Raw genomic sequence first — 57,671 nt, forward strand, 5'->3', positions numbered from 1 at the left:
TATTGTCACACTGATTGTAGTGATAGGGATTATCTACTACATGCAAAAATATGGCAAAAATGATAAATTCTTAGCGATTGCACTAAGTTTCCTCCTGGGTGGCTCAATCGGAAACTTTATTGATCGTCTTTTCCATCAGGAAGTTGTAGATTTCTTTGATTTTATTATCTTTAACTATGATTTTCCTATCTTTAACATAGCAGACTCCGCTTTAACGATTGGTGTTATTCTAGTCATCATAGCAACAATAATTGATGAAACAAAAGAAAGGAAATCTAAAAAATGAGTGTATTTCACCATACAGTAACAGAAGAACAGGCAAAACAACGAATTGATAAATTACTGACTGCTATAAATCCGGAAACCTCCCGTTCTCAGGCCCAGTTATGGATAACAAAAGAGCATGTAACGGTTAACGGAAAGCAGGTAAAGGCAAATTATAAATGTCAGGTAGGAGACGACATAAATTGGTCTATTCCTGAAGTCGAACCCTTGGACATACTTCCGGAAAATATTCCATTAGCTATTGTGTACGAGGACCGTGATCTTTTGGTTGTCAATAAGCCAAGAGGGATGGTAGTGCATCCATCCGCCGGGCATCAGGACGGTACATTAGTGAATGCCCTATTGCATCATTGTGATGACTTATCAGGGATCAATGGTGTCGAAAGACCGGGTATTGTCCACCGAATTGATAAAGACACGAGTGGGTTGCTAGTAGTTGCAAAAAACGATCAGGCTCATGTTCATTTATCAGAACAATTGTCGAATAAGGACATCAAACGTATATATGAAGCAATTGTTCATGGAGAAATACCTCATGAAACGGGAATGATAGAAGCTCCAATTGGAAGAGATCCCAAAGATCGTCAGAAAATGGGAATAGTTGATAGTGGCAGAACTGCTGTTACACATTTTCGGGTGTTACAAAGCTACACCGACTATACACATGTGGAATGTCAATTGGAGACCGGAAGGACCCACCAGATACGTGTACATATGAAATATATTGGTTATCCTCTTGTTGGAGACCCTAAATATGGACCTCGCAAAACGTTGGGTATTGATGGGCAGGCTTTACATGCAAAAGGACTTGGCTTTACACATCCAAAAACAGATGAGTGGATGGAATTTGAAGTTGCTGCACCTGCCCCTTTTCAAGAAGTATTAGCATATATTGAGAAAAAGTATTGACAGGCGCAGTGAATTTTGAAATAATATACGAAGTAAATAAATGAACCTTTAATACAGTCCTGTGAGGCTGAAAAGGAATCGGAATGGTATACGTATGTAAATTGCGCTTACCCAAATCCCTTTTCTCCTCATGGAGAAAAGGGATTTTTTTATTAAATGAGGTGAATAAAATGAAAAAGAAGACTGAAATATTGGATCAGCCCTCAATCAATCGTGCATTAACTCGAATTGCTCATGAAATTGTTGAAAAGAATAAGGGTGGGGAAAACTTGCTTTTAGTTGGGATTAAAACAAGAGGAGTTCCACTTACCAGAAGGCTGCAGGAAAAAATAAAGCAAATTGAAGATATTACTGTTCCAACAGGTGAACTGGACATCACTTTATATCGGGATGATTTAGAAAAAGTTGCACAAAGTCAGGATCCAGAATTAAAAGCAATTAATATTGATTCTAATCTTAGAGAGAAAAAAGTAATATTAATTGATGACGTATTATATACAGGAAGAACAATAAGAGCAGCAATGGATGCGGTTATGGATAACGGCAGGCCTTCACAAATTCAACTGGGAGTTCTCGTAGACAGAGGGCACCGTGAATTACCAATCCGAGCAGATTATGTAGGAAAAAATATTCCTACATCCGAAAAAGAAATAATTGTCGTTCAATTAAAAGAAACGGATGAGTTAGATCAAGTATCTATATACGAAAAATAATAGAGTCAAACCTTTAATTAAATCCAGAGAGATTTATAAGGTTGTTAAATGGAAACGTGGATAATTGTTCACGTGTACCTCTTTGCAACCTTATGCAAAGAGGTTTTTTTATGCAGTAAAACTGGGGGAATAAAAATGGCAGAAAAAAATATAGCAATGGATGTAAATGAAATACCTAAATTAAATCGATGGTTTTTGCTAAGTATACAGCATTTGTTTGCTATGTTCGGCTCAACCATCCTGGTACCTTTTCTAACTGGTTTATCTCCAGGGGTGGCATTGGTATCAAGTGGTTTAGGGACGCTGGCTTATATAATCATAACCAAGGGACAGATTCCGGCTTATTTAGGCTCAAGCTTTGCATTCATTGCGCCGATTATCGCAGCAAGTGCAGCATCAGGACCTGCAGGAGCAATGGTTGGAAGCTTTCTGGCTGGGATTGTCTATGGTTCGGTAGCTGTATTGATTAAGTTTCTGGGAACCAATTGGCTTATGCGGATTTTGCCACCAATTGTGGTTGGTCCGGTGATTATCGTCATTGGTTTAGGATTAGCACCAACAGCGATTGACATGGCAATGTATGATAATGAGGTCTATAGTGGCAGTTACTTATTCGTAGCATTCGTAACATTAGTGGTTACAGTAATTGCCTCGATATTTTTTAAAGGATTTTTCAGCCTTATCCCAATTTTAATTGGTATCGTTACAGGTTATATTGTTGCACTTTTTCAAGGAATTGTGGATACTGCTCCAATTAAAGCAGAGTGGGCTGAAATTACAAATGCTGGATCGATTGGAGAATTTTTTGGAGCAATTTTTCAAATGTCGGACTTTATCTTGCCATTTGTTCATTATTCTCCCCAAGAGATTTTAAATTTACAAATTATCGCTGTGATGGTTCCAGTCGCGCTTGTAACCATTGCGGAACACATTGGGGATCAGATGGTATTATCAAAAATTTCAGGACGTAACTTTCTGAAGAAACCAGGTCTCCACCGTTCCATTATGGGGGATGGAGTTGCCACCATAATTGCATCATTAATTGGTGGACCACCGAATACAACTTATGGTGAAAATATCGGAGTTTTATCCATTACCCGCGTATTCAGTGTGTACGTTATCGGTGGAGCAGCAGTTTTAGCAGTAATATTTGGTTTCACCGGTATCATAACAGCAACAATCAGTTCAATTCCAACAGCTGTAATGGGCGGTGTGTCCATTCTGTTATTTGGTATCATTGCTTCCAATGGCTTACGAATGTTAATCGATAACCAAGTTGATTTAAGCATTAACCGGAATCTTGTTATTTCATCTGTCATTCTTGTAATTGGAGTCGGCGGGGCATTTATTGAGGTAACGGATGATGTTCAGATTGCCGGGATGGCATTATCCGCTATTGTCGGAGTGATTCTGAATCTGGTTTTGCCTGATAAAGAAACCGGCTATGGTAATGGAGCGATGTTTGGGGATCAGGATGATCTTAAAAAGCAATAATCTGGCTTAGGAGGGCTGCTATGCGACATTTTATATCTGTTAATCAATTAACTACAGAAGAAATCATTCAAATCTTGGAAACTGCTGAAAGGTATCGTGAAAATGGGTTTCAATTAGAAAAACAGCTTTTTGCGGCTAATTTATTTTTTGAACCAAGTACACGGACAAAAATGAGTTTTACAGTGGCACAGAAAAAAATGGGAATGGAAGTATTAGATTTGCATTCAGAAGCTTCAAGTACACAAAAAGGGGAGTCATTGTATGATACGGTAAAAACGTTTGAAGCAATTGGCGCAAATTTACTTGTTATTCGTCATGAATCAGATGCATGGATTGAAGAACTGGGAGAAAATCTTTCCATCCCGGTAGTAAACGCAGGGGCGGGCCAAGCTGAACATCCTACACAGTGCTTATTGGATCTGTTGACAATTTATCAGGAATATGGAAGTTTTAAAGATTTGAATGTAGTGATAGCCGGAGATATAAGACATAGTCGTGTAGCACGATCCAATGCGTATGCATTAAGGGCTTTGGGAGCAAAAGTATCCTTTAGCGCAGCAGTGGGATTTGAAGATATGACGATGGAATTCCCATATATATCCATGGATAAGGCTGTAGAAACCAGTGACGTCATTATGTTGCTGAGGATTCAGCATGAACGTCATGAAATTGATGCTTCAGATACTAGCAACTATCTTGAAAACTATGGTTTAACAAAAGAACGTGAAAAGAGAATGAAAAAACATGCAATAATCCTTCATCCTGCACCGGTGAACCGGGGAGTAGAAATAGATTCTGAGTTGGTGGAATGTGACCGTTCAAGAATTTTTAAGCAAATGGAAAATGGTGTTTATATAAGAATGGCTATAATCACGAAATTATTAAATAAATGGGGGATTATTAATGAGAATATTATTGAAAAATGCAAAGCAACTCGTAGCATCGGATAACATGGAAATGTGCGATGTATTGATCGAGGGGGATAAAATAAAAAAAATCCATAGATCAATAGCTCAAGAAGTGGATGAAACAATTGATTGTGAAGGAAAACTTGTTTTACCAGGATTTATTGATGTCCACATTCATTTACGTGAACCAGGCGGAGAACATAAAGAAACCATTGCATCTGGAACAAAGGCAGCTGCCCGTGGTGGATTTACGACTGTCTGCGCCATGCCGAATACCAATCCAGTACCGGATAATGCCGGGACGGTTCATACATTGCTGGATAAAATAAATCAGGATGCAGTTATACGAGTATTACCATATGCAGCTATCACAAAAAATCTTCAAGGAGAAGAACTGACGAATATCGGGGAGTTGTCAGAGACAGGCATATTCGCTTTCACAGATGACGGTGTCGGAATACAAACAGCTGATTTTATGCTGCGTGCAATGAAGGAAGCTGCCATATCGGGGAAGCCAATTGTAGCACATTGTGAAGATAACTCGATCGTATACGGTGGGGTCACACACGATGGCAGGGTAAGTGAGCGATTAGACCTGCCTGGTATTCCGTCACTTAGTGAGTCTGTACAAATCGCCCGTGACGTTTTACTCGCAGAAGCTAGCGGCTGTCATTATCATGTCTGTCATGTAAGTACAAAGGAATCAGTAAGAATCATCCGTGATGCGAAGAAAGCTGGTATTAATGTGACAGCAGAAGTGACACCACACCATTTATTATTGAATGAGAAAGATATTCTTACTGATGATGCAAATTTAAAAATGAATCCGCCACTTAGAGCAAGGGAAGATCAGGAAGCATTACTTGAAGGCTTACTTGATGGGACGATCGACATGATTGCAACAGATCACGCCCCACATGCAGCACATGAAAAAGCAGAGGGTTTTCTGAAAGCGCCGTTTGGCATCGTTGGACTTGAAACAGCATTTTCTTTACTTTATACAAACCTTGTAAAAACAAACAAAATCACGCTTAAGCAATTAGTAGATTGGTTAACGATAAAACCAGCAGAAGTTTTCAACTTGCCTTATGGGATATTGGAAGAAAATGCTGTGGCAGATATTACATTAGTAGATTTAGAAAAAACATCCAAAATTGACAAAGAAAACTTCGATTCTAAAGGAAAAAACACTCCTTTTCATAATTGGGAAGTTGCTGGATCACCGATTTTGACAATAGCTGAAGGAAAGATAGTTTACAAGGAGGATATCAATGACTAAACGGCAATTAGTTCTGGAAGATGGCACGGTGTTTATTGGGGAGAGTTTTGGAAGTGAGAGTAAGACCACAGGTGAAGTTGTCTTCCATACAGGAATGACTGGATATCAGGAAGTGATTTCAGATCCCTCCAGTTGCGGTCAAATCGTTGTGATGACATATCCGCAAGTTGGAAACTACGGGATAAACCGTGATGACTTTGAAACAGTGACACCATTTATTCATGGTTTTATTGTGAAGGAGGTATGTGATTATCCATCCAATTTCCGGAGTGAAGAGAGTCTTGACAGCTATTTGAAAGCAAATGATATACCTGGAATATCAGGGATTGATACAAGAAAATTGACAAAAATCATTCGAAAAGCCGGAACAATGAAGGCAATGATTACAACAGTGGAGGAGTCTTCAGAAAAAATCATGAAACTGCTGAAGGAGACGCAATCCGAGAGGAATCAGGTTGAACTGACTTCAACTATTAAACCATATGTTGTACCAGGACGAGGCATGCGGATGGTTGTAGTAGATTTTGGAATGAAACATGGCATTTTACGTGAACTGACCCAGCATAATTGTCATATTACAGTTGTTCCATATAACTATAGTGCGGAAAATATATTGCGATTGAAGCCGGATGGAATAATGCTGACGAATGGACCGGGAGACCCGAAAGATGTACCTGAGGCGACCGATATGATAAAGAATGTTCTTGGTGAAATACCTGTGTTTGGTGTTGGTCTTGGACATCAGCTGCTTGCATTGGCTTGTGGTGCAGATACGGAAAAGATGAAATTCGGACATAGAGGCGGCAATCATCCGGTTAAAGATTTAGAGGTATCAAAAACGTATATGACCTCACAGAGCCATGGCTATACTGTGGTAGAAGAATCTCTGTTCAATACGGATTTACAACTGACTCAAATCGCCTTGAATGATAATACAGTCGAAGGAATAAAGCACCGGGTTTATCCAGCATTTTCGGTGCAATATCAACCGGAGGCTTCACCAGGGCCTGAAGATACAAGTTTTCTATTCGATGATTTTATGCAAATGATTAAACAGGAGATTCAGAAGGAGGATGAAGTAAATGCCTAAAAATGCAGATACTCAAAAGATACTCGTCATCGGTTCAGGTCCGATTGTTATCGGACAGGCTGCAGAGTTTGATTATTCCGGTACACAGGCATGTCAGGCATTACAGGAAGAGGGGTACACTGTTATCCTTGCCAATTCCAATCCTGCAACAATTATGACAGATCATACGGTAGCAGATAAAGTATACATGGAACCACTGACGGTAGAGTTTCTGACGAAAATTATTCGAAAGGAACAACCAGATGCACTTTTGCCAACTCTAGGTGGTCAAACCGGTTTAAATCTGGCTGTCGCACTGGAAGAAAGGGGAATCCTCAAAGAGCATGGAGTTAACATGCTGGGAACATCTTTGGAAGCAATTCAAAAAGCGGAGGATCGTGAGCAGTTTAGAGATTTAATGATGGAGTTGAATGAACCGGTACCGGAAAGTTCCATCGTGAATTCTGTTGAACAGGCAAGTGTTTTTGCTGAAGAAATCGGTTTTCCTTTAATTGTTCGACCGGCATACACACTTGGAGGAACCGGGGGTGGAATGTGCTATAACAAAGAAGAATTAATCAAAATCACCCGGAATGGTTTAGCCTTGTCCCCTGTCAATCAGTGTCTGATTGAGAAAAATATTGCAGGCTTTAAGGAAATTGAGTATGAAGTGATGCGTGATAAAAATGATCAGGCGATTGTTGTATGTAATATGGAAAATGTGGATCCAGTAGGAATTCATACTGGCGATTCTATCGTAGTCGCACCTTCACAAACAATGAGTGATCGTGAATACCAGTTGCTACGTAATGCTTCCTTAAAAATTATTCGAGCACTGGAGATTGAGGGTGGCTGTAATGTTCAATTAGCACTTGATCCAAACAGTTTTAATTATTATATTATTGAAGTTAATCCGCGGGTAAGCAGATCATCCGCACTTGCATCCAAGGCTACTGGTTATCCAATAGCTAAAATGGCTGCAAAGATAGCGGTGGGCTTAACCCTTGATGAAATTATTAATCCAATCACCGGAACCACATCCGCTTTGTTTGAGCCTGCCTTAGATTATGTTGTGACAAAGTTCCCGCGTTTTCCGTTTGACAAATTTATCACGGGTGACCGCTATCTTGGAACACAAATGAAAGCAACCGGTGAAGTAATGGCGATTGGAAGAAATTTTGAAGAATCTCTATTAAAAGGAATCCGCTCACTCGATATCGGTACCGAAGAGCTACGGTTAAATGGTCTTGAATCTTTGTCAAATGAGAAAATAGTAAAGCGACTTAAAAAAGCAGGAGATGAACGGATATTTATACTGGCCGAAGCAATACGAAGAGGAATGACGGTTGATGAGATTTTTCAGTTAACAAAAATAGACCGCTTTTTCCTTGTGAAAATAGAAAAAATCATTAAATTGGAAATCGAACTGACGGAGAATAAATTTTCCAATGAAGTCTTGGAAAAAGCCAAAAAATCAGGCTTTTCCGATGCGTGTATCGCACGATTATGGAACATTTCCATCGATGAGGTTTACGAACTGCGAACGAAAGAAAATATGAGACCTGTTTATAAAATGGTGGATACATGTGCGGCAGAATTTGAATCACAAACCCCGTATTTCTACAGCACTTTTGAAGAAGAAAATGAATCCATTTCAACAAATCGTAATAAGATTCTTGTTCTGGGTTCTGGCCCAATTCGAATCGGACAGGGGATTGAATTTGATTACGCAACAGTGCATTCCGTATTGGCAATCAAAGAAATGGGCTATGAAGCAATCATTATGAATAATAATCCGGAAACTGTCTCAACGGATTTCAGCATTTCGGATAAATTATATTTTGAACCACTGACACTGGAAGATGTGATGCATGTTGTTGATTTAGAACAGCCGGAAGGAGTTATTGTTCAATTCGGAGGACAAACAGCGATTAATTTAGCAGCAGGACTCAAACGTCGGGGTGTGAAGATTCTAGGAACAGATCTGGAAGCTATTGATCGTGCAGAAGATCGTGATAAATTTGAAGAACTTTTGGAAGAATTGAACTTATTACGTCCAAAAGGTAAAGCTGTTAAAAAGCTGGATCAGGCAATGGAAGTAGCTAACTCTATCGGTTATCCCGTGTTAGTCCGTCCATCCTATGTTATTGGCGGAAGCAGGATGGAAATCGTGTATAGTGATAATGAGTTGGAGGCTTATTTAAAGAAATCAGATAATATTCAAAGCGAACATCCGATTTTAATCGACAAATATATAACTGGTATTGAAGTAGAAGTGGACGCGATTAGTGATGGAGAAACCGTCATTATTCCGGGAATCATGGAGCATATTGAACGATCCGGTGTTCATTCAGGAGATTCCATCGCAGTATATCCACCTCAGCGCATTACTGAGTCTGTGAAGGAGAAATGCATGGATGCTGCTACTCGTATAGCACAAGCTCTACATGTAAAAGGGTTAATCAATATCCAGTTTATTATCCAGAATGAAGATGTTTACGTACTGGAAGTAAATCCGCGTGCAAGTAGAACGATTCCTTTCTTAAGTAAAATAACCGGTGTAACAATGGCTAATATTGCGACACAATGTATTTTAGGAACAAAGTTAACTGATCTTGGCTACCAGAATGGAATACTGCCGGAAGGCGACGAGGTGTCCGTTAAAGTCCCTGTATTCTCTTTTGAAAAATTACGCAGTGTTGATACTATTCTGGGACCTGAAATGAAATCAACTGGTGAAGCAATCGGTCATGATAAAACATTGGAGAAGGCGTTATATAAAGGGTTGCTTGCCTCAGGTGTATCTGTTCCTCAAGAGGGTGCTGTACTATTGACGATAGCTGATAAAGATAAGCATGAATCGCTTGAAATAGCAAATCGTTTCCATCAATTGGGCTTTCAATTATACGCAACAGAGGGAACAGCTGCTTTCATAAACAAATCAGGAATACCAGTCACCGAAGTAGCGAAAATTGGTTCGGATGAGCCAAATGTGCTTTCCATTATAGAGAACGGAAAGGTTCAATATGTGATTAATACGCTCACATCCGGCCAGCAGCCACGCTCTGACGGATTTATGATTCGAAGAGGTGCGGTGGAACACGGGATTGCCTGCCTTACCAACCTGGACACAGCAAATGCTATCCTGAATGTAATTGACTCAACCACTTTCAGTGCAAAACCAATGTCTAAGAAAGAGGCTGTTGTAAGATGAGAAAAGAAGAAATGTTAATCCAGTCAACAAATAGGATTGCTTTGGATACAGTCGAAATGGTTCTGAAAAATGATTATATCAGTCAAACAGCTGTACCTGGCCAATTCGTACATGTAAGTGTGGATGGACATACATTGAGAAGACCAATATCTATCGCAAATATAAATAAAGATAATGCAACGATTACGATTTTGTTTAAAATCGTCGGAACCGGAACGGCAGATTTAGCTTCCTATCAGGCTGGTATGACATTTAATGTGTTGGGACCTAGTGGAAATGGATTTCCAAGCGAAAACAAGGAACTAGAGACAGTATTGTTAATAGGGGGTGGAATTGGTGTGCCACCATTATATTATCTTGGTAAAACATTATCTGAGCAGGGGAAGCAAATTGTCGCTGTGCTGGGTTTTCAAACCGCTGAAAATGTCTTTTACGAAAATGAATTCCGCGAACTTGGTGAAACGTATATTGTTACGGATGATGGATCTTATGGTTATAAGGGATTTGTAACAAATGTTATAGATAAAACAAAGGATTTTGACACGTACTATTCCTGTGGTCCTATACCAATGCTTCAGGCAGTACAAAAAAAACTTGCTGACAAACCAGGATATATTTCCCTGGAAGAACGGATGGGCTGCGGAGTAGGGGCATGCTTTGCGTGTGTTATACCGACAGACGATGTGGGTGGATATAAAAAGATTTGCAAAGATGGCCCGGTTTTCAGGGCCCAGGAGGTGACTTTATGAGTTCTTTAGCCGTTGAATTACCTGGACTGAACCTGAAAAATCCAATCATGCCCGCCTCAGGCTGTTTTGGATTTGGACGGGAATACAGTGATTTCTATGATTTAAGTAAACTCGGTGCGGTAATCATGAAAGCTGCCACAGGGACACAGAGGTATGGCAATCATACGCCACGTGTAGCTGAGACCCCGTCTGGTATGCTGAATGCAATTGGGCTGCAGAATCCAGGTGTTGCTAAAATTATCGAAACGGAAGTACCCTTTTTGGGAAATTATGGTGTTCCTATTATTGCAAATGTCGCGGGAAGCACATTGGAGGAATATGAACTGGTGGCTAAAACATTTAATCAGACGGATAAAGTCGATGCACTTGAGCTCAATATATCCTGCCCGAATGTAAAAGAGGGAGGAATTCAGTTTGGCACAGATCCTGAAATGGCAGCAAATGTCACCAGAATTGTTAAAAGAGCGAGCAATCTTCCTGTTTATGTGAAACTTTCTCCAAATGTTACAGATATCGTAACAATGGCAAAAGCAGTGGAAGCTGCAGGGGCAGATGGTTTAACAATGATTAATACCTTATCGGGTATGCAGCTCCATCTGCCAACAAGGCGTCCACTACTGGCTAATAAGACAGGTGGTCTCTCCGGACCGGCAATTAAACCTGTTGCCATCCGGATGATTTATGAAGTTAAACAGCATGTAAACATTCCAATTATCGGGATGGGTGGCATCAGTAACGCGGAAGATGTGCTGGAATTTTTGCTAGCAGGAGCTAATGCTGTTGCCGTTGGTACGGCAAATTTCCAAAACCCGTTTATTTGTCCTGAAATCATTGAAGCACTACCTGAAGTACTTCATAAATATGGATTTGAATCGGTTTCAGAAGCTGTTGGAAAAGGAGTTCATGCATCATGAATCAGTCAATCTATGTAGCCCTTGATTTTGAAAACTGGTCAGAAACAAAGCATTTCCTGGATATAAATGAATTACAAGGTATTCCTGTAAAAGTGGGAATGGAATTATTTTACCGGGAAGGCCCCCGGGTAATAGAGAAATTAAAGGAAAATAATCATGCTGTTTTCTTGGATTTAAAGTTACATGATATACCGACTACCGTAATGAAAGCAATGAAAAATCTTGCTGGACTCGATGTGGATATCGTTAATGTCCACGCGCTGGGAGGAAGCGAGATGATCAAACGTGCCAGGGAAGGATTACTCGCAGGCGATGGGCACAATACGAAATTAATTGCTGTAACCATTTTGACTTCGCTGGATAACGATACGTTGAATAAAGAACTCAGACTACCTGGAAAGTTAGAGGAAAATGCCGTTCACCTTGCTGATTTTGCAAAAGGAAACGGTGCCGACGGGGTTGTCTGTTCCGTCCATGAAGCAAAGCAAATAAAAGCTGTTTGTGGTTCATCCTTTTTAACAGTTACACCAGGGATTCGATTAAAAGAATCGAATGCGGATGACCAGAAGCGAATTGCAACGCCTGGATTTGCTGGCAGTAATGAAGCAGATATACTTGTAATCGGTAGAAGCATTACCCAAGCCGTGGAGCCATATAAGGCATATAAGCAAGCAGTAAAGGAGTGGCAGCATGGAATTAAATCATGAATTGGCAAGAAATCTGTTAGCGATTAAAGCAGTACAAATAAATACAGAAAAATATTTCACTTGGACCTCAGGCATAAAATCACCTATATATTGTGATAACCGGTTAACAATGTCCCATCCGGAAATCCGCAATAAAATATCCAAAATATTTGCCGAAATCATTGAAAATATGGAAGAAAAACCAGATGTAATTGCTGGATGTGCGACTGCAGGAATACCTCATGCAGCCTGGCTGGCAGACAGATTGGATTTACCAATGGTCTATGTCAGGTCCAAACCAAAAAGCCATGGAAAAGGAAACCAAATTGAGGGAGAATTTAAAGCCAGTCAAAACGTTCTCGTTATCGAAGACCTTATTTCTACAGGAGGCTCTTCCATTGAAGCGGCACAAGCATTAGATCATGAAGGTGCGAATGTGATTGGTGTTTTAGCGATCTTTACCTATGGTTTAGAAACATCCACCCGGCAATTTGCCGATGCAAATATAAGCTTCCAGACAATTACAGGATTTGATCAGTTAGTGGATGTGCTCGTTGAGGATGGGAAAATTGAAAAAGTGGAAAAAGATGAATTACTGACATGGCGGAATCAATTATAGGCAATTTTAGGAAACTTAAACTTAACGAAGAAATGACCTGTGCTGGTCATTTCTTTTGACATAAAATCATCCATTCATCAATGGTAAATGTTTGAATATCTCGCCCTTCTATCTTTATTTGAAAGTAATCTTGTATCTCTTTAGCAGCATCTAATATAAAATTCCTTACTTCCGTCTTCGCTTCTTCTTTAGTTAATGTTCGAGCTAGCCATTCCTCAAAAGGTAAAGTCTTTTTTCTTAATTGCATCTGAGTTACTGATAAATTGTTCCGATGAAGAATCTGTTTCCATTCGGATATTTTCAGAGAGCGAACATGACTATAATCACGCATTTTTTCCAACCTATTAATGAACTTATCCAGAATTGGTTCTTCGGAAGCTATGTTATCGATGAATAGAAATTTTCCGTTTTTATTTAAAACACGTTGGACTTCGGATATAAATGCTTCCGGGTTGGGAAAATGATGTGCAGCAATGCGGCATGTTACAATATCAAACGTATTATTCAAAAAGGGCAGATCTTCTGCATCTGCAACGACATACTCGATATTCGTACAGGCTCTTAAATGACGTGCAGTGTTCTCCAGCATTTCTTTTGTCAGATCAGTGGCAATTACGGTCTTTACGTAATGTGATACATATTTTGCTGTATGGCCCCCGCCTGTTGCAATATCAAGTACCTTCATATTCTCTTTAGGTTCCAACCATTTTATTAGTAATGGTAAATCGCTACCTTTTGCATGTGTACTGCTGGTGACATATGCTTCTTTACTCTTTGAAAACACTCTTCGGACATTATCTTTTTCCCACATTTAGAAAACTCCCTTTCAATCATTCTTTTCTTCTATGATATGTTATCTAATGAAATAAGTATAATATTAGTATATAATGTAAAGTGATAACAATTACTTATATGATAGGGGGTTTCAACCATGAAGATTGAAGATTATGCACTACTCCTGAAATTAAATGAAATAGGTACAATTCGAGGTACGGCAAAAGCTATTTTGATTTCACAGCCTGCTGTTACTCAACGTTTAAAATATATCGAAGAATATTTCGGCCACCCCATTTTTATACGAACACCAAAACGCCTAATGCTGACTCCAACAGGCGAGATGATTCTGGAGCATGCAGAAAAGGTAATCACACAGGAAGAGGAATTGAAAAATAAACTTGCTCTTTCTAGTAAAGAGGTACAAGGAACTTTATCCATTGCTTGTTCTTCATTGATCAGCCAAAGATTTTTACCTGCTATTCTGGGAGAATTCACGGCTACTTATCCAAAAGTAGCAATTGAGCTAGTTACAGGGATCAGTGAAGACATTAAACGGGACCATAAAAACTACCATGTTTGTATTATCAGGGGCGAGAAATTAAAAGAATGTACTTCGGTCAGTTTGTTTGAAGATCCTTTATACATTTTTGATACAGAGTCATTCCCAAAAAATAAAATAAAAGAACGTCCATTAATTTCTTTCAGCAGTGATGATAGTATGCATGAACTTGTGGATCATTGGCTATATCACCATCAGGAAGAAATCAAGCCATTAAAAATGATTACGGTAGACCAGATTGAAACCTGTAAGCAATTTATGAAACAGGGGATTGGCATGGCTGTACTTCCCGAGAGCGTCTCGGATTCCATGAAAGATGAATATCCTAATGTTCCATTAACATTAGACGGCAAGCCTGTGACAAGAGGAACCTGGGTTTGTTATCAAGACGGTATTCGAAAACTGCCCCAAGTGGATCATTTTATTCAAACATTAACAAATAAATCATTATTTAATGTTTAAATCTATTCAATTAAAGGAAGAATCCCAATATAACACATTATATGGGAGTGAATAAAATGAGCGAAGTTATTTTTACATCAAGTGCAACTGCAAAAAATGGTAGAGATGGACACGTAAAATCAGATGATGGATTAATTGATCTGAACTTGGTAAATCCTGCCAGCAATAAAACAGATAAAGGTTCAAATCCGGAGCAGCTTTTTGCTGCAGGTTATGCTGCCTGCTATGATGGAGCGTTAAGCCATGTAGCCGGTGAGCAAAATAAAAAAATAGATTCTGAAACAACAGCGGATGTAGATTTTATGAAAGATGAGGATAACGGCGGCTTTAAGATTGGTGTTACGTTAAATATTAAAATTGAGGGTGTTAGCGCTGAAGAAGCAGAAGAGTTAGCAGAAGCTGCCCATCAATTCTGTCCATACTCCAAAGCGACAAGGGGTAATATTGAAGTAAAATTAAATCCGAAAGCAGTTTAATTATAGAAACGGATGATTCCAGGCGGAATCATCCGTTTCTTCATTTCTTTTTCAATTTTTCAATTGTCTTTTGATTTGGAGTAACATACAATGTTTTTTGATTATCATAGGTTACATAGCCCGGTTTTGCTCCATTTGGCTTTTTTACATGTCTTATTTTTGTGTAATCAACCGGGACAGAGGAGGAGTCACTGGATTTGCTAAAATATGCTGCAATTTCTGCTGCTTCTTTTAGCGTAAGTTCATGCGGTTCTCCGGATCGGATAATCACGTGAGAACCCGGAATATCTTTTGTATGGAGCCAAATATCATCCCGATGAGCCAGTTTTGTTGTTACATATTCATTTTGTTTGTTGTTTTTACCAACGAGAATCACTGTTCCATCCGATGCTCTATATTCTTCAGGAACCGGGTTTTTCGGTTTGTTTTTATTTTTCTTATGCGTTTTCTGTTTCTTCAAATATCCTTCTTCCCGCAACTCTTCTCGTATCTCCTCGATATCTTCGACTGCTGCTACATCAATTTGCTGCAGTAATTGGTCAAAATAATTAATTTCCTCGTTTGTTTTGATAATCTCCTTTTCAATTACCTCTCTTGATTTTTTCAACTTTTGATAGGATTTGAAATAGCTTTGCGCATTCTCACTTGGAGTCTTATTCGGATTTAAATCGATGGTCATTTCGTTTTGTTCCGGATCATAATAATCGACAACCGAAACGGACGCATCACCTGTAGATACAAGGTGCATATGGGCTGTCAGTAGTTCACCAAGTTTTTGAAAACGGTCTGCTCCTTCTGCTTTTTTCATTGTTTGTTTATGCTTTTTTAACTTCCTTATATTTTTATCTTTTTCATTTTTAATAAAACGGTATAAATCCTTTGCCTGTTGTTTAACGCGATCACGTTCCGCTTTACCGGAATAAAATTCGTCCAGCAATGTATTGGTTGATGAAAAAGATTCTTTTTCACCATCAAAGGAAGTTATTTGGAGAACATGAAAGTCTTCTTTATTTTTTCGATAAATTGCCGGAGTGTATAAGTTATTTTGGATTTGTTCTTGGACCTCCAGGAATTTATTCATAAATACATTGGAGGAACCTAAACTGGCCCGGTGTACGATCTCTCTTGCTGCCAGGGGAGAGAAGCCGACTAATGTATGAACAATTTGTGTATCCAGTTTACCCGCATTGAAATCAAGTCTTCGAATAAATTGATCACCATCTATTTCAAGGGGATTTAATTTATTCTGCATTGGTGGAAGTACATAGTCCTGTCCAGGAAGAATGATTCGGTGGCGGTTCTGGGACATGGATACATGTTTCAAACTGTCGATAATATGACCTTTTTCTTTATCAATTAACATTACATTACTGTGTTTTCCCATGAGTTCAATCACGAGTGATTTATAAGCGATATCGCCAATTTCATTTCTCGTTTTAATAGAAAAGGTCACAATACGTTCCATTCCAAATTGTTCGATTTCCTCAATGATAGCTCCCGATAGGTGTTTTCTTAGAATCATACAAAACATCGGTGGTTCCTGCGGATTTTTATAAGCGTCATTCGTCAGATGAAAACGTGCGTATGTTGGATGAATGGAAAATAATAATGCATGATTTTTTCCCTTGCTTCTAACGGTGAAAATGAGTTCTGTTTGTGTTGGCTGATAAATTTTCGTGATTTTTCCTGGTAGGATTTCTTGTTTTAGTTCCTCTGTTATTGCTCTAGTTACAATACCATCAAATGGCATACAATCACCTCATTCTGTAATTATAGCATTTTTTAGGACAAGTCTGCATAGAAATCATAGTGAGAATATAAATGCGGCTAAAATCTCGAAGACATGCTGGCTGATTTGGAGGGATACAATGTGAAATGGTATCAATTAGATGTAGATCGTGTCGAGCAAAAACTACATGTAACATCAAGCAGAGGACTAACAGCTAAACAAGTGGAACAACGGCGCAAGCAATATGGAGAGAATATACTTCAGGGACAGAAGCAAACATCCAAATGGCTAATTTTTCTAAAGCAATTCCAGGACTTTATGGTTATCGTTTTACTCGCTGCAACATTAATAGCCGGGCTACTTGGAGAATTTATTGATGCAATAGCTATTATGGTAATTGTTTTAGTGAATGGAATAATTGGCTTCTTCCAGGAGCAGAAGGCGGAAAACTCCCTCGAGAAGCTGAAAGAATTATCAGCGCCAATGGCAAGTGTCTTACGTGAAGAAAAATGGGGAAAAATCAATTCAAGGGATGTTGTTGTTGGAGACATTGTTAAATTAAATAGTGGTGATCGAATCCCTGCAGATGTCCGGATTGTAAAATCAAACAGTATGGAAACAGAAGAATCTGCCTTGACCGGGGAATCCCTTCCAGTGATGAAACATGCAACTGCTATTGTAACAGACAGTTTGGATGCACAGGATCAGGTTAATATGGGGTTTATGGGGACACTGGTTACACGAGGTTCTGGTGTTGGTATTGTAGTCGGAACGGGTATGAACACAGTGATGGGACAGATCGCATCATTGATGGTAAGCACAAAGAAGACTGTCACACCATTGGAGAGAAAGCTTGCTGAACTAGGGAAAATATTAATTGTGGTTGCATTAGTTCTAACGTCTCTGGTCGTAGCACTGGGGGTTTTCCAGGGGCATACCGTTTATAATATGTTTTTAGCAGGGATTTCTCTTGCTGTAGCAGCAATTCCGGAAGGCTTACCGGCAATTGTGACTGTTGCACTATCATTAGGTGTCCAGCGCATGATTAGAAAAAAAGCGATTGTACGAAAATTATCGGCTGTTGAAACATTGGGATCGGCCTCTGTTATTTGTTCCGATAAAACAGGTACAATGACCGAGAATCAAATGACAGTTAAGGAAGTTTATATAAACGAAGAACATTTGTATGTAACAGGTGACGGTTATGATATTCGCGGAGACTATTTTCTGAACGATAAAAAGGCGAATGATCATTTCCCCAACTTGGAATCCATGCTTTTATATGGGATGCTTTGCAATAATGCTTCCTTGCGCGTGAAAAAAGGAAAATATTTTATCGATGGGGACCCAACGGATGGAGCGCTTTTAGTTGCAGCAAGAAAAATAGGGCTAACAGCAAGTAAAGGTGAGAATTATCGTATTATTAAAGAAATTCCATTTGATTCCGAGCGTAAACGGATGAGTGTTATTGTAGAAGATGAAAATGAAATGCGTTTTTTAATTACAAAAGGCGCCCCCGATGTTCTTATGCCCAGATTTGCGTTTTCAATCGATAGTAACGGAAGAAAGCTGCTGAAGGAAAGAGACAAGAATAAAATTGAACAAGCTGTAAATAACATGGCTGATAAAGCATTACGAACGATAGCAATCGGTATGAAGCCGATTTCAAAAAATGACTCCCTGGACACGGCTTTTATCGAAAAAGACCTGACATTTATAGGTATCTATGGAATGATTGATCCACCAAGAAAAGAAGTCAAACCGGCAATTGATGAGTGTAGACAAGCTGGCATAAAAACAGTAATGATTACCGGAGATCATGTTAAAACTGCCAGATCTATTGCAGCAAATCTGAATATCTTACCCGAGAATGGGCTTGTGCTGGAAGGACATCAATTAAACCAAATGTCTGTTACAGAACTGGAGGATGTTATTGATGACACCTATGTGTTTGCCAGAGTTACACCAGAACATAAATTAAAAATTGTCAAAGCCTTTCAGGAAAGAGGACATATTGTAGCAATGACAGGGGATGGAGTGAATGATGCACCAGCAATAAAAGCGAGTGATATTGGGATAAGTATGGGAATAAGCGGAACGGATGTAACAAAAGAGGCCTCTTCTTTAGTTTTAATGGATGATAACTTCGCGACAATTAAATCAGCCATTCAGGAAGGTCGAAATATCTATGAAAACATCCGAAAGTTCATCCGTTATTTATTGGCATCAAATGTCGGAGAAATTCTGGTCATGCTATTTGCAATGATGCTTGCACTGCCACTGCCTCTTGTACCTGTGCAAATATTATGGGTTAATCTAGTTACAGATGGTCTGCCGGCAATGGCGCTCGGCCTTGATAAAACGGAAGAAAATGTTATGAGACGGGGGCCACGTAATCCACGAGAAGGGATTTTTTCCAGGGGGCTTGGTTATAAGATTATCAGCCGGGGTATTATGATAGGAATTGTAACGTTAGTAGCCTTTATGCTCACATATCAAAATAATCCTGATAATCTGATTTATGGCCAGACTGTAGCTTTTACAACACTGGTAATAGCACAACTTATTCATGTTTTCGACTGCCGTAGTGAGAATTCAATCTTTTCAAGAAACCCATTTGAAAATATGTATCTAGTATTCGCTGTACTTTCATCTTTATTGTTATTGCTTGTTGTAATTTACTGGGAGCCATTACATCCGATTTTCCATACCACATTTTTAAGTTTGAGAGACTGGGTGTTTATTATCGCATTTGGTGCACTTCCTAGTTTACTATTTGGATTCACAAAAAAATAACGAATGATACCCGAATCTGTAATCTAATGTAATAGCAGATTCGGGTTTTCTTTTTAGAATATTTATCGTTATAATTGAGATACGGATGTGATAATAATGGTAATGAGTATGACGGGATACGGGAGAAATGTGTTATCCTTGGATAATACAACAATAACTGTAGAAATACGAAGTGTTAACCACAGGTATTTGGATGTGGCATCCAAGGTTCCCAGAACTTTTATATTTCTGGAAGATAAGATTAAAAAAATGATACATACTTACTTTCACCGGGGTCGGGTGGAAGTATATATCAGTGTTGAAGGAGAAGGCTTTATTCACAAAACATTGAAAACAGATTGGGATTTAATGGATCAGTATATGCAACAGGTGGGTAAAGCGAAGGAGCGATACAAACTGTCAGGAGATATACCGGCAACAATTATAACCACTATTCCTGATTTAATTACCATTCAGGAATTACAAAACCAGCCGGATGAATGGAAAGATTCTATTCTAAATAGCATGGAAAAAGCATGTGAAGAAGTTCGTACGATGCGTGAAGCTGAAGGCCATTTTTTACTACATGATATAAACAAAAGAATGGAATTAATTCATCACACTGTTTCTTGTTTACAAACATTAAGGTCAAGTGCAGTGGAGTCCTATAAAGAACGCATTCGCAAAAGAATGGAGGAACATTTGGATGAAACCATTATAGTAGATGAGGCAAGAATTCATCAGGAAATTGTTCTTCTAATAGAAAAAGGAGACATCACCGAAGAGATTGTCCGTCTGTTTAGTCATATTGAACATTTTAATGACACGCTGGGCGAGACTGGGCCTATTGGCAGAAAGTTGGATTTTATTACACAGGAATTGCATCGGGAAGCTAATACAATTGGTTCTAAATCCACTGATGCCGAAATAAGTGAATATACGGTAGCTTTAAAGAGTGAAATTGAGAAAATTAAAGAACAAGTACAAAATATTGAGTAAAACCTTGCATTTTCGCTATCTTTTTCCTTATAATAAACGTATTATAGATTTAAGAGCGAATTTTAGTAAACAAAGATGAAATATAGAGAAGTAACCAAGGGGGAAAAAAGGTGAGTTTACGTTTAATTAATATAGGATTTGGAAATGTAGTTTCTGCGAATAGAATTATATCGATTGTATCTCCAGAATCAGCACCAATTAAGAGAATTATTACGGTTGCAAGAGATAATAACAAATTGGTAGATGCAACGTATGGGCGAAGGACACGTGCAGTAATTATCACGGATAGTGATCATGTGGTTTTATCTGCTGTGCAGCCTGAAACAGTTGGCCAGAGAGTATTAACGCATGAAGAAATGAATGATGAATAATAGCTTTTGAAATAGGAGGAAATGTTTTGATTAAGGAAAAAGGGATTTTATTTATCCTTTCCGGGCCTTCTGGAGTAGGGAAAGGTACTGTAAGAAAAGCGCTTTTTGAGGAAGTCACTGATTTGCGATACTCCATATCCATGACAACCAGGGACAGACGCCCTGGTGAAACAGATGGAGTCGATTATTTCTATAAAACAAAAGAGGATTTTGAAAAACTGATCAAGGATAATCAGCTTTTAGAATATGCTCAGTATGTTAATAATTATTATGGGACCCCCAGAGCATATGTGGAAGAGACAATCGCTGCCGGGAATGATGTGTTTCTGGAAATTGAAGTTCAAGGCGCGATGCAGGTTAAGAAAAATTTTCCGGAAGGTGTATTTATATTTCTTTTTCCGCCAAGTCTGGTGGAACTTAAGAATAGAATCGTCAACAGGGGCACCGAGTCATCAGAATTAGTATTAAACCGGCTGAAGGAAGCTAGAAAAGAAATTGAGTTAATGGATGCATATGATTATGTAGTTGTGAATGATCAGGTTGAACGTGCAGTGAGCAAGGTGCAATCAATTATCCAAAGTGAACATTTAAAGCGGGAGCGAATCGCAAAACAATATAAAAAGTTACTGGAGGCTGAACTGTAATGATGTTAGAACCATCCATCGATGCACTGCAGGAGAAAATTAATTCAAAGTATACAATTGTTACTTTGTCTGCCAAACGTGCAAGACAAATCAGTGAAACAAAGAAAGTACTGGTTGAGAATCCTACGTCACATAAGTATGTTGGCATGGCATTGGAAGAAATATTGGAAGAAAAATTAAAAGTAGCAGAAAATTAATCAGAATCCCCCGCTTATTATCATTGGCGGGGGATTATTAATTATTCTATGATTCTTCATAATTAGGTACTGGGATTATTTATGTTATAAATAAGGTAGAAGATGATTTGTGAGAGGGGTTTATGTGATGGTATATAACAAAAATATTCTTTTAGGTGTTTCTGGTGGGATAGCAGCATATAAAGCATGTGCCTTAGTCAGTAAATTAACTCAAAAAGGGGCAAATGTAAAAGTGATAATGACAGAAAATGCGACGAAGTTTGTTTCCCCTTTGACATTTCAGGCCTTATCCAGGAATCCTGTCTATATTGATACATTTGATGAAAAAGATCCGGAAAAAATAGCCCATATTGATGTAGCTGATTGGGCGGATATTGTGCTAATCGCACCTGCTACAGCTAATATTATCGGTAAAATTGCAAATGGAATTGCTGATGAGATGTTAGCTGCCACTCTGTTGGCAACAAAGGCTAGTGTCTACATAGCGCCAGCCATGAATGTAAATATGTATGCACATCCGGCTGTAATAAAAAATATGAGGCAATTGGAAGATTGGGGCTACCATTTTATTGAGCCAGGTGATGGCTATTTAGCATGTGGCTGGATAGGTAAAGGCCGATTGGAGGAACCGGAGAGCATTATCAGTACAATAGAAAATCACCATACTGTTAATGCGTTATTTGCAGGTAAAAAAATCCTGATTTCAGCAGGTCCTACAAGAGAACAAATTGATCCTGTGCGTTTTTTTACAAACAGGTCTTCAGGTAAAATGGGATTTGCCTTGGCTGAAGAAGCCGCAAAACTCGGTGCAGATGTAACCCTTGTTGCTGGACCGTCTGAGCTGACAATTTCAAGCAAGAACATTACGCGTGAGGATGTGACAACAGCTGAAGAAATGCATGAGGTAATAAATGAACATTTTTCAACCAGCGATATTGTCATCAAAGCAGCTGCAGTTGCAGATTACCGACCGAAACACACTTATAATGAAAAAATGAAGAAACAAAGTGGGGAATTGCAAATTGAAATGGAGCGCACAAAAGATATTCTTCAATCAATCGGAGAAAAAAAGGAAAATCAATATTTGGTAGGCTTTGCTGCAGAGACTACTAATCCATTGGAATATGGACTACAGAAATTGAAGAAAAAGAACCTGGATGCCATCATTATTAACAATGTTTCAACAGAAGGAGCGGGGTTTGGCGGTGATACCAACATCGCCACCTATATGAATAAAAACAGACAGACAGAAGAAATCGCTTTAGCAACAAAAAATGAAGTTGCAGAAAAAATATTAAAATTTATTGATCGTGATATGAAGGATGGATCGGTGTGAGTATAGCAAAAGTCATTGTTGATGTTCCGGCCAGTTCCATTAATCAAACATTCGACTATAGCATCCCGAAAAGATTTGAAGAAATCCTTGAAAATGGGATGCGTGTTATTGTCCCTTTTGGCCCCAGAAAAGTAATGGGCTTTGTCGTTGGGAAAGCAGCCGGATCATCATTCGCCAAATTAAAAGAAATTACAGATGTGCTGGATTTAACTCCAGTATTAACAAAAGAACTACTGGACCTTGGGAAATGGGTGGCAAATGAAACATTAAGCTTTTATATAACAGCATTACAGGCGATGCTTCCACAGGTATTGAAGGCGCAATATAAAAAAGAAATTGTTCGGATGACAGGGGAAGAGTTGCCTCCTGTGCTCGAGAATCTTTTTGCAGGAAGAGATGTGATTCCCTTTGAAGAACTAGAAACATCTGCGGTGAGCTATGGTCAACTTCAAAAAGGCATTCAGAATGGAGAAATTTCCGTTGAGTATCTCGTAAAATCAAAAGTTACAAAAAAATATATTACAATGTTAAAGCCTGCCAGAGAAAACTATTTATTGGAAGAAGCCGTTCAAGATTTGCCTGGGAATGCAAAAAAACAACAGCAATTACTGCGATTTTTTATTGAAAGTCCAGAAGCTATTGAAAAACAATTACTCCTGAAAAAATTACAGACAACTAGCAGTACAGTGAAAGCATTGGAAGATAAATCATTGCTGGAATCGTACCGGGTTGAAACATATCGCAATCCCTATGATGATGATGCATTTGCTGAGACTGTTCCATTGAAATTAACGGATCAGCAGCAAACCGCACTTACACCGATTAATGAAAAAGTAGAAAATGAAGCACATGATGTTTTTCTTCTCCACGGTGTAACAGGAAGCGGAAAGACAGAGATATACTTACAGGCTATTCAAAAAGTTATCAGCAAAGGACAAGAAGCAATCGTACTTGTACCGGAAATTTCACTGACACCCCAAATGGTTAAACGGTTTAAAGGAAGATTTGGATCCAATGTTGCTGTAATGCATAGTGCTCTTTCAGCAGGGGAGAAATATGATGAATGGCGCCGGATCCACAAAAAAGAAGTACAAGTTGTTGTTGGAGCAAGGTCGGCGATTTTTGCTCCGTTTGAAAACCTCGGAATTATCATTATTGATGAAGAGCATGAAACAACTTACAAACAGGAGGACCAACCGCGTTATCATGCCAGGGATGTAGCTATACGCCGGGGGGGAAATCATCACTGTCCGGTGATTCTTGGCAGTGCCACCCCCACACTGGAATCCTACGCAAGAGCACAAAAAGGGGTCTATAAGTTAGCAACATTAAGTAAACGGACAAATGACAAGGCGATGCCTAATGTCGAAATAGTAGATATGAGAGCAGAACTTCATGCAGGCAATCGGACCATGTTCTCCAACAGTCTAAAAGAAAAAATTGAAAATTGTATTCAAAAAGGCGAACAGATTGTTTTATTATTAAACAGAAGAGGTTACTCGACCTTCGTAATATGTCGGGAATGCGGTCATGTGAAAGAATGTCCACATTGTGATATCGCTCTTACTTATCATAAAAACAGCAATCAATTAAAATGCCATTATTGTTCTTATGAAGAGCCAATGCCTTTAAATTGTCCGGAATGCTCAAGTGACTTAATCAGGTATTTCGGTACTGGGACACAGCGGGTGGAGGAAGCATTAACACAATTGATTCCTCAAGCCGGAGTGATCCGAATGGATGTGGATACAACGAGAAGGAAAGGTGCCCATGAGAAATTATTAACCAAATTTGCCAATGGGGAAGCAGATATCTTACTCGGTACGCAAATGATTGCAAAGGGTTTGGATTTTGAGAATGTCACATTGGTTGGTGTTCTAACAGCAGATTCTATGCTTCACTTACCGGATTTCAGGTCATCAGAAAAAACATTTCAATTGCTGACACAGGTAAGTGGACGAGCGGGAAGACATGAATTACCAGGAGAAGTAATTGTGCAGACATATACCCCTGATCATTACAGTATTGAATTGGCATCCATCTATGATTTTAGTGAATTTTATAAGAAGGAAATGATGATGCGTAAAACATTCCGGTATCCGCCATACGTCTTTTTAGTGCTTCTGACCATTTCACATGAAAACCAGGTGAAAGTTGTTCAGACAACTCAACAGATTGTTCAGATGCTTATGAAAAGTGTCCAAGGAGATACAGTGGTGCTTGGTCCTACTCCATCAGCAATTCCTCGTATCAAAGATAGATATCGTTATCAATGCATGGTAAAATACAGAAATGAACCACAATTACGGGAATATATAAATAAAATACTTGATCAATTCAAAGATGAAATAAGAAAAGATAATTTATTGATAACTGTAGACATGCAACCTTATCACTTATTGTAAGGTAGATTAAACATGTATTAATCCAGAAAGAGGTTTTTGTTATGAAAAGAATTGTTTTTATGGGTACACCGGATTTTTCCGTACCAATTCTGCAGAGATTAGTGGAATCGGATGATGAAGTTGTCCTTGTCGTCTCACAACCTGATCGGCCAAAAGGAAGAAAACGAATAAATACACCACCACCGGTTAAGATAGAAGCTGAAAAACATCAAATTCCAGTCTTTCAGCCGGAAAAATTAAAAGATGGCTATGAGGAAATTCTAAAGTATAATCCGGATTTAATTGTTACAGCAGCATATGGACAGATCTTACCAAAGGACTTACTTGAGACTCCAGAGTTCGGATGTGTTAATGTACATGCCTCATTACTTCCTGAACTGCGTGGCGGTGCACCAATCCATTATGCCATTATGCAGGGAAAAAAAGAGACTGGTATAACAATTATGTATATGGTTGAGAAACTGGACGCCGGTGATATTCTGACTCAGCAATCCGTACCAATTGAAGCAGACGATCATGTCGGCTCTATGCATGATAAGCTTTCGAAAACAGGAGCGGAATTATTGGTCCAAACTTTGCCAAAATTATTTGAAAATGAGTTAACACCGAAGAAGCAGGATGAAGTAAGTGTAACCTTTGCGACAAATATAAAGCGTGAACAAGAAAAAGTTGACTGGACAAAGACAGATACTGAAATTTATAACCATATAAGGGGTTTGCATCCATGGCCAGTTGCCTTTACCTTATATGATGGTAAAGTCATGAAACTCTGGTGGAGTGAATTGGATGATAAGGAATACAAGGGTAAGCCAGGCGAAATTGTTCGAAAAGAGGAAGACTATTTTGTCGTTTTATGCGGCAACCAGAAAGGTCTTCAAATTAGAGAAATTCAACCAGCAGGGAAAAAAAGAATGACCGTCAAAGAATATTTGTTAGGATCTTCAGAGCGAATAAAAACTGATATTGTGATGGGTGAATAAGATGGCTGATTATCAATTAAGAAACACTATGTTGAATTTACTGATACGTATCGATAAGGATAAAGGATTCAGTCATTTACTTATCGATCATGAATTAAGGTCGGGAAAAATAAATCCAAAAGATGAAGGGTTGCTTACAGAAGTAGTCTATGGAACAATTCAACAAAAATTCACGCTGGATTATTATTTGGATGATTTTGTTGATTCAAAGAAAAAACTTGATCAGTGGGTAAAGATGTTATTACGTATGTCTGTTTATCAAATGGTCTACTTGGATAAAATACCGGACCATGCGATTATTCATGAAGCTGTGGAAATTGCCAAACAACGTGGACATAAAGGTATTTCTTCTTTCGTGAACGGGGTACTGAGAAACATACAGCGAAGAGGTGTTCCGAAAACCAGTGCCATAACAGATGATACAAAACGGCTTTCAATTGAGACAAGTCATCCACAATGGCTTGTAGAAAGATGGATTTCTTTTTATGGATACGAAATTACTGAAGAAATGTGTAAAGCAAACCTGATGCGTAAAGCCAATTCTGTTCGTGTACAGCCATTGAAGATAACCCGTGAGGAAGCCATACAAAAATTGAATGAACAAGGCTTAGAAGCAAGACCGTCTTCATTTTCTAGTCAAGGGATTATAGTCGATAAGGGAAATGTTTTAAAAACGGAATTATTTAAAGAAGGCTATGTCTCCGTACAGGATCAAAGTTCTATGCTTGTGGCTGAAATGCTTGAAACACGCCCACACATGCAAGTATTGGATGCCTGTAGTGCCCCTGGTGGAAAAGTAACTCATATTGCTGAAAAAATGCAAAATAAGGGAACAATTCATGCTTATGATCTTCATAAAAAGAAGGTAAAGCTTATTGATGAAAAGTCCGCTGGTCTGGGGTTAACCATTATTGATGCAAAAGCAGGCGATGCAAGAAAATTGCAGAGTGAACATCAAAAGGAAAGCTTTGATCGAATATTAGTCGATGCACCGTGCTCCGGTCTGGGTGTAATTAGAGGAAAACCGGAAATAAAATACGATAAGCAGGAATCTGATATAAATCGTCTATCGACAATACAGTTGGAAATACTGGAAAGTGTTGCTCCTTTGCTTAAGAAAAAGGGGTTTTTGCTCTATAGTACCTGCACGGTTGATGTGGAGGAAAATCAAAATGTAGTAAGCAAGTTTCTGGAGAGAAACACAAATTATTTAATAGATAAAAATTTTTTTGAAGAGCTTCCTGTCAATATAAAGAAATCCGTTGGGGTTACTGAATACGGTTTGCAATTATTCCCGCAAACATTTAATACTGATGGATTCTTTCTAACAAGATTTATTAGAAAAAGTTAATTTGTAATGTTCTTTTAAGAGCAGAATTGTGCAATACTTGTACTGGGTATTCAATAAAGCTAGTGCAAAAATTACCGAACCAAGGCCGAATGTTTCTGAATCTGACAAATTATTCTCAGTTATTTTTGAACACTTGATTTTAAACGTTGCTGTTAAGAGGGGGGATAGGATGAAAGGGCAATTTATGACAGACACAGGTAAAGTTAGAAGTCATAATGAAGACGCTGGAGGTATTTTTTATAATTCCTCCGGACAATTTCTAGCAATCATTGCGGATGGGATGGGCGGCCATCTAGCTGGTGATGTAGCAAGTCAAATGGCAATAAATATAATAAAAGAAAAATGGCAGGAATGTAAGGAATTGCACTCACCTGATGAAACGGAAAAATGGTTAACTAGTGCTGTAACGAGTATTAATCAATCTATCCATACACATTCATTGCAAAATGAAGAGTGTCAAGGGATGGGCACAACAATTGTTATAGCAGTCTGTATAAAGGATTTTCTTACCATAGCACATATTGGTGACAGTAGATGTTATGTTTATGATGAAAAAGGATTGAAACAAATTACGGAAGACCATTCGCTAGTTAATGCACTTGTTCAATCTGGCCAAATTTCAAAAGATGAGGCCCAACAGCATCCTAGAAAAAATGTGGTATTAAGGGCATTGGGAACGGAAGAGGATGTAGTTGCCGATGTGAAGTCTCTTGGACTGGATCAAGGTAATAGACTACTGCTATGTTCGGATGGACTTACTGATAAAGTGCGGGATGATGAAATTGCCGAGTATTTACATGACTCTAAGGAAATAGGAGAAACCGCACAACAGCTAATTAATTTAGCTAATGACCGTGGCGGAGAAGATAACATATCATTGATCATCATACATGAAGATTCTTCTGTGAAAGAAGGTGACTTATCATGTTAAATGGTCGCCTGATAAACGACCGCTATCAAATAAAAAGAACAATTGGCGGCGGGGGTATGGCTAATGTTTATTTAGCAGCCGATACGATATTAGACCGCGATGTCGCAATGAAGGTCCTGAGATTGGAATATGCCAATGATGAAGAATTTATAGCGCGTTTTGACAGGGAAGCACATGCAGCAATAAGTCTTGCTCACCCAAACATTGTGAATATTTATGATGTGGGTGAAGAGGAAAACATTTTGTATATGGTAATGGAATATGTTGAGGGAATGACACTTAAGGAATACATACAACACTATGGTCCTGTTGAAGTTGAGAAAGCTTTGGATATTATGACGCAAGTCACTGCGGCTATAGCACATGCCCATGCAAATGATATCGTCCATCGGGACATAAAACCACAAAATATATTAATTGATACACAAGGACAGGCGAAAGTAACTGATTTTGGAATAGCCATTGCACTAAGTGCCACTTCTTTAACGCAGACAAACTCAATTTTAGGTTCTGTTCATTACTTATCACCGGAACAGGCGAGAGGTGGAATGGCAACGAAAAAGTCAGATGTTTATTCGATCGGAATTGTTCTTTTTGAATTATTGACTGGACGTCTACCGTTTTCGGGTCAATCGCCTGTCTCTATAGCATTAAAGCATTTACAAAGTGACACACCCTCTGTTAGAAAATATAACCCGGATGTGCCCCAAAGTGTGGAGAATGTTGTTTTGCAGGCAACATCCAAGGATCCTTTTCACCGATATGATTCAATTTATGACCTGGAAGACGCACTTGAAAAAGCTTTGGATCCCAGCAGATGGAATGAAAAAGTGTACACGCCACCTTATGAAGCAGGAGAAGAAACGAAAGCTATACCTGTTATTACAGATCAACATTTAGAAGAAAATGTTAATCAGGAAACGATGGTTCACCAAAATGGTAGTAGTACAAAAGGATTTCCTCCAAAAGAAGGCAAGTCAAAAAAGAATGGAAAAAAGAAGAAAGAGAAGAAACCGAAAAAGAACAGAAAGAAAAAATGGATAATAGGTGTTATTATATTTTTACTGTTGATATTAAGTGCTGCACTCCTAATTCCAACCCTAATGCCAAAGGATGTCACTATTCCAGACGTGACGGAAATAGAATATGATGCTGCAGTAGAACAGTTGGAAAATCTTAATCTAATTGTAGAACAGGAATTGGTTTACTCTGATGAAATAGAGGAAAATCATGTAGTAAGAACCAATCCCCTTGCAGAAAAAACAGTGAAGGAAGGTTCTACGGTTACATTGGCTGTCAGTCAGGGAAAAGAAACTTTCGATTTTGATGATTATGTTGGGAGAGATTTTAGTCAAGTGGAGAGAATTCTTAATGAAGCGGGGTATACCGATATAATAACATATGATAAGTATTCAGACCAACCAGTCGGAGAAATTATCACACAAATTCAACCGGAACCGGATAGTGAGGTTGTGCCAAGTGAAACGCGAGTCATTTTTGAATTAAGTATGGGACCAGATTTAGTCAGTTTAAACAACCTTACAGGGATGACGGAACAAGAAGCAAGAGAGTATCTGGAAAGTGAAAATCTGACAATGAATATTATTGAAGAAAACTCTGAAAGTACACCAGAAGGCGGAGTTATCCGTCAGGAACCTGAAACAAATATGCAACTGGAAGAAGGTTCAACAGTTAATGTATATATTTCAACAGGCCCTGAAGAATTGCCACCCGTCTCCCGGACTATAACTTATACGGTGCCTTACGAGCCAGAAACTCAGGAAAGTGAATCGGAAGAAGACAATGTAGATAATGAAGGCGATGACGAACAGCAGGAACAGGAAGAACAAACAGTACGTATATATATTGATGACTTGAATAACAGTATTTCAGAGGTGTTCAAAGAAGAATCAATAACAGAAGATACCGAATATGAGTTTTCATTGAATATCGCACCTGATGAGGTCGCAGAATATATGATTATGCGCGATGACGATGTTCTCATAAATGACTCAGTTTCTTATGAAGAAGGTGAATAAATGGCTGAAGGCAGAATTATAAAGGCTTTAAGTGGATTTTACTATGTACAGGCAGATGATAAAACATACCGATGCAGGGGGAGAGGTGTTTTTCGCAATCAGAATATAACACCTCTGGTCGGCGATTTTGTTGTCTTTGATATCAATGAATCAGATGAAGGTTATATTATGGAAATCAAACAGAGGGAAAATGAACTGGTACGTCCACCGATAGCAAATATTGACCAAGCAATCATTGTAGCCTCTGCCTCCAACCCTGGTTTCAGCAGTACACTGTTGGACCGTTTTCTTATATTGATTGAGGGAAAGGATATTGAACCAGTAATTTTCATTACTAAAATGGACGCGGCAACGAATGATCAGAAACAGGAAATTGAACAATACCAAATAGATTATCAGCAGATTGGGTATGAAGTAGAATTACTTTCATCAAAAGAACCTGCAAATTTTCCTTTATTGAAGCATTATTTTTCAGGTAAAGTAACTGTTTTCGCAGGACAATCCGGTGTTGGGAAATCTTCTCTGTTGAATGCATTTGATCCATCGCTTCTTCTCAAAACAGGGGAAATTTCCAAAAGTCTTGGCAGGGGAAAGCATACAACAAGGCATGTTGAACTTGTACAGGTTCATAATGGACTTGTAGCAGACACCCCTGGTTTCAGCGCGTTGGACTTTAAGGGAATAGAGCCGCAAGATTTAACAGACTGTTTTCCGGAGATGCGACAGCGAAAGGGCGAATGCAAATTTCGAGGTTGCATGCATTATAAAGAGCCGGGATGTGCAATTAAACAAGATGTAGAAACCGGACAGATACATGCATACAGGTATAAACATTATTTAAGTTTTCTTGAAGAAATACAATCCAGAAAGCCGAGGTATTAATCATGGTAAAAATAGCACCTTCAATATTATCAGCAGACTTTTCTATGCTAGGAAAGGAAATAAAAGATGTGGAAAAAGGAGGAGCAGACTATATACATGTGGATGTAATGGATGGACACTTTGTACCTAATATTACAATAGGCCCGCTGATTGCAGAAGCGATCAAGCCTGTCACAAATCTGCCCTTGGATGTTCATCTGATGATTGATAATCCGGATGCATTTATACCAGCATTTGCAAAAGCTGGTGCATCCATCATTACGGTCCATCAGGAAGCGAGTGTTCATTTACATCGCTCGATTCAGCTCATTAAAGATAATAATGTGAAAGCTGGGGTTGTAATAAATCCCGCTACACCAGCCGAAGTATTACTTCCTATATTACAGGATGTGGACCTGGTTTTAATAATGACTGTCAATCCGGGGTTTGGTGGACAATCGTTTATTGAAAATACCGTTCAGAAAATCGAACAGATTGCTAAATGGCGTAAAGAGCTCAATTTATCCTTTGAAATTGAAGTGGATGGTGGTGTGAATATTCATACGGCCAAAAAATGTACTGATGCCGGGGCTGATGTATTAGTTGCAGGAAGTGCAATATTCAATCGCAGCAACAGACATGAAGCAATAAGAGACATCTTACATGCAGCTGGAGGGGAATAATAAAAATGGTCTCCATTGCAATTGTTGGAAATGGACCAGAAGAATACCATCCGGATTTTAAAGTATATAAGGATAAGATTGACATTTGGATAAGCGCAGATGGCGGAGCGTTAAGCCTGATGAAAAACCATATTCCAATTGAATTTGCTGTAGGTGATTTCGATTCAGTAAATGAAGAGGAAAAAATGCTCATTCAAAACTATGTGGAACGTTTTGACGAGTATCCTTCCGAAAAAGATGAAACAGATCTGGAAATCGCTCTGTTAAAAGCTTTTGAATTACAACCCGATAGTATTTATTTATTTGGGGTCACCGGTGGCAGACTGGACCATCAGCTTGTAAATATTCAACTTTTATATTCAATTGTCACCAAGGGATTCCAGGGGATTATAATAGATAAATCAAATTTTGTGGAGCTTACTTTACCGGGAGAATACCAAATTCACCATGATGAGGAGTATCCTAACATTTCTTTCATTCCATACTCTGAACATGTATTTGGGCTATCACTGTCAGGTTTCAAATATTCTTTATTAAACCAGGATATCTCATGGGGCACCACTTTATGTATATCAAACAAGCTTATTTCAAATAATGGTACTTTTTCTTATGAAAGAGGCATATTATTACTAGTAAAGAGTCGTGACACGATTCCGGTTAGGTTTGGTTTGTAATTAGAGGAGGGTGCACTCATGAAATTTTATACTATTAAACTCCCAAGATTTATCGGTGGATTCGTAAGGGTTGTTATTGGTGCATTTAAAAAAGATAAGTAAATCAAACTAGCTTTTGTCAAATGAATTGGCAGAAGCTAATTTTTTCAGAGGATAGCATGTGAATTTTGTTTCTGTACACGGGAATTTGTCTCCGGAGCTGTAGTTTTGGTAATTGCTCCGGATCAAAGCATTATCCATCAACATATATTTAGGCTATAAATACGAAAAGCACCCACTGTGCAGGGGTGCTTTTTGGTTATGAACTAATGTTGTACTTTATTCAGGGTATTATACGCGCTCTACTTTACCTGATTTAAGTGCGCGTGCAGAAACATAAACACGTTTAGGTTTTCCATCTACCATAATCCGTACTTTTTGCACATTAGCTTTCCAATTACGCTTGTTGGAATTCATAGCGTGAGAACGTTGGTTTCCAGTGCGAGTTTTACGTCCGGTAACAACACATTTTCTAGCCATGGTAATCCCTCCTACTCTAACATGTGTCATTTTGATACTTATATAATTTATCATAGGTTGTAGGAGAATGCAATTTATTTTTAACACAATAGGGTACTATTCGAATTCGGTTTAACGTAAGAAACCAACATGGCGGCTAAGAGCATGCCGCCACTATCTATAATGAGAACAGCTAATTTGGCTGAAGCCGTGCCCGTGGGAAGCAACGGTCCGCAGCGGAAATCGACATAGCAGTTACGTCGTCTTTTATATCAATTGCGACGTTAGAGGGCAACAAAATTTCACTATAAGAGCCAACCGGAAAAAGGTATAATCTTGGTTCATGGTGGTTATGCTGAATAATTTTTCTTTAATAACAGTTGCTTTCATACAAAAAGTCTATAGTTAATCTTCTCCACATAGCACTGTGGTAATCAGGCATGCTCTGCTTTAGTCACATCTATAAAGATAAATAGCTTGACAGAACAAAGATATTCGTCCATTGTAATAAGAGGAATTTTACATATATTTAATTCTGCTTTTAAAATCAAGCTGCCTGTAGTAGAATATGCTTATATAATGACGAGGTTTTAAGGGGGATAATTGATGTCCATTGAACTTAATACAAATGATGGTCAAGTAACAATTACAAATGATGTAATTTCCACAATCGCAGGTGGTGCAGCGGTGGAATGCTACGGTATTGTGGGTATGGCATCCAAAAGTCAGATTAGAGACGGAATCGCAGAGATGCTAAAAAAAGAAAATTATTCAAAAGGCGTAGTGGTACGTCAGGAAGAGAATCGTCTTCATATAGATATGTATATTATTGTTAGTTATGGAACAAAAATATCCGAAGTGGCACATAATATGCAATCCCAAGTTAAATACACATTAAATCAGTCTCTGGGATTGGAAATTGACTCTGTAAATATATTTATTCAAGGAGTCCGAGTAGCAAAGGATTAATTTTTGCGATTGTGTTTTGTAAAGGAGGAAGTAATGTGACGGTTCAAGAGTTGGATGGCAGGACATTTATACAAATGGTACTCTCTGGAGCACACCATTTGAAAAATAATGCTGATAAAATTGATGCCCTGAATGTATTTCCGGTACCTGACGGGGATACAGGAACGAATATGAATTTATCGATGACTTCTGGCGCGAACGAAGTTAAGAAGCTGGAAAGTAACGATGTATATGAAGTAGCGAATACCTTTGCTAAAGGATTGCTTATGGGAGCGAGAGGTAATTCAGGTGTTATTCTTTCCCAAATTTTCCGCGGATTTGCAAAAGGGATCGAGAAAAAGCAGGCACTTTCAACAAAAGAATTGGCAACTGCTTTTGAAAGTGGTGTTACAACTGCATATAAGGCAGTAATGAAACCGGTTGAAGGCACGATTTTAACAGTAGCTAAAGATGCAGCTGACCGTGCTGTGGAGACCGCAGAATCAGAAAATGATATCATTGTTTTAATGGAAGAAGTAATCATTGAAGCTAAAGCCTCGCTAAAGCGTACACCTGATTTACTGCCTGTTTTAAAAGAAGTTGGCGTCGTTGATTCAGGTGGACAGGGGCTTGTTACAATCTATGAAGGTTTTTTGGCTGCATTAAAAGGGGAAAAGCTGCCGGATAACCCTTCAGATATAGACATAGATGAAATGGTAAATGCTGAACACCATAAAATCACACAAGGGTTCATGGATACATCTGAAATTGTATTTGGCTACTGTACCGAATTCATGGTGAAATTTGAAGATGAAAAACTGGCAGAGAATCCTTTTAATGAAGAAGATTTTCGTAATGAATTAAGTGAACATGGTGATTCATTATTGGTTGTTGCAGATGACGAGGTTGTTAAGGTTCATGTGCATGCTGAATACCCGGGAACCTGTATGACATTAGGTCAAAAATATGGGAGCCTTATCAATATGAAAATAGAGAATATGCGGGAACAGCATTCAGCTATCGTTGGAGAAAATAATAAAAAAGTTACATCGGAAGAAAAAGCGGAGTATGGGATTGTTACGGTGGCAATGGGAAGTGGTTTAAAAACACTTCTTGAAAGCCTTGGAGCCACGGTAGTAATTGAGGGTGGACAAACCATGAATCCAAGTACTCAGGATATTACAGATGCCATTAATAGAGCAAACGCTAAAAACATATTAATTCTACCTAATAATAAAAACATTGTGATGGCCGCAGACCAGGCTGCAGAACTTGCGGATGAAAATGTGCAGGTGGTACCTACAAAGACGATTCCACAAGGGATTAGTGCGATGCTGGCATTTCATCCAGAAGCTGATATCACAGCAAATAAAGAAACGATGAACGAAGCCAGTCAACAGGTTAAGACTGGGCAGGTCACTTATGCAATCCGTGATACTCAAATTGATGGTATGACGATTGAGAAAGGTAACTTTATGGGAATTGCAGACGGAAAAATCAAAGCATCTCATGAAGATGAGAAACAAACAGTTAAATTATTATTGAAAGAAATGATTACAGAAGATGATGAAATCCTTACGATTTTACAGGGTGAGGGTGTAGATGATAAAGAAGTAGAAGAGCTCAGTAATTATATTGAAGAAATTTATGAAGATATAGAGATTGAAGTCCATCATGGCAATCAGCCGATTTATTCTTATATTTTCTCGGTTGAATAAAAACAAAAAATCGCCTTTTCATTAGAGAAGGCGATTTTTTGTTAAGCGGTAAAAAATATAAAAATCTTAAGTTCAGTTCAAAGTCACATGCCTAAGGCTTGACGAAAAAACAGCTTTTTAAAAACCTATGATTTTCATAATAAAATCAAACAGGAAAAGTAAAGAAATGATACTTAATGTAACAGATACTTCTTTTAGTTTACCTTGTGCAAATTTTACAATTGGATATGCGATAAAGCCGAATGCCATCCCGTCCGCGATACTATAGGTAAATGGAATCATCACTACAATTAAAAAGGCAGGCAGTGCTTCCGCTAAATTATCTAAAGGAATATGGCGAATGCTTTGAGCCATCAGTATACCGACAATGATTAGAATGGGACTGATAGCAGTATCTGGAATCATTGTTATCCATGGGATGATGAAAATTGTCCCAAGAAATAATAACCCTGCTGTTACAGCTGCTTTACCCGTTCTCCCCTTAGAAGCGATCACCGCAGCATTTTCTGCAGCGGAAATAGTCGGGGAGGTCCCTAAAAATGCGCAGGTAAGTGTAGAAAAGGCTGTCACCTGATAAGCCCTATTATAGCTCTCATTTCGATTTAACATATGGAGTTGTCCGTTTAATATACCCATATTTTCAAAAATAAGAATCATGGCCAACGGAAAAACAGAAAGCCAAAAGGACAATTCACCAATTGCCGTAAATGATGGGACAAATATTATTTCTTCCAACCTTACCTGTATAGAACTCCCAGGTGACGAATCGATGGTACCAAAAAGATAGGCAAGAACCGTTCCTGAAAGCATTGTTACTAAAAAATTAGCGGGTACCTTGCGGATAAATAAAAAGATTGCCAGAAATAGTGTTAAGATGGCAACAATTACAGTTGGTGAAGAGAAATCACCAACAGCCACAATTGTATTCTCTCCATTGATGACAAGACCGCTTTTTTCAAGACCAAGTAATATCAAAAATAGTCCTAATCCCGCAGTAATTCCGTGCTTCAATGAATCAGGGATGGATTCTTTTAACAAAGCGCCCAGCTTACTGAAAGCTGTAATTAAAAAGATAACAGCAGCTATCAGTACAACCGCCAGTCCTTCCTGAAAATTAAGACCGGTTCCTTCTACTATCGAATAGGCAAATAATGCATTTATGCCCATACCGGGAATCAAAATTAACGGTAACCTTGTAAATAACCCCATCAACAATGTCCCTAAAAAACTGGCTAATATTGTTGCAATCATGCCGCTCTCCAGAGAAATTCCTGCTTCGCTCAGTATCGAACCATTTACAACAACGATGTAGACGGTTGTTAGATAGCCGGTCAAGCCAGCCATTATTTCGGTACGAAGATTACCTGATGTTTGAAGTGATGGTTTTTGATTGTTATAAGGCATTTGATCTCCTCAAGATGTTACTATCCCTCTCCCGCCCGATTATAAATATATAACCCACAAGTGAGTATTATAATCTTTCTTGTTATTATTTACAACAATGGTGTCCACTATACGAAAAAATAGCCGCCATGCAGAATAGAATAATTTGACTCGATTAGGATTTGTATTTGATTACATCATCTTCTAACACTTGTAAGTCGACTGAATGAAGTCTTACATTATGAAAAAGCAAAAAGGACAAAGAAAAGTATGATAGAATCCCTTTTCTTTGTCCTTTTACTGTTTGTTTTTCATTTATGAACAATAATTAATTTAAATTGTCAAAAGCATTCACGGCTGCCTGTGCTACTTGTACATCATTTTCTACAGAACTTCCACTGACACCAACAGCACCTACAACTTTATTATTTTTCACGAGTGGGAAACCACCGCCAAAAAGAACAAGTCGTCCGTTATTTGTGGTATTTATTCCATATAGCTCGGCATGAGGTACAGTTGCTTCAGCCAGATTAGAAGTTGGCATTTTCAATGCAACAGAAGTCCAGGCCTTATTTTGTGCGATGTCGATACTGGCTAACCAGGCGTCATCCATGCGATGTGTTGCAATTAAATTTCCACCATCGTCTAAAATGGAAATGACCATTGCCACACCGACATTTTCAGCTTCTTTCTCTGCATTATCAATTAACTGTTTTGCTACTTCCAGATTTATTTTATCCATAAATATATTCCTCCCGATTGATATTTCTTGTACGATATTTTATTGCTTACTCAATGAGCCATGTGGATCAATAACGAATTTTTTAGCTACGCCACCATCAAACTCTTTATATCCTGCAGGAGCTTGATCCAGAGAAATAATCGTTGCATTTACAGCTTTAGCAATTTGTGCTTTATCGCTTAAGATGGCTTGCATTAAATCTCTATGGTATTTCATTACTGGTGTTTGCCCGGTAACAAATGTATGCGCTTTAGCAAAACCTAAACCAAATCGTATTTTTAATGATCCTTCTTTTGCATCTTTATCTTCTGCACCTGGATCACCAGTTACGTAAAGTCCCGGGATCCCTAAACGGCCACCAGCCCGAGTTACATCCATAATGGAGTTCAGTACTGTAGCAGGTTCTTCACCAGCATCTTGTCCGTGACCACTTGCTTCAAAACCAACTGCATCAATCGCGCAATCTACTTCCGGAACCTTTAGTATCTGCTCAATTTGTTCTTCCAGATTCGCATGTTCTCGCAAATTTACGGTTTCACAACCAAAGCTTTTAGCCTGCTCAAGGCGTTCTTCAATCAAATCTCCTACAATTACAACAGAGGCTCCCAATAGTTGAGCAGAATGTGCAGCCGCTAAGCCAACAGGTCCCGCCCCTGCTACATACACTGTTGACCCGGGTTTTACACCTGCACTGACCGCGCCATGGTATCCTGTAGGGAAGATATCAGATAACATCGTTAAATCCAGAATTTTATCCATTGCCTGGTCTTTATCAGGAAACTTCAACAATTGAAAATCTGCATAAGGCACCATCACATATTCGGATTGGCCGCCAACCCAACCTCCCATATCTACGTATCCATAAGCAGAACCGGGGCGATCCGGATTGACATTTTCACAAATGTGGGTGTCCTGTTGCTTACAGTTTCTACAACGGCCGCAGGCAATATTAAATGGCACCGATACAAGATCACCTTTATTTATAAATTCAACATCCCGACCTGTTTCAACAACTTCTCCTGTAATTTCATGGCCGAGAACAAGTCCGGAAGGGGCAGTTGTTCTGCCGCGAACCATATGTTGGTCACTCCCACAAATGTTAGTCGTTATAACCTTTAAGATAACTCCATGCTCACATTTTCTTCCGACATTTAGCGGGTTAACCCCAGCGCCGTCTCTTAAAATAAGCTCTGGAAAGCCAATTTCCTCAACTTCTACCACTCCTGGTTTCTTATAGACTACGCCTTTGTTAGCTACCAATGGGCACTCCTCCTCTTATATTTTTTTCCACTGGAACCAACTTCATTCTATAATATATCAAACTATTAAACAAGTTATAATTATCCAAATAATATAACTAATAATAATGTTTTTGTCTGGTGCTAAAATGTCGTAATCATTGAACTTGTCTCGAAAATTCTGCGACCAACACAGGGTATATATAAATAATGATTATCAATATAGATTTTGTTATAATCTAGAGTAGAAGTTGAATAGAAGTCAGTTCTGAAATCAGGTGGTGAGGTTATGAAATTTAATTCAGTATTTGATATCATTGGCCCAGTGATGATTGGGCCCTCTAGTTCACATACTGCTGGTGCAGCCAGAATCGGAAAATCAGCACGTGACTTATTCGGCAGAGAACCGAAATGGGCAAGAATTCATTTATATGAATCCTTTGCAAAAACGTATAAAGGCCATGGAACTGATTTTGCCTTAGTAGGTGGATTGCTGGGGTTTGAGCCGGATGATTCACGTATGAATAAGGCATTAGACATCGCAAAAGAGAAACGTATAACTGTTGAATTCATTGAAGATGAAGCAAAGGCAAGTCACCCGAATACAGCAAGAGTTATTATTGGAAATGATACGGAAAAGCTGGAGTTAATGGGTATTTCCATTGGCGGAGGGAAAGTTGAGATAACTGAATTAAACGGGTTTGAATTACGTTTATCCGGAAATCATCCGGCCATTTTAATTATGCATAATGACCGTTTTGGTGCGATCGCCTCCGTAACAAATGTTCTTGCAAAATATGAGATTAATATCGGACATATGGAAGTAAATCGAAAAGATGTCGGAAAAGAAGCTCTAATGGTTATTGAAGTGGACCAAAATGTAGAAGATTCTATTTTAGAAGAATTAGAACAAGCCGATTATATTATTCAACTGTCAAAAATTATTAGTTAGGATAAAAGAGAACAGTGTCTTGATCGATAGCGACAAAGGAAAATGCTTGCTTAAAATCTGCATAACACATAGGCAACTTGATTCCGGGTTGTCAAAGCTGGATGCGGCCGCTTCTGCTAACCAGTCAACTAGGTTGACTAAATTTTATTTACTTCATGGCCGATGATAGAGAGGAGATTGACTATGTTTCGTACAGTAGCTGAATTAGTAGAAATTGCTGAGAAAGACGAAATTTTAATATCAGAGGTTATGATACGTCAGGAAATGGATGTCAAAAATAAATCCCGCGAGGATGTGTTCGCGGAAATGGAAAAGAATCTTGCAGTCATGGAAAATGCGATAGAGGATGCCTTAAAGGGCGTGGAATCGGTAACCGGATTAACGGGTGGAGATGCAGTATTAATTCAAAACTATATGAAAGAAAAAACCCCGTTATCTGGCAATTTACTTATGGATGCAGTGAGTAAGGCGATGGGAACGAATGAAGTAAACGCTGCAATGGGAACTATTTGTGCCACGCCTACTGCTGGAAGTGCAGGCTGTGTTCCGGGAACATTATTTGCAGTGAAGAATCAGTTGAACCCTACGCGTGATCAAATGATTCGTTATTTATTCACATCAGGTGCATTCGGTTTTATAGTAGCCAATAATGCATTTATCTCGGGTGCTGCAGGAGGTTGTCAGGCTGAGGTTGGTTCGGCAGGGGCGATGGCTTCTGCTGCTATCGTCGAAATGGCAGGAGGTACACCAAAGCAATCAGCTGATGCATTTGCAATCACATTGAAGAATATGCTTGGTCTTGTATGTGATCCTGTAGCAGGTCTGGTTGAGGTGCCCTGTGTAAAACGTAATGCAGCAGGTTCTTCCCTCGCAATTGTTTCTGCTGATCTCGCTCTAGCTGGAGTTACAAGTAGAATCCCGTGTGATGAAGTGATCGGCGCGATGTATAGAATTGGAAAACAAATGCCTTCCAGTCTACGTGAAACAGGTGAAGGTGGTTTGGCGGACACTCCGACAGGCCGACTGTTAAAAGAGAAAATTTTTGGGATGTCAGTATAGAGAGAGTGATCATATATGCTTGGTGATTCGATAACAGAGATTAAAGGAATAGGCGGAAAATTTGCAGAGGATCTGGAAGTCTTACATATATATACCGTGGAGGACTTACTAAATTATTTCCCTTACCGCTATGACGTATTTGAAATTAAACCTTTAAATGAATTAATTCATGAAGATAGAGTAACCATTGAGGGAAAGGTCGTTCATGAACCTTCCCTCACTTTTTATAGTAAGAAGAAATCTCGTCTCACGTTTACCTTAGAAGTGGAAAATATAGCGATTAAAGCTGTCATGTTTAATAGGGCTTTTGCCAAAAAACAAATTCATCCTGGTGATACGTTTACCCTAACAGGTAAATGGGATGCACACAGGCTGCAAATTACAGTCAGTAATTATAAAAAGGGCCCAGTCGATGAACAGGCAGCAATCCAGCCAATATATTCAATTAAAGGTGATTTAACGAATTATAAATTAAAAAAAGTGATGCAAAATGCAATTAAAGATTTTTCAGGCGATATTATTGAGCTTTTACCTGAGAAGTATTTGCAGGAATATAAATTGCCTGCCAGGAAAAACGCATTAGCAACAATGCATTTTCCTGAAAATAGATTAGCACTGAAACATGCGCGGCGAAGGTTTATCTATGAAGAATTTTTACTATTCCAGCTTAAAATGCAGCTTTTACGAAAAATAAAGCGGGAGGCAACCCAAGGAAACACACAGCAATATAATCAAGAAAAATTGCAGGAATTTATTGATTTGTTTCCTTTTTCATTAACAAGTGCACAGGAGAAGTCCTTAAACCAAATTTTGACAGATATGAAATCACCGCACCGAATGAATCGTTTGCTACAGGGAGATGTAGGTTCTGGGAAAACAGCAGTGGCGGCCATCTGCCTTTATGCATCGATTACGGCTGGGAAGCAAGGGGCGTTAATGGTTCCTACGGAAATTCTTGCTGAGCAGCATTATCAATCGTTAACAGAATTGTTTGGGGAGAAAGCCAATATTGTTTTATTAACAGGGTCTGTAAAAGGGAAAACAAGAAAGGAGATATTGGCTGCGGTCCAGTCCCACGAGGTAAATATCGTAGTTGGTACACATGCATTGATTCAGGATGAGGTATTTTTCGATGATTTAGGGTTTGTTATTGTCGATGAGCAGCATCGGTTCGGTGTTGAACAAAGAAGAACATTACGCGATAAAGGACTTCATCCAGATGTATTATTTATGACGGCAACACCGATTCCAAGAACACTGGCGATTACCGCATTTGGAGACATGGATGTTTCCGTTATTGATGAAATGCCAATGGGAAGAAAGGAGATTGAGACGTATTGGGTTAAGGAAAATACATTCGAAAGAATTCTGCATTTTATAGAAAAACAAATTTCTTTAGGGGAGCAGGCATATGTTGTATGTCCGCTAATCGAGGAGTCTGATAAATTGGATATACAGGATGCGGTTGAGATTTATCAGCATTTGCAGGAATTTTACTCCCAAAAAGTAAATGTTGGTCTTATGCATGGAAGGCTTCATGTAGATGAAAAAGATAGCGTGATGAAAAAATTCGCCGCTGGTGAGATTCAGGTACTTGTTTCCACAACTGTTGTAGAGGTTGGAGTTAATGTTCCGAACGCGACAATAATGGTTATTTATGATGCAGAACGATTTGGCCTGTCACAGTTGCATCAGTTGAGAGGCCGTGTAGGCAGGGGAGAAAAGCAGAGTTATTGCATTCTAATTGCTGATCCAAAAGGAGAAGTGGGGAAAGAAAGAATGCGCATCATGACGGAAACGACAAATGGTTTTGAATTGTCCGAACAGGATTTAAAATTAAGAGGACCGGGAGACTTTTTCGGAAAAAAGCAAAGTGGAGTTCCTGAATTTAAAGTTGCTGATATGATTCATGACTACAGAGCACTGGAAACTGCTCGTAATGATGCCCAGGAAATAGTAGAAATGAACCTGCTGGAAGAAGATGCTGCATTTCACCAATTGCAACAGTACTTAGAAAAAGATTCAGCTTTTACAGATAAATTGGATTAACAGCATTGCTTGCATAATCGGAAATGCTATTATATATTACTATTAGTACCAAGTCATAAGAATATATAAATGCACCACCCTTTATATAATATAAGGATGAATGTCCAGGGGGTTCCGTTTAAAGTGCGTGTTTTTAATATCTATCATTCTATATCGGGTGGAAAGCGAAGTATTACTAAGATGGGGTTAAATATGAAAAAAACGAAAGCAGAGCGCCAGCAGATTTTAAAAGAGACAATTGAAGAGTCCCCCTTTATAACTGATGAAATGCTTGCAAAAATGCTTAATGTTAGTATTCAAACGATTCGACTTGACCGGTTGGAACTTTCCATACCGGAACTTCGGGAACGAATAAAATCCGTCGCCAATAATCAATGGAATGAAACTGTAAAAGCATTGCCTCTGGAGGAAGTGATTGGTGAAGTAATTGATTTAGAATTGGACAAGCGGGCAATATCCATTCTGGATATAAAACCGGAGTATGTATTTTCCCGTAATAACATAGCCAGGGGTCACCACCTGTTTGCACAGGCCAATTCACTAGCTGTTGCAGTGATAAATGACGAGTTGGCACTGACAGCAAAATCAGAACTGAAATTTACACGACAGGTAAAAGAAGGCGAACGTGTTGTTGCAAAAGCTACCGTAAAGGGGAATAATAAGGGCTTGACGGTTGTGCAAGTGGACAGTTTTGTAAATAATGAGAAAGTGTTCACAGGACTTTTTCATATGTATCAATCAAATGAAATAAGAGAGGAATAATTTTATGAGATTAGCATTGGACGCCATGGGAGGCGATCATGCACCGAAAGAAATTGTGCTGGGTGCAATGGATGCTATATCCCAGACAAAAGATCTACAAATCACCTTGATTGGTGATGAAAATAGTATTAGAAAATATTTAGCAAATGATAAAAACATTACTGTTATACATACGGATGAGGTAATTACCGGGGATGATGAGCCGGTACGTGCAGTTCGCCGCAAAAAAAAGGCTTCCCTTGTCCTGATGGCACAGGAAGTGAAGGAAAACAGAGCAGATGCTTGTATTTCAGCAGGGAATACAGGCGCATTAATGAGTGCAGGATTATTTGTTGTTGGAAGAATTCCAGGCATAGACCGTCCTGCTTTAAGCCCAACATTACCAACCATGGATGGAAAGGGATTCCTGTTGCTGGATGTAGGTGCTAATGTGGATGCTAAACCAGATCACCTTCTGCAATATGCAATAATGGGATCAATTTATACAGAGAAAGTACGTTCCATTAAAAATCCAACAGTTGGACTGTTAAATATAGGGACAGAAGAAGGAAAAGGAAACGAACTTACAAAAAAGGCCTTTGATTTATTACAAGATGCCCCAATTAACTTTGTAGGAAATGTGGAAGCAAGGGATATATTAAGCGGAGCTGCGGATGTTGTTGTAACAGATGGGTTCAGTGGAAATGTGGCATTAAAAACAATTGAAGGTACGGCGATGACGATGTTTTCGATGTTAAAAGAAACGTTTATGTCATCCACGAAAACAAAAATTGCAGCAGGAATGATAAAAAAGGATCTAAAAGGTCTGCAAAAAAAACTTGATTACTCCGAATACGGTGGGGCAGGTCTGTTTGGCCTATCTGCGCCGGTTATTAAAGCACATGGATCATCTAATCGGAGGGCAGTTTTTAGTGCAATCAGGCAAGCTTGTCATATGGTGGAACATAATGTAACTGAAACCATAGAGACCACCATTGAAACTAGACAGTCGAACGAGGAGGATAATAAATGAAACGTGTAGCTTTCATGTTTCCTGGACAAGGCTCACAAACAGTGGGGATGGGGAAAGAATTCCATGAAAATTTTTCTGAGATTAAGGAACTTTTTCAAGAAGCGAATCAGTCATTAAATAAAGATATTACCAGTCTTATGTTTGAAGGACCTGTGGAGAAATTAACAGAAACCGAAAATGCACAACCAGCACTGCTATTATCCAGTATTGCCGTCCATACTTTGTTATTAAAAGAGCAAATTCAACCAGTAATGACAGTTGGACACAGCTTAGGCGAATACAGTGCACTGGTTGCTGCTGGAGCAATTTCTTTGGAAAAGGCTTTGCCCCTTGTTGCCACACGTGGTAAATTAATGGAAGAAGCATTTCCCGAAGGCCAAGGTACAATGGCTGCAATACTTGGATTATCTCAGGAAAAGGTAGAAAAGACACTTGAAGGAATAACCGATGAGGTTGTCGATCTGGCGAACTTGAATTGTCCTGGACAGATTGTCATTTCAGGGTCAAAGGAAGGTATTGAACAGGCTAAAGTAGCTTTAAAGGAAAACGGGGCTAAACGTGTCCTTCCACTGAACGTCAGTGGACCATTCCATTCCAGGTTAATGGAATCAGCGAATGGAAAATTTGCCACTTATTTAAATGAAGTGGAAATTAATAATGCGAGTATTCCGGTATATGCCAACGTGTCTGCTGAACCTGTCACAGACAGCAGTGAAATAAAGGATCTTCTGCTAAGACAACTATATTCTCCTGTGCGATTTGAAGCTTCCATCCGTCATATGATTGATCAGGGTGTAGATGCTTTTGTAGAAGTAGGTAATGGAAAGGTTCTGAGTGGTTTAATAAAAAAAATCAATCGCAGAACACCAACGTTTGCCGTACAGGATATGGATTCATTCAATAAATTTATTTCATGGTACAAGGAGGAATCCTAATGTTAAAAGGGAAGACTGCACTAGTGACAGGGGCTTCACGCGGAATTGGACGGGCAATTGCATTGGAATTGGCAAATCAAGGTGCAAATATAGCAGTGAATTACGCTGGCAGTGAAGCAAAAGCTCAAGGTGTTGTAGAGGAAATTGAGCAACTGGGTGTAAAGGCATGTAAGTTACAGGCTGATGTCGCAAACGAGTCAGATGTAAAAGGGATGGTAAAAGAAGTAATTAGTGAGTTCGGCAGCCTGGATATTTTGGTGAATAATGCTGGAGTGACGAGAGATAATTTATTGATGCGAATGAAAGAAGAAGAATTTGACCAAGTCATTAATACGAATCTTAAAGGTGTATTTGTTTGTACGAAGGCAGTTACTAGACAAATGATGAAACAAAAATCTGGCAGAATCGTAAACGTGGCATCCATCGTAGGTGTCAGCGGAAACCCGGGGCAGGCTAATTACACAGCTGCTAAAGCTGGTGTTATAGGCTTCACCAAAACAACCGCAAAAGAATTGGCATCTCGAAACATTCTTGTGAACGCTGTCGCACCTGGTTTCATTTCAACTGATATGACGGATGCACTTAATGAGGCCCAGTATGAAAGCACGCTGTCTTTAATTCCATTGGAAAAACTTGGCACACCGGAAGATGTGGCAGGAGTTGTGCGTTTTCTTGTATCTAAAGACGCAAATTACATTACTGGACAGACGATTCATATTGATGGCGGAATGGTAATGTAAAAAAATTGGCATGCATAACGGGAAGTATGAAATAATAGGAAACGCTCATTTAGAACATGATTGAATGTTTTATTCCATTTGAAGGGGGGTGAAGATTGGTGGCAGATGTATTTGATAAAGTAAAAGCAATTATTGTTGACCGTCTTGATGTTGAAGAATCCAAAGTAACCATGGAAGCTTCTTTTAAAGATGATCTGGAAGCAGACTCTTTAGATGTTGTTGAGCTTGTTATGGAACTTGAAGACGAGTTTGATATGGAAATTGCTGATGAGGAAGCTGAAAAAATAAATACAGTTGGAGATGCTGTAAACTACATAAATAGTTTGCAGTAAATAAGAGCAAAGTCTCCGAATCTTAACTGACAATAGAAAGTCTCGCATAAGCGGGACTTTCCGTATATTTAAAGAATCGAGGTGGCATTGTGTATGGATTCTACACAATTGGAAAACCAGTTAAGTATTACATTTAATGACCATGATTTGCTCAAACAGGCTTTTATCCATTCATCTTATGTGAATGAGCATCGGCAGGAAATATTTTCGGATAATGAACGATTGGAATTTTTAGGGGATGCTGTATTGGAATTAGGTGTATCCCAGTATTTATATCGGAAAAATACCAATATGCCAGAAGGAGAGATGACTAAATTACGTGCAGCAATAGTTTGTGAACCTTCTCTTGCGAATTTTGCCCGGGGTTTGAAATTTGGTAACCATATTTTACTGGGAAAAGGGGAGGAACAAACAGGAGGTCGTGATAGGTCAGCATTATTGGCAGATGTATTTGAAGCATTTCTCGGAGCACTATATTTAGATCAGGGTTATGAGGTTGCACTGCAATTTTTGAAGGATCATATTTTTCCGAAAATAGATACAGGTGCTTTTTCGCATGCGATGGATTATAAAAGTCAATTACAGGAATTGATACAACAATACAAAAATCAAACAATTGAGTATAAAATTATGGACGAAAAGGGGCCTGCGCATGATAGAGAGTTTATTGCTCAGGTTTTCATAAAAGACGATATTGTTGGGAAAGGAATCGGCAAAACCAAGAAAGAGGCTGAACAACGGGCTGCAAAAGCAGCATTGGACAGATTTAATTCATAATATGGACGCACACGCAGAATAAAAGCTTGGCGCCTTGTTACACACCCTAAGAAAAGAGAGAAAGTTCGACTAAGAGCGGTGCCACTAATACGTGAGCAACACCGAACCGACCCACGTCGTGTGGGCTGTGGCTGAAAGCTTTAACTCAACATGCACGTTTTGTGTTCGTGAGGGGTAGAAGCGCACTGACAAGGTATTGATATACTGTCAAAATTATATACATTCTTAACGGTTGAAAAAGGCTGGAAATAAAATGATCCAGCCTTTTTCAGGCAGTTAAGCAAGTATAAAATTGCCTTACTGATACTTACTTTATTAGAATTCTAAAGTTAACTTTTTCGTACAGTACGCAATTCTTCAATAAATGCCTGCGTCTCTGCTGCGCTAAGGTTACCTTTTTGTAAAATCATATCATACATAAGCTTTAAATCATCATACTTATCGATATTATAATCATCTGGATCCAAGATCGTGCGATTAACAACATTCAACCGATCGGCTAGTTCGTTTAGGATAATTTTCATGTTTTCCTGTGATGGATAATCCAAATTCATAATAGCACCCCTTCATCTCTTCTTTTGTACATGTATTTATGATAAAATATATGCGGTAAAAAGCCAAATGTTTTTTATGAAAAGAAGAATAAATTTTTCTGCTGCGTGGAATGGGATTTTTTCAATTAGGAGAATGTATATGTATTTAAAACGGTTGGAAAGTGTGGGCTTTAAATCATTTGCTGAACGCATAAATGTAGATTTTGTACCAGGTGTAACAGCAGTTGTAGGTCCAAATGGAAGTGGAAAAAGCAATATAACCGATGCCATTCGATGGGTGCTTGGAGAGCAATCAGCAAAATCATTACGCGGCTCCAAAATGGAAGACATCATATTCCAGGGCAGTGATACGAGGAAACCGTTAAATATTGCAGAAGTTACGTTAGTTCTTGATAATCAAGATAAAGAATTGCCGCTTGACTATGAAGAAGTAAGTGTAACAAGACGAGTCTATCGTTCAGGAGACAGTGAGTTTTACATGAATAAACAATCCTGCAGACTAAAGGATATTGTTGATTTATTTATGGATTCTGGACTTGGAAGAGAAGCTTTTTCCATCATCAGTCAAGGGAAGGTAGAAGAAATACTGAGCTCAAAAGCAGAAGAAAGAAGAACAATCTTTGAAGAAGCGGCTGGTGTATTAAAATATAAGCAACGTAAAAAGAAAGCTGAATATAAATTGACGGAAACACAATCAAACTTGAGCCGGGTAGAAGATATCATACATGAAATAGAACAGCAAATAGCCCCACTGGAGCAACAGGCGGAAAAGGCAAAAAGATATAATAAACTGAAAGAAGAATTAAAACAGAAAGAAATAGCCCTCCTCATAACTGAAATTGAGAAACTTCATGATGAATGGGAAGCCTTAAAAAAGAAACTGGAGAAAGAAAAAACAGAGGAAATTAAACGTAAAACAGCTATCCAGAAGAAGAATGCTGCATTGGAAAATGAAAGGCAGGAAATACAAAAACTGGATGATTCTGTAGAAGAGGCACAATCCAGTTTATTGGAAGTTACACAGGTGCTTGAACAGTATGAAGGAAAAAAACATTTGCTTCACGAACGGGCGAAACATTTTGAACAAAACCGGCAAAAACTAAAGAAACAAAAAGAAGAAGCAGCAGTGCGCATAGGAAAGCTTCATGATGAACTTGTGAAAGAAAATAAATTGCTTTTTGAATTACAAACGGTCAAAAAGAAGACAAAGTCAGAAACAAAAAAATTGGAACAGAAATTATCCGTTGCCAATGAAAATATCTCTGAAAAAATTGAGAATTTAAAATCAGATTATATTGAGCTTCTCAACAATCAGGCGGCAAAACGCAATGAAAGACAAACAATTAGCCAGCAATTGCAACAATTTGATGCGAAAAAAGATAAACAGACTAATAAATTCCGGGAGCTCTTACAATTAAGGGAAGAAACCACAGCAAATCTTGACCAAACGAAATTAAAATTTAAAGCACAGGAAAAGCATTGTGTAGAAAAAGAAAATCAAATTATACAGTTGAAAAAAGAGATTGAACAGGGACGAAATGACCTTGAGGAATCACAAACAAAGCTGCATAAGGGATATCAGCATATTGAAAAACTGAACTCCAGAAAAGAAATGCTCGAAGAAATGAAAGAGGATTTTCAAGGATTTTTCCATGGTGTAAAAGCAGTACTGAAGGCAAGGAAAGAACGGCTTCTTGAGAATATTCATGGTGCTGTTATTGAACTTATCGATGTTCCGAATAAATATATTACAGCAATAGAAACCGTTCTGGGGGGACAAGCGCAGCATATCGTAGTGAATGATGATCAGGCTGCCCGCAAGGCTATTTCATGGTTGAAGCAAACAAATAATGGCCGTGCGACTTTCTTACCGCTGGCATCTATACAAGAACGGTTTGTCCCTAAGGATACACTTGGAAGGATAGATAATCATAGAGGATTTGTTGGAATTGCAGCAGATTTGGTGAATACAAATGCTGCCTATAAACGAGCTATTGACCATCTAATGGGCCATGTAATTATTGCTAAAAATTTAAAAGATGCAAATGAAATTGCGCAAATTGCCATGAAAAGGTTCCGTGTTATAACCCTTGAGGGAGACATCGTGAATCCGGGTGGTTCCATGTCCGGTGGTTCACAGAAGAAATCTAATCAATCCTTATTTACACGGGAAAAAGATTTAGGAGAAATTACGGAAAAGCTTGATGACTTTCAACAAAAGGCTGAAAAATTCAACCAGAAAGTCAAGACACAAAAAAAACAACTTGCTGAAAAAGAGAATCTCCTGAAAATGGAGGAAAATGAGATTGGCCCTGAACAGCAAATACTGCAGCAATTGCGATCGAAATATAAAGAATTGGAAATGAAAAGCGCATCAATCAATGACAATCTGGTTTTATATGATCAGGATAAACAGCAATTTGATCAGGAAAGTGATGAACTGAGGCTACGTGATAAAGAATTGTCAAAAGAATTAAGTGGACTAAAACATCAGCTTGAAACAATGCAGAATGAAATTGATACATTGACGCTTCAGGAGTCAGCTGTTAAAGAAAATGAAGAGCAGCTTCAGCAGAGTCTGCATGAAAAACAGATTACACTGGCAGAACAGGAAGAACGAGTCAGAAATCAACGCGAAAAAACGAATACACTGCAACAGCAGCTAGCAGAGGCAGAGCGGCAATATAATGCCAGCAATGCTGAATTAAATGAACTTATTGGCTTTAACCAATCAGAAAAAACCGAAGAAGAAATCGATCAAACGATTCAAAGCAAAAAACAGCAAAAAACGGATTTAGCAAACTCCATCAAACAAAAACGTTCCCAACGATCAGCCCGGACTCAGGCAATACAAGACCAGGAAAGGGAATTAAAAGAGGAAAATAAGAAACATCAAGACTTTCTGCAGGAAATACAGCAAATAGAAGTCCATGTAAATCGGCTGGATGTCGATTTGGAAAACAGACTATCCCGTTTACAAACCGAATATACGATAACTTTTGAAAAAGCAAAACAAACGTATGAAAAAACGAATGATATCGAAACAGCAATCTCAAAGGTTGAACAGCTCAAGACTGGAATTGATCAGTTAGGAACTGTCAATCTAGGAGCCATCGACGAATACGAACGTATTTCCAAACGTTATACTTTTTTAACAGAACAGAGAAATGATCTGGTTGAAGCCAAAGAAACGTTATATGCTGTAATTGCTGAAATGGATGAAGAAATGAAAAAGCGGTTTGGGGATACATTTACACAAATCAGGGAAGAATTTGCCGTGGTCTTCCAACAATTATTTGGAGGTGGAAGTGCTGAATTAAAATTAACCGATCCAAAAAAATTATTGGATACCGGTGTAGAAATTGTTGCACAACCACCCGGAAAGAACCTGCAGCATTTGGGTTTGCTTTCTGGTGGAGAGCGGGCATTAACAGCTATTTCTTTATTATTTGCTATACTACGTGTCCGTCCAGTGCCTTTTTGTGTATTGGACGAAGTGGAGGCAGCATTGGACGAAGCGAATGTCAGCCGTTTTGCAAAATATATAAAAACATATAGTGAAAAAACTCAATTTATAGTTATTACACACCGTAAAGGTATGATGGAAGAAGCGAATGTACTATATGGTGTTACCATGCAGGAGTCAGGAGTATCACGTTTGGTTTCTGTACGTTTGGAAGAAACGAAAGAATTGATTCAATCATAGGGAGGAATTCATTTCATGGGCTTTATGGATAAATTAAAAAATAGATTTAAACAAACGGAAGAGAAGGAAGAAGTATCAACCAAATATAAAGAGGGCATGAAAAAAACCCGGAATTCATTTTCAGGTAAAATTAATGATCTTATAGCCCGTTATCGTAAGGTTGATGAAGATTTCTTCGAAGAACTGGAAGAAGTACTGATAGGTGCCGATGTTGGCGTAATGACTGTGATGGATCTAACTGATGAGTTGAAAATGGAGGTGAAGCGCCAAAATATTAAGGATACAAAAGATGTGAAGGAAGTAATCTCTGAAAAACTTGTTGAAATCTACTACGGAGAAAATGATAAAGAAATGGAAACATTAAATCTCCAGGAAGACCAACTTTCTGTTATATTGGTTGTTGGTGTAAACGGTGTGGGGAAAACGACTTCTATTGGCAAGCTTGCACATCAGTTAAAACAGCAGGGAAAGAAAGTTGTACTTGCTGCAGGCGATACATTCCGTGCCGGAGCGATTGAGCAACTGGAAATATGGGGAGAACGAGCGGATGTAGATGTCATTAAACAAGGTGCAGGAAGCGATCCGGCTGCCGTTATTTTCGATGGGATAAAAGCTGCAAAGTCACGTGGGGCAGATGTCCTTATTTGTGACACAGCAGGCAGACTTCAAAACAAGGTAAATTTAATGAATGAATTATCAAAAGTGAAGCGCGTAATTCATCGTGAAATACCAGGTGCTCCACATGAAGTGCTGCTTGTACTGGATGCAACAACAGGTCAAAATGCACTGACCCAGGCAAAAACCTTTTCTGAAAGTACCGATGTATCTGGTATTGTTTTAACCAAACTAGATGGAACTGCAAAAGGAGGAATCGTTCTGGCGATTCGTAATGAATTGGATATACCTGTTAAGTTTGTCGGTCTCGGGGAGCAGGCGGAAGACTTACAGGAATTCGATGCACATGCCTTTGTATATGGCCTTTTTGCAGACATGCTGGATGAGGAATGATGATTTAGAGGCCTTGACAATGCAACAGTTTTTGATTTACTATATATTGTAAAGGTTTTTCACTTAACAAGGGGTGGCTGAATTGCTGGAAAAAACAACCCGTATTAATTATTTATTTGATTTTTATCAGGCACTACTGACATCCAAACAACGGAGTTACATGGAAATGTACTATCTGGAGGATTATTCACTGGGAGAGATTTCCGAGTTGTTTCAGGTTTCGCGACAGGCTGTGTATGATAATATTAAAAGGACAGAAACAATGCTCGAATCATACGAGGAAAAACTTCATTTATACAGGAAATTTGAACAGCGTATCGAAATCATTGATCAGCTGGAAGAATCAGTGACAGAGAAAAATACGTTGAACATGATAAATCAATTAAAAGAATTAGATTAGGAGGACACCTTCTATGGCATTTGAAGGATTGGCCGAACGCCTGCAAGGTACAATTAAAAAAATTACAGGCAAAGGGAAGGTATCCGAACAAGACGTGAAAGAAATGACACGTGAAGTTCGTCTTGCTCTCCTGGAAGCCGACGTTAACTTTAAAGTTGTTAAAGATTTGATCAAGCGAATTAAAGAACGGGCCGTTGGGCAGGAAGTAATGGAAAGTTTAACCCCGGGACAGCAGGTCATCAAAGTTGTTAAGGAGGAATTAACAACACTGATGGGTGGAGAGCAGAGCAAAATTGCTGTCGCTGATCGCCCGCCAACTGTAATAATGATGGCAGGTCTTCAAGGTGCTGGTAAAACAACCACAACTGGTAAGCTGGCCAACCACCTGCGAAAAAAACATAATCGCTCTCCATTACTTGTTGCAGCGGATATTTATCGTCCGGCTGCAATCAAACAGCTGGAAACACTTGGTGAACAACTTGATATGCCTGTTTTTTCAATGGGTACAGAAGCGAATCCTGTTGATATCGCGGAAAAAGCAATTGAAAAAGCGAAAAAAGAACATCATGATTACGTGATTATTGATACAGCAGGTCGTCTGCACGTTGACAATGAATTAATGGATGAATTACAGCAGGTTAAGTCTTCCGTGCAACCGGATGAGATTTTCCTTGTTGTTGATGCAATGACAGGTCAGGATGCTGTTAATGTTGCTGAGAGTTTTAATGAACAGCTTGATATAACCGGTGTTGTATTAACAAAACTTGATGGTGATACACGCGGTGGTGCGGCTTTATCAATTAAAGCTGTAACCGATAAACCGATTAAATTTGCCGGGATGGGTGAGAAACTGGATGAACTCGAAGCTTTTCATCCGGAACGAATGGCCTCAAGAATTCTCGGGATGGGCGACGTTCTATCATTAATTGAAAAAGCGCAAACCAATGTAGATGAAAAACAGGCGAAAGACCTGGAGGAAAAAATGCGCACGATGTCGTTTACCTTTGATGACTTTTTGGAGCAAATGGGCCAAGTGAAAAATATGGGTCCATTGGATGATTTGATGGCGATGATCCCCGGGGCAAATAAAATGAAAGGCTTGAAGAATGCACAGTTGGATGAGAAGCAGCTTGTGCATGTAGAGGCGATTATTCAATCAATGACAAAGAAAGAAAGACAGGAACCAAGTATTATGAATGCAAGCCGTAAAAAGCGCATTGCCCAAGGATCTGGAACTTCTGTTTCTCAAGTGAACCGTTTGTTAAAGCAATTTGAGGAAATGAAGAAAATGATGAAACAGATGACCAACATGCAAAAAGGGAAAAAAGGCAAAGGAATGAAGTTTCCGTTCATGTAATATAAATGGCGGTAAAAGATAGACCCCGTCGATATTTATTTTTTGTTGCAATGTAATGGAAAAACACTTTACAGACCAAGAAGTTTCTGTTAGAATCTAAACTTGTGAAAACATTTTATTGGAGGTGCAAGGAAATGGCAGTTAAAATCCGTATGAAACGTATGGGTTCAAAAAGAAATCCATTTTATCGTATTGTTGTAGCTGATTCACGTTCTCCTCGTGACGGACGTTCTATTGAACAGATTGGAACCTATAACCCTGTAGTGAATCCAGTTGAAGTTAAAATAGATGAAGAAAAAGCCCTTGATTGGATGACAAAAGGCGCAAAGCCAAGTGATACTGTTCGCAATCTTTTCTCAAAAGAAGGCATCATGAAGAAATTCCACGACCAGAAAAATTAAACAGTAAAGTAGTGTGATATCATGAAAGCCCTGATTGAATCTATCGTAACATCCTTAGTTGACCATCCGGATGACATCGTTGTATCGGAAACCAAAGAGGACACAAAGATTGTTTACCATCTTACGGTGAATCCGGATGACGTCGGCAAGGTGATAGGTAAAAATGGTCGGATTGCAAAAGCAATTCGCACGGTTGTTTACGCTGCTAAATCAGAAGAAAAAAAGCGCATTTATTTAGACATCATGTAAAAGGGAAAGGGGATCAGGACCTCTTTCCCTTTTACACATACTTCTTTGTGCTACTAAATTCAAGACATTTGTGAGAGTGAGGAAGAACAGTGAAAATAATCAAAAAAGTCCCGATCAAACAAATTGTCACAAAGAAAAGCAAGGAAAAAATGAACACAAATTTTATAGAATCAAAAATGCGGCTTGAACAAGAGTGTCAACAACTCCGGTTCGAACAACGGAAACTCCAGAACAAATCAGGGGTATCCAAGCAGGAAGTCAATAGGAGATTTCAGCAGGAAATTAATAAACGTAAAGAAAAAATAAAGCTGATTGATTTTAAAATTGAACAACTGGAAATTCTTGAAATGGGCAGTGAGATTATCGAAAAAGAAGTTGAAGCTCTTGTTGAGGTGGAGGTCGGCTCGCATTGGGAAGAACTTATGGGAGAACAGGCAATTGTTGTTAAAGATGGTATTGTAATTCGAATGGATGAGTAGCAGGTGATAAAATGACCAAAGAGATGTTTAATATAGGTGAAGTCGTGAATACCCATGGAATTCATGGTGAAGTTAAAGTATTTCGTATTAGTGATTTTGAAGAGCGTTTTTCTATCGGAAAAACGGTATATGCAGTGAAAGAAAACGAACAACCGCACAAACTGACTATAGCTGCACACCGCACACACAAGGGTTTTGATCTTATTCGATTTAAAGGTTATGATAATATAAATGAGGTAGAGCACTTTAAAGGTTCTCAACTGAAAATAACCAAAGATCAGCTTACTGATTTAGAGGAAAATGAATTTTATTACCATGAAATCATAGGGTGCGAAGTTTTTAGCGTGGATCATACAAAGGTCGGGGTTATTAAAGAAATTCTTTCACCTGGGGCAAATGATGTTTGGGTGATAAAACAGCAAAAGGGAAAAGACATCCTTATCCCCTATATTGAGAGTGTAGTGAAAAATATTGATGTGAAAGAAAAAAAAATAGTCATTGAACCAATGGAAGGATTGCTTGATTAATGCATATTGACATATTAACTCTTTTTCCGGATATGATTTCAGGAGTTTTCAATTCATCGATTCTTAAAAAGGCTAATGATAATGGAAAATTCAGCTATAATCTGATTAATTTTCGGGATTATACGGAAAACAGGCATAATAAAGTAGACGACTATCCATATGGCGGAGGAGCGGGAATGGTCCTGACACCTCAGCCTGTTTTTGACGCGGTGGAAGCTGTAACGAAGGAAAGAGCTACAAAGCCCAGAGTCATTCTTTTGTGTCCACAAGGCGAACCATACAATCAAAAAAAAGCGGAAGAACTTGCTCGGGAAGATCATCTTGTATTTATTTGCGGTCACTATGAAGGATATGATGAAAGAATTAGGGAGCAAATAGTGTCAGATGAAATATCCATAGGAGATTATGTGTTAACAGGCGGAGAGCTTGGTGCAATGGTTGTAGTTGATAGTGTTGTCCGGTTATTGCCGGACGTACTTGGTAATAAAGACTCTGCTCCAGAAGATTCTTTTTCAACAGGTTTGCTGGAGCATCCCCATTATACGAGGCCAGCCAATTTTCGTGGTATAAAAGTTCCGGATATTTTGTTATCAGGAGATCATGCGAAAATTAATACATGGCGTAGAAAAGAATCATTAAAGAGGACGTATGAACGAAGAAAAGAATTATTAGATTCACTTGTTTTATCTGAGGATGACAAGAGATTACTGGATGAAATTAAAAATAAAAAGGGAAACTAGAAATTCCTGATTTTATT

56 protein-coding genes (1 of these 56 running past the window's edge) are annotated in these 57,671 nt (G+C 38.7%); 49 read left to right on the forward strand and 7 right to left on the reverse strand.

Annotated features, from left to right (window positions below):
* From lspA to pyrE, 12 genes are all read left to right on the forward strand, one after another.
* A protein-coding gene (gene lspA, locus ACZ427_RS06830) for a signal peptidase II (protein WP_461179725.1) crosses the window boundary here: on the forward strand, nt 1–286 show its 3' portion. It extends 185 nt beyond the left edge of the window; the window shows 286 of its 471 coding nt (coding positions 186–471); the start codon falls outside the window, past its left edge; its stop codon occupies nt 284–286.
* Complete coding sequence (locus ACZ427_RS06835) at nt 283–1,194, forward strand: RluA family pseudouridine synthase (protein WP_461179724.1); 912 nt, start codon at nt 283–285, stop codon at nt 1,192–1,194. Before lspA ends, ACZ427_RS06835 begins: the two co-directional genes overlap by 4 nt.
* Nucleotides 1,195–1,364: 170 nt before the next feature.
* The gene (gene pyrR / locus ACZ427_RS06840) at nt 1,365–1,907 is read left to right on the forward strand and encodes a bifunctional pyr operon transcriptional regulator/uracil phosphoribosyltransferase PyrR (protein WP_461179723.1); all 543 of its coding nucleotides are present in this window, start codon (nt 1,365–1,367) and stop codon (nt 1,905–1,907) included.
* Nucleotides 1,908–2,042: 135 nt separating this feature from the next.
* Nucleotides 2,043–3,401, forward strand: coding sequence for a solute carrier family 23 protein (locus ACZ427_RS06845; RefSeq protein ID WP_461179722.1), 1,359 nt, complete (start codon nt 2,043–2,045; stop codon nt 3,399–3,401).
* A 20-nt stretch (nt 3,402–3,421) separates the two neighbouring features.
* Nucleotides 3,422–4,351, forward strand: a complete 930-nt coding sequence (locus ACZ427_RS06850; RefSeq protein WP_461179721.1) for an aspartate carbamoyltransferase catalytic subunit — start codon at nt 3,422–3,424, stop codon at nt 4,349–4,351.
* The gene (locus ACZ427_RS06855) at nt 4,305–5,588 is read left to right on the forward strand and encodes a dihydroorotase (RefSeq protein WP_461179720.1); all 1,284 of its coding nucleotides are present in this window, start codon (nt 4,305–4,307) and stop codon (nt 5,586–5,588) included. Before ACZ427_RS06850 ends, ACZ427_RS06855 begins: the two co-directional genes overlap by 47 nt.
* On the forward strand, nt 5,581–6,678 hold the full coding sequence (locus ACZ427_RS06860; protein ID WP_461179719.1) for a carbamoyl phosphate synthase small subunit: 1,098 nt from the start codon (nt 5,581–5,583) through the stop codon (nt 6,676–6,678). The genes ACZ427_RS06855 and ACZ427_RS06860 overlap by 8 nt, the downstream gene beginning before the upstream one ends.
* Nucleotides 6,671–9,871, forward strand: coding sequence for a carbamoyl-phosphate synthase large subunit (carB, locus tag ACZ427_RS06865; RefSeq protein WP_461179718.1), 3,201 nt, complete (start codon nt 6,671–6,673; stop codon nt 9,869–9,871). Before ACZ427_RS06860 ends, carB begins: the two co-directional genes overlap by 8 nt.
* Nucleotides 9,868–10,620 carry a dihydroorotate dehydrogenase electron transfer subunit gene (locus ACZ427_RS06870; RefSeq protein ID WP_461179717.1) on the forward strand — a complete coding sequence of 251 codons (753 nt, stop codon included), beginning with the start codon at nt 9,868–9,870 and terminating at the stop codon, nt 10,618–10,620. The genes carB and ACZ427_RS06870 overlap by 4 nt, the downstream gene beginning before the upstream one ends.
* Nucleotides 10,617–11,534: a dihydroorotate dehydrogenase gene (locus tag ACZ427_RS06875; protein ID WP_461179716.1), complete on the forward strand. Its 918-nt coding sequence runs from the start codon at nt 10,617–10,619 to the stop codon at nt 11,532–11,534. Before ACZ427_RS06870 ends, ACZ427_RS06875 begins: the two co-directional genes overlap by 4 nt.
* The gene (pyrF, locus tag ACZ427_RS06880; protein WP_461179715.1) at nt 11,531–12,241 is read left to right on the forward strand and encodes an orotidine-5'-phosphate decarboxylase; all 711 of its coding nucleotides are present in this window, start codon (nt 11,531–11,533) and stop codon (nt 12,239–12,241) included. Before ACZ427_RS06875 ends, pyrF begins: the two co-directional genes overlap by 4 nt.
* Entirely contained in the window at nt 12,225–12,839 is a 615-nt protein-coding gene (pyrE, locus tag ACZ427_RS06885) for an orotate phosphoribosyltransferase (protein WP_461179714.1), read from the forward strand. The genes pyrF and pyrE overlap by 17 nt, the downstream gene beginning before the upstream one ends.
* Before the next feature lie 46 nt (nt 12,840–12,885).
* Here pyrE and ACZ427_RS06890 read toward each other — a convergent pair whose 3' ends face one another.
* Nucleotides 12,886–13,650, reverse strand: a complete 765-nt coding sequence (locus ACZ427_RS06890) for a class I SAM-dependent methyltransferase (protein ID WP_461179713.1) — start codon at nt 13,648–13,650, stop codon at nt 12,886–12,888.
* Between the two features lie 120 nt (nt 13,651–13,770).
* Between ACZ427_RS06890 and ACZ427_RS06895 the strand changes: the two genes are divergently transcribed.
* Nucleotides 13,771–14,637 carry a LysR family transcriptional regulator gene (locus ACZ427_RS06895; protein WP_461179712.1) on the forward strand — a complete coding sequence of 289 codons (867 nt, stop codon included), beginning with the start codon at nt 13,771–13,773 and terminating at the stop codon, nt 14,635–14,637.
* Between the two features lie 56 nt (nt 14,638–14,693).
* A complete protein-coding gene (locus ACZ427_RS06900) occupies nt 14,694–15,113 on the forward strand; it encodes an organic hydroperoxide resistance protein (RefSeq protein ID WP_461179711.1) in 420 nt (139 codons plus the stop codon).
* 40 nt (nt 15,114–15,153) lie between these two features.
* Here the strand turns inward: ACZ427_RS06900 and ACZ427_RS06905 are convergent, their stop codons facing one another.
* Nucleotides 15,154–16,863 (reverse strand): Rqc2 family fibronectin-binding protein, encoded by a 1,710-nt coding sequence (locus ACZ427_RS06905; protein ID WP_461179710.1) that lies wholly within the window; start codon nt 16,861–16,863, stop codon nt 15,154–15,156.
* Between the two features lie 120 nt (nt 16,864–16,983).
* Between ACZ427_RS06905 and ACZ427_RS06910 the strand changes: the two genes are divergently transcribed.
* The 15 genes from ACZ427_RS06910 (at nt 16,984) to spoVM (ending at nt 33,190) form a co-directional block, all read left to right on the forward strand.
* Entirely contained in the window at nt 16,984–19,638 is a 2,655-nt protein-coding gene (locus ACZ427_RS06910) for a cation-translocating P-type ATPase (RefSeq protein ID WP_461179709.1), read from the forward strand.
* 96 nt (nt 19,639–19,734) lie between these two features.
* The gene (locus ACZ427_RS06915) at nt 19,735–20,616 is read left to right on the forward strand and encodes a YicC/YloC family endoribonuclease (RefSeq protein WP_461179708.1); all 882 of its coding nucleotides are present in this window, start codon (nt 19,735–19,737) and stop codon (nt 20,614–20,616) included.
* A 110-nt stretch (nt 20,617–20,726) separates the two neighbouring features.
* Entirely contained in the window at nt 20,727–20,987 is a 261-nt protein-coding gene (gene remA / locus ACZ427_RS06920; RefSeq protein WP_461179707.1) for an extracellular matrix/biofilm regulator RemA, read from the forward strand.
* Nucleotides 20,988–21,013: 26 nt separating this feature from the next.
* Entirely contained in the window at nt 21,014–21,631 is a 618-nt protein-coding gene (gene gmk, locus ACZ427_RS06925) for a guanylate kinase (RefSeq protein WP_461179706.1), read from the forward strand.
* A complete protein-coding gene (rpoZ, locus tag ACZ427_RS06930) occupies nt 21,631–21,828 on the forward strand; it encodes a DNA-directed RNA polymerase subunit omega (RefSeq protein WP_461179705.1) in 198 nt (65 codons plus the stop codon). The genes gmk and rpoZ overlap by 1 nt, the downstream gene beginning before the upstream one ends.
* A 127-nt stretch (nt 21,829–21,955) precedes the next feature.
* A complete protein-coding gene (coaBC, locus tag ACZ427_RS06935) occupies nt 21,956–23,164 on the forward strand; it encodes a bifunctional phosphopantothenoylcysteine decarboxylase/phosphopantothenate--cysteine ligase CoaBC (RefSeq protein WP_461179704.1) in 1,209 nt (402 codons plus the stop codon).
* Nucleotides 23,161–25,569 (forward strand): primosomal protein N', encoded by a 2,409-nt coding sequence (gene priA / locus ACZ427_RS06940; protein ID WP_461179703.1) that lies wholly within the window; start codon nt 23,161–23,163, stop codon nt 25,567–25,569. The genes coaBC and priA overlap by 4 nt, the downstream gene beginning before the upstream one ends.
* A gap of 41 nt (nt 25,570–25,610) precedes the next feature.
* Entirely contained in the window at nt 25,611–26,549 is a 939-nt protein-coding gene (gene fmt / locus ACZ427_RS06945) for a methionyl-tRNA formyltransferase (RefSeq protein ID WP_461179702.1), read from the forward strand.
* Nucleotide 26,550: 1 nt separating this feature from the next.
* Nucleotides 26,551–27,900, forward strand: coding sequence for a 16S rRNA (cytosine(967)-C(5))-methyltransferase RsmB (rsmB, locus tag ACZ427_RS06950; RefSeq protein WP_461179701.1), 1,350 nt, complete (start codon nt 26,551–26,553; stop codon nt 27,898–27,900).
* Between the two features lie 169 nt (nt 27,901–28,069).
* Nucleotides 28,070–28,831, forward strand: a complete 762-nt coding sequence (locus ACZ427_RS06955; RefSeq protein ID WP_461179700.1) for a Stp1/IreP family PP2C-type Ser/Thr phosphatase — start codon at nt 28,070–28,072, stop codon at nt 28,829–28,831.
* The gene (gene pknB / locus ACZ427_RS06960) at nt 28,825–30,870 is read left to right on the forward strand and encodes a Stk1 family PASTA domain-containing Ser/Thr kinase (RefSeq protein WP_461179699.1); all 2,046 of its coding nucleotides are present in this window, start codon (nt 28,825–28,827) and stop codon (nt 30,868–30,870) included. Before ACZ427_RS06955 ends, pknB begins: the two co-directional genes overlap by 7 nt.
* On the forward strand, nt 30,871–31,752 hold the full coding sequence (rsgA, locus tag ACZ427_RS06965) for a ribosome small subunit-dependent GTPase A (RefSeq protein WP_461179698.1): 882 nt from the start codon (nt 30,871–30,873) through the stop codon (nt 31,750–31,752).
* 2 nt (nt 31,753–31,754) lie between these two features.
* On the forward strand, nt 31,755–32,414 hold the full coding sequence (gene rpe / locus ACZ427_RS06970) for a ribulose-phosphate 3-epimerase (RefSeq protein WP_461179697.1): 660 nt from the start codon (nt 31,755–31,757) through the stop codon (nt 32,412–32,414).
* Between the two features lie 5 nt (nt 32,415–32,419).
* Nucleotides 32,420–33,088 carry a thiamine diphosphokinase gene (locus ACZ427_RS06975; protein WP_461179696.1) on the forward strand — a complete coding sequence of 223 codons (669 nt, stop codon included), beginning with the start codon at nt 32,420–32,422 and terminating at the stop codon, nt 33,086–33,088.
* Nucleotides 33,089–33,106: 18 nt separating this feature from the next.
* Nucleotides 33,107–33,190: a stage V sporulation protein SpoVM gene (gene spoVM, locus ACZ427_RS06980; protein WP_461179823.1), complete on the forward strand. Its 84-nt coding sequence runs from the start codon at nt 33,107–33,109 to the stop codon at nt 33,188–33,190.
* 228 nt (nt 33,191–33,418) lie between these two features.
* Here spoVM and rpmB read toward each other — a convergent pair whose 3' ends face one another.
* Nucleotides 33,419–33,607: a 50S ribosomal protein L28 gene (gene rpmB, locus ACZ427_RS06985; RefSeq protein ID WP_461179695.1), complete on the reverse strand. Its 189-nt coding sequence runs from the start codon at nt 33,605–33,607 to the stop codon at nt 33,419–33,421.
* 585 nt (nt 33,608–34,192) lie between these two features.
* Here rpmB and ACZ427_RS06990 point away from each other — a divergent pair.
* Both ACZ427_RS06990 and ACZ427_RS06995 read left to right on the forward strand, forming a co-directional pair.
* Nucleotides 34,193–34,555 (forward strand): Asp23/Gls24 family envelope stress response protein, encoded by a 363-nt coding sequence (locus ACZ427_RS06990; protein ID WP_461179694.1) that lies wholly within the window; start codon nt 34,193–34,195, stop codon nt 34,553–34,555.
* A 35-nt stretch (nt 34,556–34,590) separates the two neighbouring features.
* On the forward strand, nt 34,591–36,252 hold the full coding sequence (locus tag ACZ427_RS06995; protein ID WP_461179693.1) for a DAK2 domain-containing protein: 1,662 nt from the start codon (nt 34,591–34,593) through the stop codon (nt 36,250–36,252).
* A 117-nt stretch (nt 36,253–36,369) separates the two neighbouring features.
* Here ACZ427_RS06995 and ACZ427_RS07000 read toward each other — a convergent pair whose 3' ends face one another.
* From ACZ427_RS07000 to fdhA, 3 genes are all read right to left on the reverse strand, one after another.
* The gene (locus ACZ427_RS07000) at nt 36,370–37,656 is read right to left on the reverse strand and encodes an NCS2 family permease (protein ID WP_461179692.1); all 1,287 of its coding nucleotides are present in this window, start codon (nt 37,654–37,656) and stop codon (nt 36,370–36,372) included.
* A gap of 307 nt (nt 37,657–37,963) precedes the next feature.
* Entirely contained in the window at nt 37,964–38,377 is a 414-nt protein-coding gene (locus tag ACZ427_RS07005; protein ID WP_461179691.1) for a GlcG/HbpS family heme-binding protein, read from the reverse strand.
* Nucleotides 38,378–38,416: 39 nt separating this feature from the next.
* Nucleotides 38,417–39,637 carry a formaldehyde dehydrogenase, glutathione-independent gene (gene fdhA / locus ACZ427_RS07010; protein ID WP_461179690.1) on the reverse strand — a complete coding sequence of 407 codons (1,221 nt, stop codon included), beginning with the start codon at nt 39,635–39,637 and terminating at the stop codon, nt 38,417–38,419.
* A gap of 267 nt (nt 39,638–39,904) precedes the next feature.
* Between fdhA and sdaAB the strand changes: the two genes are divergently transcribed.
* The 9 genes from sdaAB (at nt 39,905) to rnc (ending at nt 48,233) form a co-directional block, all read left to right on the forward strand.
* Nucleotides 39,905–40,567: an L-serine ammonia-lyase, iron-sulfur-dependent subunit beta gene (gene sdaAB / locus ACZ427_RS07015; RefSeq protein WP_461179689.1), complete on the forward strand. Its 663-nt coding sequence runs from the start codon at nt 39,905–39,907 to the stop codon at nt 40,565–40,567.
* 183 nt (nt 40,568–40,750) lie between these two features.
* A complete protein-coding gene (sdaAA, locus tag ACZ427_RS07020; protein ID WP_461179688.1) occupies nt 40,751–41,626 on the forward strand; it encodes an L-serine ammonia-lyase, iron-sulfur-dependent, subunit alpha in 876 nt (291 codons plus the stop codon).
* Nucleotides 41,627–41,641: 15 nt separating this feature from the next.
* Nucleotides 41,642–43,675 (forward strand): ATP-dependent DNA helicase RecG, encoded by a 2,034-nt coding sequence (gene recG, locus ACZ427_RS07025; RefSeq protein WP_461179687.1) that lies wholly within the window; start codon nt 41,642–41,644, stop codon nt 43,673–43,675.
* A gap of 192 nt (nt 43,676–43,867) precedes the next feature.
* Complete coding sequence (gene fapR / locus ACZ427_RS07030) at nt 43,868–44,437, forward strand: transcription factor FapR (protein ID WP_461179686.1); 570 nt, start codon at nt 43,868–43,870, stop codon at nt 44,435–44,437.
* A 4-nt stretch (nt 44,438–44,441) separates the two neighbouring features.
* Nucleotides 44,442–45,449 carry a phosphate acyltransferase PlsX gene (plsX, locus tag ACZ427_RS07035; protein ID WP_461179685.1) on the forward strand — a complete coding sequence of 336 codons (1,008 nt, stop codon included), beginning with the start codon at nt 44,442–44,444 and terminating at the stop codon, nt 45,447–45,449.
* Entirely contained in the window at nt 45,446–46,384 is a 939-nt protein-coding gene (gene fabD / locus ACZ427_RS07040; RefSeq protein ID WP_461179684.1) for an ACP S-malonyltransferase, read from the forward strand. The genes plsX and fabD overlap by 4 nt, the downstream gene beginning before the upstream one ends.
* Nucleotides 46,384–47,124 carry a 3-oxoacyl-[acyl-carrier-protein] reductase gene (gene fabG, locus ACZ427_RS07045; RefSeq protein WP_461179683.1) on the forward strand — a complete coding sequence of 247 codons (741 nt, stop codon included), beginning with the start codon at nt 46,384–46,386 and terminating at the stop codon, nt 47,122–47,124. The genes fabD and fabG overlap by 1 nt, the downstream gene beginning before the upstream one ends.
* A gap of 98 nt (nt 47,125–47,222) precedes the next feature.
* Nucleotides 47,223–47,456 (forward strand): acyl carrier protein, encoded by a 234-nt coding sequence (gene acpP / locus ACZ427_RS07050; RefSeq protein ID WP_461179822.1) that lies wholly within the window; start codon nt 47,223–47,225, stop codon nt 47,454–47,456.
* A 93-nt stretch (nt 47,457–47,549) separates the two neighbouring features.
* Nucleotides 47,550–48,233, forward strand: coding sequence for a ribonuclease III (rnc, locus tag ACZ427_RS07055; RefSeq protein WP_461179682.1), 684 nt, complete (start codon nt 47,550–47,552; stop codon nt 48,231–48,233).
* A gap of 329 nt (nt 48,234–48,562) precedes the next feature.
* Here the strand turns inward: rnc and ACZ427_RS07060 are convergent, their stop codons facing one another.
* Nucleotides 48,563–48,787: a DUF1128 domain-containing protein gene (locus ACZ427_RS07060; protein ID WP_461179681.1), complete on the reverse strand. Its 225-nt coding sequence runs from the start codon at nt 48,785–48,787 to the stop codon at nt 48,563–48,565.
* A 139-nt stretch (nt 48,788–48,926) separates the two neighbouring features.
* On the opposite strand from ACZ427_RS07060, the gene smc reads away from it, so the two are divergent.
* The 9 genes from smc (at nt 48,927) to trmD (ending at nt 57,654) form a co-directional block, all read left to right on the forward strand.
* Nucleotides 48,927–52,493 carry a chromosome segregation protein SMC gene (gene smc, locus ACZ427_RS07065; RefSeq protein WP_461179680.1) on the forward strand — a complete coding sequence of 1,189 codons (3,567 nt, stop codon included), beginning with the start codon at nt 48,927–48,929 and terminating at the stop codon, nt 52,491–52,493.
* Between the two features lie 15 nt (nt 52,494–52,508).
* Entirely contained in the window at nt 52,509–53,501 is a 993-nt protein-coding gene (gene ftsY, locus ACZ427_RS07070; RefSeq protein ID WP_461179679.1) for a signal recognition particle-docking protein FtsY, read from the forward strand.
* An 82-nt stretch (nt 53,502–53,583) separates the two neighbouring features.
* Entirely contained in the window at nt 53,584–53,901 is a 318-nt protein-coding gene (locus ACZ427_RS07075; RefSeq protein WP_461179678.1) for a putative DNA-binding protein, read from the forward strand.
* Nucleotides 53,902–53,914: 13 nt separating this feature from the next.
* The gene (gene ffh / locus ACZ427_RS07080; protein ID WP_461179677.1) at nt 53,915–55,258 is read left to right on the forward strand and encodes a signal recognition particle protein; all 1,344 of its coding nucleotides are present in this window, start codon (nt 53,915–53,917) and stop codon (nt 55,256–55,258) included.
* Between the two features lie 134 nt (nt 55,259–55,392).
* On the forward strand, nt 55,393–55,659 hold the full coding sequence (gene rpsP, locus ACZ427_RS07085) for a 30S ribosomal protein S16 (RefSeq protein ID WP_461179676.1): 267 nt from the start codon (nt 55,393–55,395) through the stop codon (nt 55,657–55,659).
* A gap of 21 nt (nt 55,660–55,680) precedes the next feature.
* On the forward strand, nt 55,681–55,908 hold the full coding sequence (locus tag ACZ427_RS07090; RefSeq protein ID WP_461179675.1) for a KH domain-containing protein: 228 nt from the start codon (nt 55,681–55,683) through the stop codon (nt 55,906–55,908).
* A gap of 89 nt (nt 55,909–55,997) precedes the next feature.
* Nucleotides 55,998–56,387, forward strand: a complete 390-nt coding sequence (locus ACZ427_RS07095) for a YlqD family protein (RefSeq protein ID WP_461179674.1) — start codon at nt 55,998–56,000, stop codon at nt 56,385–56,387.
* An 11-nt stretch (nt 56,388–56,398) separates the two neighbouring features.
* Nucleotides 56,399–56,914, forward strand: a complete 516-nt coding sequence (gene rimM, locus ACZ427_RS07100; RefSeq protein WP_461179673.1) for a ribosome maturation factor RimM — start codon at nt 56,399–56,401, stop codon at nt 56,912–56,914.
* Nucleotides 56,914–57,654, forward strand: a complete 741-nt coding sequence (trmD, locus tag ACZ427_RS07105; RefSeq protein WP_461179672.1) for a tRNA (guanosine(37)-N1)-methyltransferase TrmD — start codon at nt 56,914–56,916, stop codon at nt 57,652–57,654. Before rimM ends, trmD begins: the two co-directional genes overlap by 1 nt.
* Nucleotides 57,655–57,671: the final 17 nt, after the last annotated feature.

The organism is Virgibacillus ainsalahensis (assembly GCF_055380755.1).

What these genes read in the sequence shown, in the direction of transcription:
- ACZ427_RS06835 (WP_461179724.1), top strand. Translation starts at nt 283, where the DNA reads ATGAGTGTATTTCACCATACAGTAACAGAAGAACAGGCAAAACAACGA.
- pyrR (WP_461179723.1), top strand. Translation starts at nt 1,365, where the DNA reads ATGAAAAAGAAGACTGAAATATTGGATCAGCCCTCAATCAATCGTGCA.
- ACZ427_RS06845 (WP_461179722.1), top strand. Translation starts at nt 2,043, where the DNA reads ATGGCAGAAAAAAATATAGCAATGGATGTAAATGAAATACCTAAATTA.
- ACZ427_RS06850 (WP_461179721.1), top strand. Translation starts at nt 3,422, where the DNA reads ATGCGACATTTTATATCTGTTAATCAATTAACTACAGAAGAAATCATT.
- ACZ427_RS06855 (WP_461179720.1), top strand. Translation starts at nt 4,305, where the DNA reads ATGAGAATATTATTGAAAAATGCAAAGCAACTCGTAGCATCGGATAAC.
- ACZ427_RS06860 (WP_461179719.1), top strand. Translation starts at nt 5,581, where the DNA reads ATGACTAAACGGCAATTAGTTCTGGAAGATGGCACGGTGTTTATTGGG.
- carB (WP_461179718.1), top strand. Translation starts at nt 6,671, where the DNA reads ATGCCTAAAAATGCAGATACTCAAAAGATACTCGTCATCGGTTCAGGT.
- ACZ427_RS06870 (WP_461179717.1), top strand. Translation starts at nt 9,868, where the DNA reads ATGAGAAAAGAAGAAATGTTAATCCAGTCAACAAATAGGATTGCTTTG.
- ACZ427_RS06875 (WP_461179716.1), top strand. Translation starts at nt 10,617, where the DNA reads ATGAGTTCTTTAGCCGTTGAATTACCTGGACTGAACCTGAAAAATCCA.
- pyrF (WP_461179715.1), top strand. Translation starts at nt 11,531, where the DNA reads ATGAATCAGTCAATCTATGTAGCCCTTGATTTTGAAAACTGGTCAGAA.
- pyrE (WP_461179714.1), top strand. Translation starts at nt 12,225, where the DNA reads ATGGAATTAAATCATGAATTGGCAAGAAATCTGTTAGCGATTAAAGCA.
- ACZ427_RS06890 (WP_461179713.1), bottom strand. Translation starts at nt 13,650, where the DNA reads ATGTGGGAAAAAGATAATGTCCGAAGAGTGTTTTCAAAGAGTAAAGAA.
- ACZ427_RS06895 (WP_461179712.1), top strand. Translation starts at nt 13,771, where the DNA reads ATGAAGATTGAAGATTATGCACTACTCCTGAAATTAAATGAAATAGGT.
- ACZ427_RS06900 (WP_461179711.1), top strand. Translation starts at nt 14,694, where the DNA reads ATGAGCGAAGTTATTTTTACATCAAGTGCAACTGCAAAAAATGGTAGA.
- ACZ427_RS06905 (WP_461179710.1), bottom strand. Translation starts at nt 16,863, where the DNA reads ATGCCATTTGATGGTATTGTAACTAGAGCAATAACAGAGGAACTAAAA.
- ACZ427_RS06915 (WP_461179708.1), top strand. Translation starts at nt 19,735, where the DNA reads ATGGTAATGAGTATGACGGGATACGGGAGAAATGTGTTATCCTTGGAT.
- rpoZ (WP_461179705.1), top strand. Translation starts at nt 21,631, where the DNA reads ATGATGTTAGAACCATCCATCGATGCACTGCAGGAGAAAATTAATTCA.
- coaBC (WP_461179704.1), top strand. Translation starts at nt 21,956, where the DNA reads ATGGTATATAACAAAAATATTCTTTTAGGTGTTTCTGGTGGGATAGCA.
- fmt (WP_461179702.1), top strand. Translation starts at nt 25,611, where the DNA reads ATGAAAAGAATTGTTTTTATGGGTACACCGGATTTTTCCGTACCAATT.
- rsmB (WP_461179701.1), top strand. Translation starts at nt 26,551, where the DNA reads ATGGCTGATTATCAATTAAGAAACACTATGTTGAATTTACTGATACGT.
- ACZ427_RS06955 (WP_461179700.1), top strand. Translation starts at nt 28,070, where the DNA reads ATGAAAGGGCAATTTATGACAGACACAGGTAAAGTTAGAAGTCATAAT.
- pknB (WP_461179699.1), top strand. Translation starts at nt 28,825, where the DNA reads ATGTTAAATGGTCGCCTGATAAACGACCGCTATCAAATAAAAAGAACA.
- rsgA (WP_461179698.1), top strand. Translation starts at nt 30,871, where the DNA reads ATGGCTGAAGGCAGAATTATAAAGGCTTTAAGTGGATTTTACTATGTA.
- rpe (WP_461179697.1), top strand. Translation starts at nt 31,755, where the DNA reads ATGGTAAAAATAGCACCTTCAATATTATCAGCAGACTTTTCTATGCTA.
- ACZ427_RS06975 (WP_461179696.1), top strand. Translation starts at nt 32,420, where the DNA reads ATGGTCTCCATTGCAATTGTTGGAAATGGACCAGAAGAATACCATCCG.
- spoVM (WP_461179823.1), top strand. Translation starts at nt 33,107, where the DNA reads ATGAAATTTTATACTATTAAACTCCCAAGATTTATCGGTGGATTCGTA.
- rpmB (WP_461179695.1), bottom strand. Translation starts at nt 33,607, where the DNA reads ATGGCTAGAAAATGTGTTGTTACCGGACGTAAAACTCGCACTGGAAAC.
- ACZ427_RS06990 (WP_461179694.1), top strand. Translation starts at nt 34,193, where the DNA reads ATGTCCATTGAACTTAATACAAATGATGGTCAAGTAACAATTACAAAT.
- ACZ427_RS07000 (WP_461179692.1), bottom strand. Translation starts at nt 37,656, where the DNA reads ATGCCTTATAACAATCAAAAACCATCACTTCAAACATCAGGTAATCTT.
- ACZ427_RS07005 (WP_461179691.1), bottom strand. Translation starts at nt 38,377, where the DNA reads ATGGATAAAATAAATCTGGAAGTAGCAAAACAGTTAATTGATAATGCA.
- sdaAB (WP_461179689.1), top strand. Translation starts at nt 39,905, where the DNA reads ATGAAATTTAATTCAGTATTTGATATCATTGGCCCAGTGATGATTGGG.
- sdaAA (WP_461179688.1), top strand. Translation starts at nt 40,751, where the DNA reads ATGTTTCGTACAGTAGCTGAATTAGTAGAAATTGCTGAGAAAGACGAA.
- recG (WP_461179687.1), top strand. Translation starts at nt 41,642, where the DNA reads ATGCTTGGTGATTCGATAACAGAGATTAAAGGAATAGGCGGAAAATTT.
- fapR (WP_461179686.1), top strand. Translation starts at nt 43,868, where the DNA reads ATGAAAAAAACGAAAGCAGAGCGCCAGCAGATTTTAAAAGAGACAATT.
- plsX (WP_461179685.1), top strand. Translation starts at nt 44,442, where the DNA reads ATGAGATTAGCATTGGACGCCATGGGAGGCGATCATGCACCGAAAGAA.
- fabD (WP_461179684.1), top strand. Translation starts at nt 45,446, where the DNA reads ATGAAACGTGTAGCTTTCATGTTTCCTGGACAAGGCTCACAAACAGTG.
- fabG (WP_461179683.1), top strand. Translation starts at nt 46,384, where the DNA reads ATGTTAAAAGGGAAGACTGCACTAGTGACAGGGGCTTCACGCGGAATT.
- rnc (WP_461179682.1), top strand. Translation starts at nt 47,550, where the DNA reads ATGGATTCTACACAATTGGAAAACCAGTTAAGTATTACATTTAATGAC.
- ACZ427_RS07060 (WP_461179681.1), bottom strand. Translation starts at nt 48,787, where the DNA reads ATGAATTTGGATTATCCATCACAGGAAAACATGAAAATTATCCTAAAC.
- smc (WP_461179680.1), top strand. Translation starts at nt 48,927, where the DNA reads ATGTATTTAAAACGGTTGGAAAGTGTGGGCTTTAAATCATTTGCTGAA.
- ftsY (WP_461179679.1), top strand. Translation starts at nt 52,509, where the DNA reads ATGGGCTTTATGGATAAATTAAAAAATAGATTTAAACAAACGGAAGAG.
- ffh (WP_461179677.1), top strand. Translation starts at nt 53,915, where the DNA reads ATGGCATTTGAAGGATTGGCCGAACGCCTGCAAGGTACAATTAAAAAA.
- rpsP (WP_461179676.1), top strand. Translation starts at nt 55,393, where the DNA reads ATGGCAGTTAAAATCCGTATGAAACGTATGGGTTCAAAAAGAAATCCA.
- ACZ427_RS07090 (WP_461179675.1), top strand. Translation starts at nt 55,681, where the DNA reads ATGAAAGCCCTGATTGAATCTATCGTAACATCCTTAGTTGACCATCCG.
- rimM (WP_461179673.1), top strand. Translation starts at nt 56,399, where the DNA reads ATGACCAAAGAGATGTTTAATATAGGTGAAGTCGTGAATACCCATGGA.
- trmD (WP_461179672.1), top strand. Translation starts at nt 56,914, where the DNA reads ATGCATATTGACATATTAACTCTTTTTCCGGATATGATTTCAGGAGTT.